Origin of the sequence: Caballeronia sp. SBC1 (assembly GCF_011493005.1) — a bacterium.
GTDB lineage: Bacteria > Pseudomonadota > Gammaproteobacteria > Burkholderiales > Burkholderiaceae > Caballeronia.
The window spans coordinates 344,999-400,563 of record NZ_CP049158.1 but is presented as its reverse complement, the minus strand read 5'-3'; the positions used below and the strand labels follow the sequence as shown (position 1 = coordinate 400,563).

Genomic DNA, 55,565 nt, shown 5'->3' with positions numbered 1-55,565 from the left:
GATCGGCATGCACTCGGGAACACGCGGAGAATCGATGACTTCTACGTCGAAACCGTCGCGTTCACCGCGCTTCAGCGCATATCGCAAATGGGCGCGATGCGATCCCTTCAGATCAAAATCCTCCAGCACCACATGCGCTTCCTCGCCGAGTTTCATCAGCGTGAGACCGGCATCGAGGTAAAGCGGCAGCGCGTCGGCACGAACCTGGTAGAACGCGGCGCGGCCGCTGTGCGCGTGCGCCATTTCCACGAACCGGCGGATCAGTTCCGCCCATTCGCGGCGCGGCCCGACCGGGTCGTGCAGCGCTGCCCAGGTGCGCCCGTGTTTCGCGTACATCAGGAATGCTTCGCGCGAGGTCGAGAACAGGAAACTCTTGTCGCCCATCATTGCGAGGCCGGCGTCGCTGCGCTCCTGCGCGCGGAAAATACGCGCGGCATCGAGCAGATCCTGCGGCGCGGGTTTCTCGAACCGGCCGGCCGCCGGACGCAGCAACTGCCACACAGCGAACAACGCGGCGGACAAGCCCGCCGCGAGCGTCGCGCGCAACGCGCGCGGCGCGCGTTCGTCGAAAGCGAATTGCCACCAGAGATCGCGGCTGTAATTGATATCGCGAAAAGCGAACAACATGATCCAGACCGCCAGCCCGATCACGATCGCCACCGACACCAGCCAGCTCCCCGTGAACCGCTCAGCCAGCAGCGACGAGCGCCGGTTAAAGCGGTCGCGAGTCGCGAGCAACAACACGATCAGCACCGCGAGCACGCCTGTTTCGACAAACGCCAGCCCCTTCGCCATCGAGAGCGCCAGGTTGGCCACCGCGAGCGTGATGGCGAGCCACCAGGCGGCGTCGAGACGGCGCAGCAAACCTCGCGCAACGAACAGCAGAACCACGCCCAGCACGCTTCCCAGCAGTTGCGAGCTTTCCAGGACCCACAGCGGCAACACGGCTTGCAGCACCGCGATGCGTTTGCCAAACGCGGGCGTTGCACCGGAAATCACGAGCATGCCGCCAACCACGAAGGTCACCACGCTCAGGAACACCGGCGCGAGTTGCGACACATTCGATGGATTCAAAAACGCAAAGCGTCCTTTCAGCGCCCGGCCTTCGAACGCTGCCAGAACGAATGTGGCAGCGATCAGCGGCAGGCCGAAATAGATCGCGCGATACGCCAGCAGCGCAGCCAGCATCTCGGGCGTCTTCACGGCGTTGCCGAGCGCAAATACCATCGCAGCCTCGAACACGCCGACACCGCCGGGCGTGTGGCCGATCATGCCGAGCAGCATGGCAGCGGAAAACACCGTGAGGAACTCGCCGAAGCCCACTTGGACGTGCGGCAGCACGGACCACAGCGCGAGCGCGGCGGCGAACACGTCTAGCGCGGCGAGCAGGAGTTGCGCTACCAGGTCGCGACGTGCCGGAATGGTGACGGTGAGCCAGCTCCACCGCGTTTGCAGGGTTCGGGGCGCGGCGCGGCACAGCACGATCATCGCCGCGAATCCGACCAGGATCGCGCCGCCGCAAACTCGCAGGATGTCCGGCGACGCGTGCAGCATGACCGCCAGGGTATCCGCGGCGCACACCATGCCGATCGCCGTCATCAACGCCAGCGCGAGCGCCAGCGTTACGCTCGTGAACACCGTCAGGCGGCCAACCTGCACGGGCGTAACGCCCGCGACGCCATACACGCGGCAGCGCACGGCGCCGCCGGTCAGCGCGCCAAAACCCGTCGCGTTGCCGAGCGCGGAGGCGACCGTCGCCCCGACCCACAGCACGGAACGGGGCACTTTGGTGTCGAGATAACGGAGGCCGATGGCGTCGCGGCCCACCAGCGCGGCGTAGCTCAGGACGGTGGCGGCAAGCGCCCCGGCCCACGCCTCCAAGCGAAGCGCGCGTAATTGGTGAACGACCGTTTTATAGTCGACGGCGTGCGACAGATGCTGGAACACCACCAGCAGCAACGCGCACACAATCAGCGCGAGAACTGGCGCGGTGAAACGCTGTAACCGCCACGCTTTCGGCAAACGAAGCAGCGATTCCAGCAAAGGGACTGAACTGACACTATTTCTGCGAGACATGCGAAATTACCGGACTTGCTTCAACGCCTTCTGGCCTTGCGGCTTGTGGGCGTTTTGTTGGTTCTTGGTTCTGGCGGCCAAAAGCCGGACCGTTGCGCGTCTATCCGGCGTTCATTCAGATTTCAAAAGCCTGAATAGAACGTTACGGTTAGCAACGGTTGTATAACGGCGTAGGTTGACGGGACTTAAGAAAAGTGTGGGAGTCTATGCCGTTCGGACGAGTCCAGCAGCGGTTTTGTGGCCGCTCCGGTCGTTTTCTTCACACCTGATGGGGTGAGCGGTTAGCATCGTGGCTCCAATGCACGCCTTCGGGCGCCGCATTTATCATCGATAAAAGGTTCTACCGTATGAAAACGCAACGCCTCGCCGCCGCCGTCGTGACCGTCTCCCTCTCCGTCGCCGTCTTCGCCTTGAGCGCCTGCGCGACCCAATACGATGCTCTGATCAAGACGGTGCCGGTCGGCTCGGGAACGTCGCACCTCGCCACGCTGCCGTTCGTTGCATGTGTAAAGGCGAGATGGGCCACGCGGCCGCTGAAGATCGGCGAATACTCGCCGAACGCGGACGGCGCCGTGATCACCGTCCACGGAGCGAACGGGCAGACCATGCTGCTGGTCGACGCGGAACCGTCGGCGAACGGCACGGGATATACGATTTACGGCGATATCGTGAGCGCATCAGCCTACGTGGCCGATGCCCACAAATGCGACTAAACGACGCAGGGCAGAATCAGCTCGCGCTGCCCTTGAGATCCGTGTAAGCCTGGTGCGTACCCACAATGCGCCCGATCAGATAACCGTCCGACGCGCACGCATTCACCCGCTGGTCGCCGTTCCACACGATTTTGTACTGCTCGTCCTGCAAACGGATGGCTGACGGATCGAACTGGGGTTGCGGCGCACTGGCAGTCTTGCCGCCTTCGCGCGCCTGTTCCATCACGATGCGATTCCACGTGTAGGCGTAACCGTACTGGACCCCGTCGGCGAAGGCGTCGAGATCGCATACCTGCTTGGGCGGCGTAATGGAAACTTCAGTCCGGTAGCCGCTCGGACCCCCGACTTCTATGCGTTGTGCTGCCGGAGCGCCGGAAGAATCGACCTGCGCGGAACGTCTTGGGGCAGGTTGTGGTTTGGCTGCGGCGACCTGCGCGGTGGTCGACGCGGGCAGCGCGGTGCCGGCACTGCCACCGGGCGGCAGGGGCGCACAAGCGCCAAGAACAAGAATCGATGCGGCGAGGGAGACGCCTAGAACCTTCAGATGGGTGGTGAAAATCACGCTTTTGCTGTCCGTCTCAAAATAAACCGAGCACTACCTTAACATTTTGAGACGGACGCGGAGATTGTGTCGCTTTGGGGAAAGATGATCGAACGACGCCGCGGCCTGGAAAAACCAGGGCCGGGCCAGCGCTGAGATACGGCGCGGAGATACTGAGCGTTCCGGTTTCGCTCAACGAAAAGGCCGCTTGGCGTGAGCAAAGCGGCCCTTGGAATCAGCGCCTGTCGTCAGCCGCTTCAGTTGCTTCAAGGGCTTCAGCTAGCCAACGCTCAAGCCCCCTCCTCCAGCACCAGCAAATTCTCATGCGAGAACCCGAGCGCCACGGGTTGTCCGCGTTCCGGCAAGCGCCGATTGGGGTCGTTGAATATATCGAGTGAAATCACGGACTGATCCACGCGCGTCCTGATCCGCACCACTGCACCGAGGAAATTGACCTCCTCCACGGTTGCCGCAAGCGTATTGCGGCCGTTTGCCGGCGCTTCCAGCACGATTGCTTCCGGACGCACAGCGAGCATTCGCTGCTTGCCGGTATCGGCGGAATTGAGCGCGTGCGAGGTCCGCAATTCCTGGCCGCCGACCACGATCTTTCCGCTCGCCGGGTCCACCACCTGCCCCGACAACAGGTTCAACGTTCCGACAAACGACGCCACAAACCGCGTGCGCGGAAAGTTATAAATCTCCGAAGGCGTGCCGATCTGCTCCACGCGCCCTTCGTTCATCACCACGATCCGATCGGAAATCGACAGCGCCTCTTCCTGATCGTGCGTCACGAAAATCGAGGTAATGCCGAGTTCGCGCTGCAAGCTGCGAATGTCCTCACGCAAGGAGACGCGAATCTTGGCATCAAGAGCGGACAAGGGTTCGTCGAGCAGCAGTACTTGCGGTTTGTTGGCCAATGCGCGCGCAAGCGCCACCCGTTGCTGCTGACCACCGGACATCTGCCACGGATACCGGTCGGCAAGCTGGGGCAGCTTGATCAGCTCGAGCATTTCCTTCACCCGCGTCTTGATCTCGGCCTGTGGCCGCCCCAACACCTTCAGCCCGAAGCCGATGTTGTCCGCCACCGTCATGTTCGGAAACAGCGCGTACGACTGAAACACCATGCCAACCTTGCGTTGCCGCGTGCGCACGTGGGTGACGTCGCGGCCGCCGAGCTTGATCGTGCCGCGCGTAGGCGTTTCGAAGCCAGCAATCATTCGCAGCACCGTCGTCTTGCCGCAACCCGAGGGCCCAAGGAAGGTGATGAATTCGCCGCGCTCGATCTGCATATCGAACTGATGCAGCACGGTGTTCGTGCCGAACGTCTTGGAAAGGTTTTCGATCTCGAGAAGTGCCATGACAAGCCTGCCCTTTAAATTTTTTGTCCGGCGAGAGCGCGCGCCGAGCCGAAGACCTGAATAAGCCCCATCGAGGCCCACGTAATAGCAAACGCGATGATCGCGAGCGCCGAAGGTTCATACGCCCGGTTCGCGCCAATCAACTGCAGATACGGTCCGAACGCCGGACGATTAAGCAGGCTCGCCAGCGTGAATTCGCCGATCACCACGGCGAACGTCAGGAACGCGCCCGACAGGATCCCAGAACGCACGTTCGGGAAGATGATCTTGAAGAGGATGGTCGGCCAGTTCGCGCCCAGGCATTCGGCAGCTTCAGTGAGCGATCGAACATCGACGGCGCGCAAGCCTGCATCCACCGAGCGATACATGTAGGGCAAACACAACGTGACGTACCCGCAGATCAGCAGGAAGTCGGTCGCGCGCTCGTTGCCGGTGAGCGGCAAGAACGAACTGCTGTTGTAGATATGCAGATAGCCAAACACGATCACGATGGCCGGGATCACGAGCGGCAGCAACGTGATGAACTCGATTAGCGGACGCAGCTTCGGCAAGCGCAACTGCACCCAGTAGGCGGTCGGGACGACCAGCAGAACGCCAAGCACGATGGCGAACACGCCCATCATGATGGAGTAGCCGAACGACGCCTGGAAATGCGGATCGGTGAGGACGACGCGGTAGGCATCGAAGCTGTACTGATCGCGACGCATCTTCAGGCTGAACTCCACGGTTGCCGCCAAAGGCAGCAGGAAGTACAGCGCGCCGATGATCATCGCGACCCATGCGCCCGCCCGCGTCTGGGCCCGGACCTTGTTGTCCGGCATCGGAGTGACTGTGGTGACGGTGCTCATCGACGACCCCTCTCAGCGCGTGAGCGCAACCAGATATAACCGCCGTTGGACAAGCCGGTCACCAGAACCATACCGAGCGCGAGCGCATAGCCGAGATTTTCGTTGTGAAGCACATCGCCACGAATCTGCGCATACAGCACGATCGGCACGATGTTGAGCGAACTACCGGTGAGCGCATAAGCCGTTGCCACCGCGCCGAACGCATTGGCGAACAGCAGCAGCGTGGCGCCGAGCACGCTTGGCCAGAGAACAGGCAACGCGACGAACATCCAGTAGTGGTAAGCACTTCCTCCGAGACAATCGCAGGCTTCGCGCCACTCCCGCTTCAGGCCGTCGAGCGCGGGCGTGATGATGAGAACCATCAGCGGAATCTGGAAATACAGGTAGGTCAGCGTCAGCCCCGTGAAGCTCAGGATGCTGAAGCCGGTGGAATACAGGTTGATGCCGACATACTTCTTCAGCAACACCGTGACGAGGCCAACGCGCCCGAGCGTGCAGATGAACGCAAACGCGAGCGGCACGCCCGCAAAGTTCGACGCCACGCCGGAGAACGTCATCAGGGTCGGGCGAATCCACACAGGCAGCTTGCCCTGCACGGCGGCCCAGGCCAGGAGGAGCCCGAGCACGCCGCCACCCAGTGCCGATGCCGCGCTGACCTTGAAGCTGATCCAGTACGCGTCGAGCACGCTGGGCTGAAGCAATTGGCGAAAATTCTCAAGCGTGAAATGGCCCTGCGCGTCCTGGAACGCGCCGACCATCAGCCACGCGGTGGGCAGCAGCAGGAACAGAACCGCAAACGCAAAAAACGGTAAGACGCCGAGATAATTCCATGCGGGCGACACGCGTCGCGCCGCCTTCATGCCCGGGCCGAGCGACGGATTCGACTGTCCCTCGCGCTCCTCATGTCCGGACATGGGCGTGGCGATCTTCGATGAAGTGCTCATGATGTCGCTCTTGACTGACAGGCCGCGCCGGAGACCAGGCACAAAGCGCGAGCCGGAAGGGTAGCCGGACCTTGGGGTCCGGCTACCCGTGCACTACGTTACTTCGCATGACTACTGCATGTGACTGCTTATGTGACCACTTCAGTAGTTACTTCACGTTCGCGCCGACCACCTGATCCCACTGCTTCGTAATGAGCGCCTTCGAAGCGTTTTGCTCGTCGAGCGTCGGGAACACCACGTTCTTGTAGGCCGACGGCGGCGGCAGCTTGGCGAGCAGCGCTGCCGGGATCTTCTTGTTTGCTTCGAGGTCCTTGAAGCGGATCGGATGGCAGTAGCCGTTGAGCCAGCCAATCTGGCCTTCGTCCGAATACAGGTATTCCATCCACAGCTTCGCGGCGTTCGGGTGCGGAGCGTAAGCGCTGATGCCCTGCACGTAGACGCCCGCCACGACGCCGGTCTTCGGCACGACCACCGCCACCTTCGGATTGCCCTTCAGCGTATCGCGATCGGCCAGTGCGTTGTAGTCCCAGCGCACGATGATCGGCGTGGTGCCCTGCGCCAGCGACGCCGCCTTGCCGATCACCGGCACGAAGTTGCCGTTCTTGTTCAGCGTGCTGAAGTAGCTCAGGCCCGCAGCGCCTGCCTTCGATGCATCGCCCTTGCTTTGCGACAACCCGGCCGCGTAGACCGCCTGAATTGCCTGGTTAGCCGAGCGTGGGTCGCCCGCGAGTGCAACGGCATTCTTGTAGTCGGGCTTGAGCAGATCAGGCCAGTCGGCCGGGACCTTGTCGATCATGTCTGTGTTCACTTCAAACGACAGCACGCCGTAGTAATCGCCGTACCAATAGCCGTCCTTCTCCTTGGCCGAATCCGGAATCGACGCCCAGGTCGACACCTTGTAAGGCTGCAGCAAGCCGGCGGCCTGTGCCGTCGGTCCAAACGACAAACCGACGTCGATCACGTCCGGCGCCTGCGGTCCCGTGTTGCCCTTGTTCGCCTTGATGGCTTCGACTTCGTCGCCCGAACCAGCGTCTGGATTCAGCTCGTTCACCGTGATGCCGTACTTCGCCTTGAAACCTTCGATCAACGCGCCGTAACCGCACCAGTCGTGCGGCAATGCGATCGTGGTCAACTGGCCTTCCTTCTTCGCAGCAGCGATAAGGGACGCCGGGGGCGCCGCCACAGCTTGCCCCGCCACCGCGGTCAGCGCGGCGATCGCTGCTGTAATGGACGCCTTGCCGCCCAAGCGGCGAAATGTCGAGGTCACTCGCAACCCGTCTTGATTCATGGTGATTCCATCCTCTGCCTGCGTGCTTACGTTTTTGGAAAGTTGCGTGCTGCGTGCATCGTGCATGCTGCATAGTCCGAAACTTGTTTTTAATGCGCACTCACATCTGGCGCGCACGCGACTCTGGCGGCCAAATGTTTAAGAACAATGACGACGGCGAAAAAGACAGCAATTCAGGACTGGTTTCAGCACTGCGGAGGACCGAAGGGAACTATCCGCGAGTGTGACGGAGAGACTAAGTTCAAATACCCAAATTCGCAAGTATCCAAAAAAATGCAACATGCAGAGCGCCGGTTCTTGTTAATCTTTCAGCTGGATTCTTCAGTGACTTGAAGTAACGCCCGGCGCCCGGCAGCCAATTAATATTGGCGACACACGGGCGACACATAGTCCGTTCACAAGACTTGAAGCGCTGCTGAAATGGATCGGTAGCCAGGCTTGCGCTCGCAGCTTCTACCCGTTTTCACCAATACCCGTTCGACCTCAACGCTCAGGAATACAGCATGTGGCAGGAAGATCGTCATCAGAGAATTCGCGCGCTGCTCGCCACGCTTGAACGCGTGTCGACCGAACGCATCATGGCTGAACTCGGCGTGTCGCGCGAGACGGTCCGGCGCGATCTGGTGGATCTGGAAGCACTGGGTGAATTGCGGCGGGTGCATGGCGGCGTGACACGCCCCGCTGACGAAGCGCCGATCGCCGAGCGCAGCCATACACGCGTCAAATCGAAGAACGCCATTGCACGTGCGGCCACCGCGCTGGTCAGCAGTGGACAAACCTTGTTCATCGACGCCGGCACGACCACTGCCATCCTGGCGGAAGAACTCGCCAAGCTGGCCAACCTGACCATCATCACGAACTCAATAGACGTTGCCCAGAAGATGCGGGCGACCGGCGAGAAGACGGACGCAAGTAACGAGATCATCCTGCTCGGCGGCTCGATCAGCGACCGTGCATTCGCCACGGTGGGCGGCACGACCGTCGCGGAGATCCTCCGGTACCGCGCCGACGTGGCCTTGCTCTCGCCCGTCGCGATCGACCACCGGCATGGCGCGACCAACTTCGATCACGCTGAAACCGAAGTGGCCCGCGCCATGGTCGCGCATGCTGACCGGGTAGTGATCCTGGCCGACTACAGCAAGATCGGACAGTGCAGCAGGATCGCGTTCTGCCCGATCAATCGCGTGGATACGCTGATCACCAACAAGAAAGGCGCCGAAGGTCCGGCGCTGCTGTCATTGCGCAAGAAGCTGCCGCAAGTCATTCTCGCCTAGCGTTTTAAACGCTGTCGTTACCGTAGGTGGCGTCGAGAACACGGCGGCGAAGCCGCGTGTCGCGCAATGCGCCGGCTGCGTCGAGCACCGGGTACGCGGTCGAGCAGAACAGCGAGTTGAGGCGCTTGAGGTCGCTGATGATGTCGAGATGCAACGCACTGGTCTCAATGCTGCGCGCGCTCTGCCCGGCCAGCCGGTCCAGGTGCGCATACGAATAGCTGCGCTCGAGATCACGGAAGCGCTCCTTCTCTGCGAGCAAGCGCTCGGCGCTGCGCAAGTCGCTGTTGAGAAACACGCTCAAGCCCAGTTGCAAGGTCAGGATCACGCGTGAATGCAGATCCTCCAACTCGGCCAGACCCTCCGGCGAAAACGCCAGCCGATGCGTAATCTTCTTCTCCAGAATGTTGGTCACCACGCGCTCGACGATGTCCCCCGCATGCTCCAGGTTGATCGTCAACGTAATGATGTCGGTCCAGCGGCGGCTATCCGCCTCGTCAAGCTGCTCGCGTGAGATGCGCGCCAGATAGGTCTTTACGGCCGCATAGAGCTGATCGACGTCGTCGTCCATGCGGATGGTCGAGCGCGCCTTGACCGGGTCGTTGGCTCGCATCAGGTCGAGCAGGTTGTCGAGCATGGTGCGGATAATGTCACCGATCCGCAGCGTTTCGCGCGCGGCATTCGCCAACGCGAGCGTGGGCGTGGAGAGCGCGACGGGATCAAGATACAGCGGTCGCAGTTCCGGGTTTGCTTCGGGCCGGTCCGGCAGCAGGCGGTAGCACAGTCGCGAGACCGGATCGATCAGCGGCATGCACGCGACGCAGCGCACCATGTTGTAGACGAGATGGAACGTGATCACCGCTTCGCGGGGATACGGGATCAACGCGCCAATTCCTTGCGCGATCCACGGGGCGAACGGCAGCACGATCAACGCGCCGGCCAGCTTGAACAGCACGTTGCCGAGCGCGAGGCGCCGGCCAGCGGGGTTTTGGCCCAGCGAGCCGATCACGGCCAGGAGGCCGCTGCCCAGGTTCGCACCAATCACGAGGCACACCGCCACCTTCAGCGAAATCACGCCCGACGACGCCAGCGTTGCAGTCAGCAGGACCGCTGCGAGACTGGAGTACGAGATCATGGCGAAGGCCGCGCCGACCAGCGTGTCGAGCATGGAGTCGCCCGTCAGCGCGCCAAACATGATCTTCACGCCCTCGCCCTGCATCACGGGCTGCGCGGCTTCCACAATCATGTGCAGCGCCAGCAGGATCAGCCCGAGCCCGATGACCGTGCGCCCTACCTGGCCCGTGCGGGTCTGTTTGAACGACAGGAATGCGATCACGCCGCCCAGCAGCAAGATGGGCGACAGCCACGAGAGATCGAGCGTCAGCACGCGCGACATCAGCGCCGTGCCAACATCTGCGCCAAGCATGATCGCCAGTCCCGGCGCGAGCGGCAACAGGCCTTGCGCCGCGAACGACGAAGCCAGAACGGCGGTCGCGTTGCTGCTCTGGACCAGGCTTGTCACGCACAAGCCCGCACCGAACGCCCGGAAGCGGCTGTTCGCACTGCGTCCCAGCACGCGCCGCAGCTCAGCCCCGAAGACCCGCAGGATGCCGGTCCGGACAATGTGCGTGCCCCATACCAGCACCGCCACGCCCGACAAAATATTCAAGAGAATCAACATGAGGCTACGTCCGTTGTTCGTTCCGACAGGTCCGCCATGCGTGTCATGATGCCACGCAATGAGTTGTAGAATTTTGCTTTGTTGTAGATTTGGGTATTTAACGATACGATCGAATCGTGTTGGGCAAGCTTCGCCAGACGGTGTTGTCTGGCGCGTTTTTTACTTGCGATCAAGGGCTTAATCAAGGGCTATGGCATGAGTCGCACACTGGCGCTGTTCGATCTGGATCACACGTTGCTGCCGCTGGATAGCGATCAGTCGTGGGCGCGCTTCTACGCCACGCTGGGTTTCGAGGGCAGCGCAGATCACGCGCGGGGAATCGACGCGTACTATCAGCAATACGTCGCTGGCACGCTCGACATGGACGAGTATCTGGACCTGACACTCGCGCCACTCGCCCGTCATCCGCGCGCGCAGCTCGATGCGTGGCATGCGAGCTTCATGAAGACGGTAATCGAACCGGCCATCCGCCCTGAAGCGCTTGCACTGCTGCGCCGTCATCTCGACGCAGGGCACTTGTGCTGCATCGTTACCGCGACCAATGCATTTATTACGACGCCCATTGCGAAGGCACTTGGGGTTGAGCATTTGCTGGCCATTGAACTGGGCACTGAAGGCAATGATCCGCTCGGACGTTACACCGGGCGCTCGGTGGGCGTGGTGACGTTCCGCGAAGGCAAGATTGTCCGCACCGAGCAATGGCTTGCATCGCAGGGATTGAAGCTGGACGACTTCGAAGCAAGCTATTTTTATAGCGATTCCGTCAACGACGTCCCGTTGATGGAGCGTGTCACCCATCCGGTCGCAACCAATCCCGATGCGAAATTGCGGGTGATTGCTGCCGAGCGCAACTGGCCGGTCATCGAGTTATTCACGTAGGGCTTGCGGTCGCAGACGGGCATCGGGTGAGCGCGGGTTTGCGTCTTATCGCGTTCTATTCTCTAAATATTCTCTAAACCCCGCGCATGGCGTAGCATCCGCCCATTCCTCTGACAAACGCACACAACGAGACATGGCCCTGATCGCACGCAATCTGCTCGGCATCGCCGTACTTCTGTTCATCGCTTTCATCTTCTCTACCAATCGCCGCGGCATTCGCCTGCGCACCATCTTGCCTGCTCTCTTGGCGCAGGTCGGCATTGGCGCCTTCATCCTGTTCGTGCCCTTCGGCAAGAGCGTGCTCTCCGCTGCGGCAGCAGGCGTCAATCATGTACTCGGCTACGCCAACGCAGGCATCGAATTCCTGTTCGGTGGTCTCGTTCAATCGAAGATGTTCGAACTCTTCGGCAACGGCGGTTTCGTCTTCGCCGTACGCGTGCTGCCCGCCATCATCTTCGTGACCGCGTTGATCTCGGTGCTCTATTACCTCGGCATCATGCGCTGGATCGTGATCGTGCTCGGCACGATCTTCCAGAAGCTGCTCGGGGTGTCGAAGATCGAATCGTTCTCGGCCGTCACTACCATCTTTCTCGGTCAAAGCGAAATGCCGGCGGTCGTGAAGCCTTTCGCGCGCGACATGACCAGCGCGGAACTGTTCGCCGTGATGTCGAGCGGCATGGCGGCAGTCGCCGGTTCGGTGCTCGCGGGTTATGCGGGCCTTGGCGTGAAGGTCGAATACCTGCTCGCTGCGTCGTTCATGGCGGTGCCGGGCGGACTGCTGTTCGCCAAGATCATCCACCCCACGAGCGAAGCCAGCCGCGTCACGCTAGACAACCTCAACTTCGACGAAAAACGCCCGGCGAACGTGATAGAAGCGGCCAGTTCGGGTGCCACCGTCGGCCTGAAGATTGCGGTCATGGTCGGCGCCATGCTGATTGCATTCGTTGGCCTGATCGCGATGCTGAACGGGATTGTAGGCGGCATTGGAGGTTGGTTCGGTGACCCCAATGTATCGATGCAATCCGTGCTCGGCGCCGTGTTCGCGCCGCTCGCGTATCTGATCGGCGTGCCCTGGGATCAGGCTGCGCTCGCGGGCAGCTTCCTCGGTCAGAAACTCATCCTTAACGAGTTCGTGGCCTACGCGTCACTGTCTCCGTATTTGAAGGACTCCGCCAGCGTCGCCGCGGCTGGATTGCAGGTGCTCGATCCGCGTACCATAGCGATCTTGTCTTTCGCGCTGTGCGGCTTTGCGAACTTCTCGTCGATCGCCGTGCTGACCGGCGGCTTCAGCGCGGTTGCGCCGGAGCGGCGCGCGGAAGTGGCACGCTACGGCCTGCGCGTCGTGCTCGCCGCCACGCTCTCGAACCTGATGAGCGCGACGATCGCAGGCATGTTCCTGACGCTGAACTAAGGAGAAAATCATGACAATGGACGAGTTGCTCGAACGCGCGAAGAACGCGCGCGAGCGCGCTTACGCACCCTATTCCAGATTCAAGGTCGGTGCAGCCTTGCTCACAAAAGATGGCAGCGTATTCGATGGCTGCAACGTCGAGAATGCATCGTATGGATTGTGCAATTGCGCGGAACGCACGGCGTTTTTCAGCGCGATTGCCGCCGGTTACACCCGTGATCAATTTGCAGCGCTCGCCGTGATCGGCGACACCGACGGACCTATTGCGCCCTGCGGCGCGTGCCGTCAGGTGATCATTGAACTCGGCGGCCCCGAGTTGACCATTCGCCTCGGCAACCTCAATGGCGTGATCCGCGACACCACTGCCCGCGAACAACTCCCCGATGCGTTCTACCTATGACGACCCATAAAGTCATCTACGACACGGACCCAGGTGTCGACGATGCCATGGCGCTGGTGTTCCAGGCGCTGCATCCCGAGATCGAACTGCTTGGCATCACGAGCGTGTTCGGCAACGCGACCATAGAAACGACCACGGCTAACGCGCTCTACTTGCGCTCGCGTTTTGCACCCGGCGTGCCGGTGGCACGCGGTGCGGCGGCGCCGTTGCATCGCGCGCCGCCCGCGCCGCTCGGCTGGATTCACGGCGACAACGGTCTGGGCAATATCGAGCTGAGCCAGCCCGCCGATACAACGCTCGACGCGCGCCCCGCACATCAGTTCATGATCGATACCGTTCGCGCGCATCCCGGCGAAGTAACGCTGATCGCGGTCGGTCCATTGACGAACCTGGCGCTCGCGCTGAAAACCGACCCCGGTATTGCCGGGCTGGTGAAGCAGGTTGTCATCATGGGTGGCGCGTTCGGTACGGCCGGCGTGCTCGGCAACGTATCGCCTGCGGCTGAAGCCAACATTCTGTGCGACCCCGATGCAGCCGATCTCGTGCTCGGCGCCACGTGGCCGGTCACGCTCGTCGGCCTCGACGTCACGCAAAACACGATCATGCCGAATGAATGGCTTGCATCAATCCGCGATGGCGCAGGCGAAGCCGGTCGTTTTGTGTGGGACGTGTCGCGGCATTACGCGCAGTTCCACCAGGACAGCGCCGGACTTGAGGGCATCTATGTCCACGATTCGTCGGCGGTGGCGTACGTGCTGGCTCCGCATCTTTATACGGTGCGCAAGGGCTCCGTGCGTGTGCTGACCAGCGGCATTGCAATCGGTCAGACGATACAGAAACCCTCGACCATGCAGGTTCCCGCGCCCGACTGGGACGACCGTCCGGCGCAGTCGGTGTGCATCGGCGTGGATGCAGCCGGCATGCTCGAGTTGTATAAAAACACCTTGTTCAAGGCGCTTTAATCGCGAAGTCTTGCCGCCAGCCACACGCGCAAGGCTTCAACTTCTTCGCCACAGACCGAGTGCTGCATCGGGTAGGTATGCCATTCCAGCTTGCAACCGTGCGCGAGCGCGAAATCGCGGCCCTGAAGGGCCAGCTCGATCGGCAGCACGGGGTCTTGCGTGCCATGCGCGGCGAAGATAGGCGTGTCGCGATTCGCCTCGCTGAACGCCGCATCGATCAAACCAGGTGACGGCACGTAACCCGACAGCACGATCAGTCCCGCCAGTTTCTCGGGATGCGTGAGACCCGCCGTGTAGGTCATTGCTCCGCCTTGCGAAAAACCCGCGAGGAAGATCTTCGAAGTCGGAATGCCGCGCTCGTTCTCCCGCGCGATCAGTTCGCGAATCCGTTCGCACGACGCCTTCAGGCCGGCTTCATCGACCTGACGGTTCACGCCTTCGAACGACAAAATGTCGTACCACGCCCGCATCACATAACCGTTGTTGCCGGTAACCGGCATCTCGGTGGCATTCGGAAAGACGAAGCGCACGGCGGGCAAATCGCCCAGGCGCAGCTCGGGCACCAGCGGGACAAAGTCGTTGGCGTCGGCGCCCAAGCCGTGCATCAGGATCACGGCGAACTCGGGATTCGGCGCAGTTTCCACGTCGATGGTGGTGAGCAAAGCGGTCATTGACTGGACTCCGGTTTCAGATGGTTTCAGATAATAGGGACGAGAACAAGGATGATGCCGAATAACGAAACGAGCCATACAAGCGAGCGCAGGAACGGAATCCCTGCCGCATACAAAGGCAGGTAGACCACGCGCGCGACGATGTACAACCACGCGCCGTAAAGCGTCAGCGTGCCTTCGCGGCCGGCCATATGCGCGATCAGGATAGCAATGGCGAACACGGGCAAGGTTTCGAACAGGTTGTTCTGGGCGCGCATCAGTCGCCCAGTCAGCTTGCCGACTGGCGGCCCCGGCTGATCGCGCGGTCCGCCGTTATATCCCAGGCCGGTTTCGCGGCTGCGCACCACCGACGGCAACAGCACCTGAACAAGGGCTAGTACAAGCGCATAGGCGAGGATATGAAGTTCTGTTGTCATGGGAAAAAATGTCAGTTTGATCGAGGGGCGATGCGCGAAACCGGAATCATCATGCCATCATTGATGCATCGCGTAGCCTTGGAACTTCACTCATGCAAACACTTCCCGTGCGCCTTGTTCCCGGCGACGACCTGCGTGCCGCGCTCGAGGCAATCGCGCGAGACCAGGCCATTGGCGCCGCGTTCGTGATGCAGGGCATCGGCAGCCTGAGCGTGGCGAGCCTGCGTTACGCGGGCCTCGACCAGCCGACCCGGCTTGACGGTAACCTCGAAATCCTGACGCTCGCCGGCTCACTTTCCGCCGACGGCGCGCATCTTCACATGGCCGTTTCAAATGCCGAAGGCCGCGTGGTCGGCGGCCATGTATCGCCGGGATGCATTGTGCGGACGACGGCGGAAATCCTGATCGTTTGTCTTGATGGCGTGCGCTTCTCGCGCGATCTGGATCCGCGCACCGGCTTTCCCGAACTGTCGATACACCGTCAGGACTGACGCCGCGACGGCGTCGGCCAATACCTGCGCGTCAATTCGATGCTCAGGATACACGCCACCAGCCAGAGCGTTCCCAGCGCGAAACCTGCCAGCACGTCGCTCGCGAAATGCACGCGCAGGAATACGCGGCTGCCTGCCGTTGTGACAGCGATAAGCGTAGCCGCGACGATAACGGCCAAGCGCCAGCCGTCCGGCAAGACCCGCACGAGCACATACGCGATGATGCCGTAGGTGACGAGAGACCCCGATGAATGGCCACTCGGGAAACTCCATCCGGTGGCGGTGGCGATCGATTGATCATGCACGGGCCGCACACGTTCGAAGATGTGCTTGATGACGCTGTTGAGCAGGCCGTTGCCGACTATCGCGAGCGTGAAGCCAATGGCAAGCGCAACCCTTCGCCGTACCATGAGGATGGCCGCGCCAAGTACGCACCAAACGGCGAGCACCCATGCGTCGCCCAGATGCGTGACCAGCGCGAACGTGCGGATCACGCCGATTGGAACTGCGCTCGCGATGCCGTCCGCGAAAGCCTGGTCTGCACGCCCGAGTGTCTCGCCCGCGCCGATTTCATCGGCTATTGCGGCGAACAAGGCTGCCGCGCCGGCAATGATGGCGAAGCTCACCGCCAGATTCACGACCAGCAGGACCTTGGCCGACGGGCCGCCGTTTTCCCGCGGCAAACCGTAGCGCTGCACAAGCTGCCATGCACCCAATACCACGACCATTGCAAGCACGAGAGACACCGTAAACAACGTCAATGCATGCTCACCGGCTACGTGTGCCACCTCAAACAAGCCGGCGTACTGCCCTTCAATCGGTTTCATAAAAGCGTCGCTAATGGAGTCTTCAGTGACCCGCTATCCAGGTCGAGTTCGTGCTGCATGTTGGGAGTAAACGATGCGATCGCCCGATTGAAATCCCAGCGCGTAACAACTAAACGGCGAAGTGCGCGACGCGTGCCCGCGTTGGACGTGTCGTAGTCAATCACGTTGACCGAATTAGGCACGCTCCCACGCACGCGCGAAGACAACGAAGTTCCCGCCTGCACGGCCCACATCTGACGCGGCAAGTCCTTATACGCAACGTGCAGCGGCGCCACATACGGAAGATGGATATGACCGCCGAGGATCAGGTCCACGCCCGCTTGCGACCATCGTTCAATCGCATGTTCGCGCCCATGCAGCAAGTTCCTGATGTCATTGGCACGAGCAGCCGCAACTGGCTGATGCGTAACGACAACCCGCAGTTGCCGCGCCGTCGCGTGTTCGAGCCGGCGGACCACACGCTCCACTTGCTGCGCCGATACTTCGCCGTCCTTATGACGGTATGCACGCGTAGTATTCACGCCGATTACCAGCAGCTCGGCCGATTCGAACACGGGTTCGAGATCGTCTCCAAACACGCGCCGGTAATTCGCATAGGGGTGTGCAACCCGCGCGAAGAGGTTGTAGAGCGGAATGTCATGATTGCCCGGCACGACAACAAAAGGCGTGGCGCCGAATGTCCCGACAAATGCCCGCGCCGCGCTGAATTGCGCACGCCTGGCGCGCTGCGTGATGTCGCCGGAAATGACAACCAGATCGGGCTGCAGCGTATTAGCGAGGCGCAGCAACGCTGCCAGGACCAGCGGTTGTTCGGTGCCAAAGTGCGGATCTGAAATCTGGAGCAACAGGGTCATGAGCGATTGGCATTGGCTACGTTGGCCTCGGGCTTGAGCAGGAACAGCAGCGCCGGGGCAACGCGAAATTCGAGCGATATAGTGATTTAGTTTATCTCGTGATCGGTCGCAAGCTTCACAGGCCGTTGACGTTTGGGAAGGATCGGGTGCGTGATGCGCTTGAACGCGAAACTGATCACGTTGTCCGCGTGGCTCATTCGGCCAGCCGTGCAGCGTGAGGCCGAGTTGCGCCCTATGTGCAGCATCTGATTATTATAACAATTTGCTTACAGACAGAATGGGCGAACGGCCGTGACGGAAGGAGCATGGAGTACGCGAGATAAGACGAACTGCATTGAGCACAAGGCACATGCAGCGGCAACAATAAAACACAGCGCGGCGTCTTCACGCCGCGCTGCATACTTCCCGGGCAAACTACATGTGCTCGCCTCGAATGTATCCCTCGAGCTGATGAATCGTGAGCTGCTGCTCGGAGATAATATTTGCCACCAGATCGCCGATCGAAATCATGCCCACCAGCTTTTCGCCATCGATCACCGGCAAGTGCCGCATGCGACGCTCGGTCATCAGTGCCATGCAGTCGTCCGTGGTCTGGTCGGGACGCACGAAGCGCACTTGCGAGGTCATGATTTCGCGCACCGGAGTCTGCCGCGAGACACGGTCCATCAGCACGACTTTGCGCGCATAGTCGCGCTCGGTCATGATGCCGACAATCGCTTCGCCGTGGGTCACGATCAAGGCGCCAATGTGCTTCTCCGCCATCATCGCGATCGCGTCGTAGACCGATGCCGTATCGGCGATCGTAAAGATGGTGTGATCGGGTTTCGAATTAAGAACTTGTGCGACTGTTGCCATCGAACGCCTCCGTTGAACTGCGCGACGCCCGCCGAATGGCGGACGTTTCACATGGCTGGATAGCTGGCATCTGGATCGCACGACGCGCTTCACCACCACGGGTTCGCCGAATCCCGCCGCGTTGAAACCATTCGCCTTACATCCACGCCTTACATCAACATTACCCAGCCCATTCGAAAAGTATAGGCCAGACACCTCCCGCGTGAACGCTGGAAAACACTGCTTTTTAAGCCTCCAAGGGTCTATCCCGATACTGCCGCACGCGCAGCTGGACCGGCATGAAACAGTCCCGTCACATAGCGCCGAAAAGTGCTTCAGTTTCCCCGCGCCGCGCCGCTAATCAGGAACCGGCTATTTACAAGCACGGCATAAATCGATCAGGAGAACCACCTTGAGCAGTTCACAACACGACATCGAACAGCGGGTTCGCCTCGCCGGCAACAACATGTTCGAACTGCTCCTGTTTCGCCTCGGTGAAGCGCCGGACTCCGAACAACGCGAGCTATACGGCATCAACGTGTTCAAGGTGCGCGAGATCCTCGCGATGCCGCCGATCACCGTGGTCGCCGGCGCAAACCCGGAGATTCTCGGCGTAGCCGACATCCGCGGCCAGATCATCCCCGTGATCGATCTGGCGAAGGTCACGGGCTGCCAGCCGAAGAACGGTCTGAAGATTTTGCTTGTCACCGAATTCGCGCGTACGACGCAGGGTTTTGCTGTCGAGGAAGTCGATGACATCGTGCGCCTGGAATGGAATCAGGTTTTGTCTGCCGAATCACATTCAAGCGGGCGGACGGTGACCAGCTTCGCGCGCCTCGACGGCAACGTGGACGGCTCGCGACTCGCGCAGGTGCTCGACGTCGAACAGATCCTGCGTGACGTGCTACCGTCGACGCAGGTCGAGATCAATGAATCGAGCACCGGTCGGCTGGTCCTGAAACCGGGTACCAAGGTGCTCGCCGCCGACGACTCCGGCGTCGCGCGCAGCCTGATCGCACAAAGCCTGACCGCGATGGGCGTGTCGTTCATCATGACCAAGAGCGGCCAGGAAGCGTGGAACGTGCTGGAAGACTTGCAGAGCAAAGCGGAAAAACATGGCCGCTGTGCCGCGGACGAAATTGCACTTGTCCTGACCGACCTCGAAATGCCGGAAATGGACGGATTCACGCTGACACGCCGTATCAAGGCGAACGCCGGCATGCAGGCAATTCCGGTCGTAATTCACTCGTCGCTGTCCGGGTCGGCGAACGAGGAGCACGTGCGAAAAGTGGGCGCCAACGCTTATGTGGCCAAGTTTGCCGCAGGAGAACTGGCTGCGGTAATGCGCGATGCGCTCAAGATGACAGGCACCTGAAGCGGTTATTCTTTACGCACAAACACAAACGCCCGCTGAACTTTCGTTCAGCGGGCGTTTGCGTTTGCGTACTACCCGATCATCAAGCTTTACGCGATCACGACGGCCCGCGTAATGCCGGCCGTGCGCGTAGCAGCCTGGAAATTATTGACCGAAGAAAACAGCTTGCGCGTTGGTCGTACGGTCGCGGCTCGAACCCGATTGCGACACCGACGTGCGTGCACCACCATAGCCGTTCGCATCAGCGTTGTTTTGAGCAGCAATGGTTTGCGTGTTCAGGCCTTGTTGCGAAGCCGGAGCGCCAACCGACGGGCGATACGCAGGCGCCGGGCCGTAGCCGCTGGCAAATGCCGGAACAGCGATAGAAGCAGTAGCGGCGATGAGTAACGATGCGAGAAGATTCTTTTTCATGGTGAGCTCCGATATACGTGGACTTTCGACTGGTTCAGAAGGCGTCGCAGCGTTCAAGCTTTGTTCCGGTGGCTGCTTCGTCAATGAAATGCAGTGTATACCCGTACTATCGGTTTTTTATCCCCATAAACTTCAATACACTTTTCGGGATACGCCAATAATGGGAGGCCGTCCGGATTGGGAAAAATCGGCGCGAGCGAGCCCGGAAAAGGCTCACCGGAAGTTGAGGTAAGAGATATTTTTGGGGTCGAACCCTGACGAGACCGAGAAAGTTTCTGTCGGATGCCCATTCATCCCTACTGAAACCCTCAGCGATCGTTCAGTGAACCTGGACCATCCGGCTGATCAGGTCGACCAGGACACCGGGCGCGTTGCCCTTCTGGCAATAGCCGTCGAACCCAGCGTGGAGGCCTTTCGAGCGCACGTAATCCTCCCCGAGCGCCGTAAACGCAATGATTCCAGCGTTTCGGGTGGGAGAAATCCTGCGCAGAACCCGCGCAGTCGCAAAACCATCGTGCTCCGGCATGCTGATGTCGAGTATCACGACGTGCGGCACCCAGCTATCAATAGCGTGCAGCGCGTCGACGCCGCTCAGCACATAACGTGCGTCACAACCGTCCGCACTCAGTGCCGCGGCAAGGCCTTCGGCGCTGGCGGCGTTGTCGTCGACAACCAGAATGCGCCAACGCTCGGCGTCCGCGTCGACGTTACGATCGGTCCATAACACGCAACTTGGGGTAGAAGAGACTGAAACCATAACCGCTCAGATTTATGCATGTGCAGCAAACGCAGCATTTTCCGCGCCATCCTGCCCATTTACTCCAGGCGGCTTGTGTCGATGTAATGAAAAAACCGCCAAATCTCTTGTCCGATAAAGCCAGACAGGCTTAAAACCGGTGTCGCACGAGCTTCGTGAGACACGGGCCAGCCCGGTTTCAGGATTTCGTTTTGGCTTTTTTGCCGGAAGATTCGTCCGTCGAGCGTAGTTTTGCGTTCGCCGATACCAGCAGATTTGCATCGACCTGACGCACGGCGTGTTCGAGCCCATTCAACGCGTCGCGCAAAGCGTGCTTCTGAGCCTTGTTCAGCTGTTGCGGCCCCGATTCCTCCACCAGCTTCGCTTCTTTTTCGAGCCGTTTGAGCAATTTGGCTCCCAGACGACTGTCGATAGCTTGCTCGCCCAGCAATTCGACGATGCTCGTCGCGAGCCGCGTCAATCCATCTGCCGTGGTCTGCGTAGGTTCGTCCTGCTCGACGCGATCTTCCATTTGTGTTTCCCCGATGAAGCGAAAAGGGTCGGGCTGCGCCCGACGGCCCTCTTGCACCGCGCGAGTTTACCCACAGGGCGTGACAGCCATAAGTACTTTCTGTGTCACGCGGCATTTGCCCAACAATAACGCAAATCCGGGTGAACGTTGCTTGATTGGAGTGGTACGGCAGGGACAATCGAAGTCCAAATCACCTTTCAATTGCCCGTGCAGTTGCCTATGGCGATGCCGATCACGACGACTGAATCTCGATGACTGAATTACGAACCACCGCCCTGCCCTACGCCTCCGATTTCTCCGGCATCGTGTGCGGCTTTCGTTTCGCGCCGGACGCGGCCGGCGTGCCCATTGACTCCGCCGGTGCGCTGGAATGGCTGGCGCAATCCCGCGCCGAACGCGCGTTGCATGACCCTTCAAGCGACTTCGTCTGGCTGCATTTCGACCTTGCCAACAGCGCAAGCGAACGCTGGATGCGTACGCAGCTCGACCTGCCGGACGCCTTCTTCGAAAACCTTCGAGACGGCTCGCATTCCACGCGGATAGAACATCAGGAGGGCGCGCTGCTCGCCGTCATCAACGACGTGATGTTCAACTTCGACGTAACACCATCGGAAATAGCCACCTTATGGGTCTACACGCGCGAAAAGCTGCTCATTACCGCCCGGCTGAAACCGCTGCGTTCCATTGATACGCTGCGGGAATCGGTACGCAACGGCGAAGCCTTCCGGTCAACGGCCGAACTGCTCATTCATCTGTTACGCGACCAGGCCGATCTGCTGGTACAGATCGTCCGGCGCACGAGCATTGATATCGACAGGATAGAAGACCGTTTTCTTTCGATGCGCTCACCCGCCACCCGCTCGGAACTCGGCGCGTCGCGACGCGTGCTCGTCAGGTTGCAGCGTTTGCTCGCGCCTGAACCGGGGTCAATTTTCCGGCTGCTGGCACGGCCGCCGCGCTGGCTGCAAGCGCTCGACCTCCAGGATCTGCGCGATGCCACCGAGGAATTTTCGCTGGTGCTGGGCGATCTGGCGGGGCTGGTCGAACGCATCAAGCTGCTGCAGGAAGAGATTGCCGCGCGCACGGACGAGCAAAGCAACCGCACGCTTTTCACGCTGACGCTGGTCACCGTGCTGGCGCTCCCGATCAATATAGTCGCGGGGATCTTTGGCATGAATGTTGGCGGGGTGCCGCTTGCCGACAACAAACACGGGTTCTGGCTAATGGTGGCAATCGTGGCTACCTTCACCGTGCTGGCGGGATGGTGGGCCTTTTACCGGCGGCGCGGCCGCTAGCATGCCGGCAGTCACACGACACAATCGTGCTTCGTGAAGCGATGATCGAAGAGACTGCCGGCCACGCTTCAATCAGAAGCCCAGGTCGCTCAAGCCAGGATGATCGTCGGGACGGCGGCCCAGCGGCCAGTGATATTTGCGCTCCGATTCCTTGATCGGCAAGTCGTTGATGCACGCGTGCCGATGCGTCATCAAGCCAGCTTCGTTGAACTCCCAGTTCTCGTTGCCGTAGCTGCGGAACCAGTTTTTGGAATCATCGTGCCATTCGTAAGCGAAGCGCACTGCAATCCGCGATCCCGTGAACGCCCACAATTCCTTGATCAACCGGTAGTCCAGTTCGCGCGCCCATTTGCGCGCCAGGAACGCCTCCACCTCAGCACGTCCCGAGACGAACTCGGCGCGGTTACGCCAGCGTGTGTCTTCGCTATAGGCGAGCGCGACCCGCTTTGGGTCGCGGGAATTCCAGCCGTCTTCAGCAAGGCGGACCTTTTGCCGGGCGGTGTCGGCATCGAATGGCGGGAACGGCGGTTTGCTTTCCATGGCGTTTCCTTTTGATCGCGGAGAGTTAATTGCCGACTGATGCAACGTTGATTGTGTAGTCGGTCGACCGGATAATCAGCAAGTAGACAGGTCTGTCTGCTTGCTCACTGTAGCGGAGGGAGACAGACCTGTCTACAATAACCCTTATGAACAATCAATCATCAAATGCAGCGCTTTTTGCGGACCTCTCGCCCGCCGAGCGTATTCTTGTCACGGCTCATACGCTGTTCTACAGGGACGGCATTCGTGCGACCGGAATCGATCGTGTGATTGCGGAATCGGGCGTCGCGAAGAAGACGTTTTATCGCTACTATCCGGCGAAAAACGATCTGATCGTTGCGTTCCTGGAGTATAGGCACCGCAACTGGATAACCTGGTTCGAAGACGCCGTGAAGCGTCATGGCGCAGATGCGGATGCGCTGGTGTCGGCGCTGGCAGAATGGTTCGAGAGCGATGTGTATCGCGGCTGCGCGTTCATCAACGCGGTGGTGGAAGTGGGCGGGACCCTGCCCGAAGCAGTCGATATTTCACGGCGTCACAAGCTGGACATGGCTGCGATTATCAGGACGCTGCTGCCGGCATCGTCGAGAACCGCGAAGGCCGATGCGCGGGCGTTGGCCATGGCGGTGGATGGCGCCATCGTGGGCGCGCAGTTTGAAGACTCGCCCGAAATAGCATTGAAGTCGCTGGCGCGCGTTGTGAAAGCGATTACCGATACCGCAAAGGGGTAGCGCAGCGGTGGTGTGGGACAGGTCACCGCTGCGCACATAAAACAAGGCCGGTCCAAGCTCGCGCCTGGACCGGCCTTGTTGACTCGACTCGCGGTTATGTTCGCTACGTCAGGATTGCGCGAGTAAGAGTTTAGTGCTCGCGTTTAATGTCCATGCGCTTAATGTCCATTACTCAGCACGATCTGCGCAATCACGCCAGTCGCGACTGCGGCAAGCACGTAATCGCCGTTCACGCCCACCCAGCGATATCCGCGCGGAGGCTGACGCAATCCATACCCGCGATAATCGTCGACCACGTATTGACGATCGCGATAGTCGTTCGGCAAGCGGTCTCCGCGGTGCCAGTCACGCGGGCCTTCAGTACGCGGACCACCGGGACCGCTGCGTCCCGGACCATTGTCCGCATGCATTGGCATTGGCATGGGCGGACGACCGTTGTTGTGGTTCTGGGCAGCGGGGCCACCTTGCGGGCCATGGTTTTGATTCTGATCCTGATAACCGCCGCCGTTGTGGCCTTGCATGGCGGGGGCGCCCGGACGCTGTTGCTGTCCACCTTGATTACCCGGGCCGCCGGGGCCGTTTTGGGCAAACGCCGTGGCCGTCAGGCCCAGGCTTGCGAACAGTACTGCAGCAGCAATATGATTTTTCTTCACGAACACCTCGTTCAACGTTGTAAGTATGTAGCTAGTATGGCCTACGCAAGTTGCATTCCACCGCTTGTGGCGAAACTTGACACCTTACGTAATCCATACAGAGAGTCTGGGCCTGCGCGCCAGGATCTCGTGAAAAGACCTCCCTATCGAGCTCATTAAAACGTTCAATGAAGCGCACACAGCGTTTCTACTGGCTCGCAATATCGGGCAAAGCCTTATTGCATAAAGCGTTGTCGTGATTATTCGCGCTAACAAGACAGTGTATTCACCTTAACGGTATTTATCCGGGCAGGACGATTGCGTAAGTTCGACCATGAACCATGCCAGGAACGAACCATGACAGCGTTAGCGAGAAGCGCGGACCCGTGGCTGCAAACGGTCCGCTCATTGACAGCGACCCACACCCGCGCGGCAGAACCTGCCCCGCAGCGGAAGGCCGTGCACCCGTTTTTAGAGCGGCTCACGCGAGCGTGGGAGCGTGATCATCCGCGCGTCGCGTCGCCATCGCCGCAATCGCCGCGGCCGTTCCCCGAGGCCGTGGTGCGCGTGATCGAGCGGCCGAGCAGCGCGACGGCGATCGTATACTGGTCCGACGCGGCAACCTGCCACTATGGCTACCAGGGATGGCGTGTGACCACGGCCACGTCTGATGGCGCCTGCGCGCTAACCGGCGCACCCATTCATCGAGGCGACTCGGTGTACCGGCCGTCACAGCGCGACCCGAAACCGCAAAATGCATCGGCGATGATTCTTGCGGCTTCCATGCCACAGGACGAGACCAGCGACGCCGATTTGCAGGACCAGCACGCCTGAACGCGTCGCCGAATCCGGCTAAATGGCCTGAAAGCACGACTGCATCATGTGGTCGTGCTTTCCGCCATGCGGAAAACGTGCGCCGAATACGCCGTTTTTGAGAAAAAGCCTTAACTGTTTCCGCCAGAGGTAATGTGCACGGGGATCAGTGCGGTATCCGAGCTGATTTACACCGTTGCCTGACACATGTGCTGAGCTGTCCGGCGCATTCCCGCCTTCCTCGCAAACGCTTGCGGCAAATGCAAGTTTCAAGCCCAAAGTCGCGCTGCATGCTGATAGTGCCGACATCATTTCATAAGCGAAAAGTACGAATCCCAGTTCGCAACGCAATTAAACTGTAGAGCCGCGCTTTAATTGCAGGGTGCGCAACACGGCCAGAGGCGAGGGGTTCGCCACCGTTACAGTCGTGCACCAGGAAGCATCAAGCGTCGTAAATATGTCATGGCAGTTCTGTAGCATCGCAGTCTCCCGCCGCTCCATCACTGCAAGGAGTTCATCGTGAAGAGTTATCAAGCGCAGCGCGTCGAAGCCAGAGACACTATCCGTTCAGGTGACACACCTTACGAATCGCCGGTACGCCGCGAATCGCAAGAAGCGCGTGCACAAGCGGATCAGGACGTCTATGGTGATTCACTCGACATACCGCTGAATCACGGCGGCATGATGGATGCCGTCCGCGACGCAGTCAGGGCCAATCTATAATAGAAGCATGAAAAAGCGGCGCCTCAGAAATGAGAGCGCCGCTTTTTTTCGTTCTGCTTTTTCGTTCTGTTTTTACGTAGCTCACATTGGGCGGCTTGCGTGCCACGCATGACACGCGCTCAGCGCTTCGCTCCCACCGCCGGACCCAACCTCCCGATCACGGCCTCGTGCTGCGGATACGCTTTCGTCAAAGCGGCCACATCGGCAAGTTCGAACTCGCTGAACTCGAAACCCGGCGCCACCGTGCAGCCCACCAGCGCGAACGCCGCCGGGTCGCATGCCGCCCCATATAACTCCGCTGCAAACCACTGCCCCGCCGGAACGACCGCCTGGAATACGGCGTCTTCATGCGCGAGCGCGTTACCCAGGCGATGCGTGATCAACTGCCCGGTGGCGTCGATGACATGAACATCGATTGGCTCTCCTGCATAGAAGTGCCACACCTCGTCCGAGCGGATTCGATGCCACGCCGAATGTGCGCCATCGCAGAGCATGTAGTAGATCGCCGTCGATGCCGAGCGCGTTTCGCCGGGCGAAGCGTCACGCGTGATTTCGCGCACTACCCTGTCCGCGCCGCGAAACGTCTCGCGAAAATAGCCGCCTTCAGGGTGCGGCTGGAGCCCGAACCGTTCGATCAGCAAGTCACACATCAGCCACGCTCCCTATGATTTCAGCCTGTAACCCGTTTTGAAGATCCACGCGACCACGCCAATAAACACCGCGAGGAACACCAGCGTCATGATGAGGCTGATCTCGACGCTGACATCGGCGGTGCCGTAGAAACTCCAGCGAAAACCGCTGATCAGATAAACCACCGGGTTGAACAGCGCGACGGCTTTCCAGAACGGCGGCAGGATATCGATGGAATAAAAACTCCCGCCGAGAAAGGTCAGTGGCGTGATGATCAGAAGCGGGATTACCTGCAGTTTCTCGAACCCGTCCGCCCAGATGCCAATGATGAATCCCAGCAGGCTGAACGTCACTGCCGTCAGCAACAGGAACACGATCATCCAGAACGGGTGATCAACATGCAGTGGCACGAACAACCGCGCGGTCGCAAGAATGATGAGGCCGAGGATGATCGACTTGGTGGCGGCGGCGCCAACGTAGCTCAGCACGATCTCCATATACGAAACCGGCGCCGACAGCAGTTCGTAGATAGTCCCGGTAAACCTGGGAAAGTAGATGCCGAACGACGCGTTGGACACGCTCTGCGTGAGCAGCGACAACATCACGAGCCCCGGCACGATAAACGCGCCGTAACTCACGCCGTTCACCTCGGGAATGCGTGAACCGATCGCGGCGCCGAACACGACGAAATACAGTGAGGTGGAAATCACCGGCGAGATAATGCTGCCCATGATGGTGCGCCAGGTGCGCGCCATTTCGAATACATAGATTGCGCGGACTGCGTGAATATTCATTTTCTCTCTCCGACCAGGCTCACGAAAATGTCTTCCAGCGAGCTTTGGGTCGTTTGCAGGTCTTTGAACTTGACGCCGTTATCGGCGAGGTCTTTCAGCAGCGTAATGATGCGGCCCGGTTCATCCTGCGCGTCGTAGGTGTAGGTCAGTTCGCTACCATCGGCGGACAGATGCAGCCGGTAGGCACTCAGGCCGGCGGGAATATGCTCGATCTCGTCTTCCAGTTGCAGCGCGAGTTTCTTCTGGCCGAGCTTGCGCATCAGTTCGGCTTTTTCCTCGACCAGAATGATCTCGCCGCCATTGATCACGCCAATCCGGTCGGCCATTTCCTCGGCTTCATCAATGTAATGGGTCGTCAGGATGATCGTCACGCCGCTCGCTTGCAGGCCGCGCACGAGATTCCACATGTCGCGGCGCAGTTCGACGTCGACGCCTGCCGTCGGCTCGTCGAGAAACAGGATTTCCGGTTCGTGCGAGAGCGCCTTGGCAATCAGCACGCGGCGTTTCATGCCGCCGGACAGCGTGACCAGCTTGTTGTCCTTCTTGTCCCAGAGCGACAGAGACTTCAGCACCTTTTCAATGTGCGCCGGATTGGGCGGCTTGCCGAACAGGCCACGGCTGAATGAAACGGTCGCCCAGACCGACTCGAATGCGTCGGTGGTCAGCTCCTGCGGCACGAGGCCGATCATCGCGCGCGAGGCGCGGTAGTCGGAGATAATGCCGTGACCGTTGACGCGCACCGTGCCTTCGGAGGCATTCACGATGCCGCACACAATGCTGATCAGGGTGGTTTTGCCGGCGCCGTTCGGCCCGAGCAGTGCGAAGATTTCGCCACGGCGGATATTCAGCGTGACGTTTTTCAGCGCCTTGAAGCCGGACGCATAGCTCTTCGACAGATTCGAAATTTCGATGATATTTTGCATGGCCGTGAAGATATCAGAAAGCGGAATATCGTTCGCAAATGGCCGGGATTGGATCTGAGGCCACGCGGCTACGAAAAGCGCCGGGAACGTGGTTTGCGGCGGCCTGGTTTGTGGTTCCGCTGTGGCTTGTGGTTCATTTCGCGGCAATATTCCAGGAAGACCCCGGAGGCTCGCATGACCGATCCCGATCCGTTTGACTTGCAGCGTTTTATCGATGCGCAGGATTCGGTGTTCCAGACCGTGACGGCCGAACTCGAGGCTGGCAAGAAACGCACGCACTGGATGTGGTTCGTATTTCCGCAAATCCAGGGGCTGGGCCACAGCGAGATGGCGCGCCGCTACGCAATTTCATCGGTGGACGAGGCGCGTGCTTATCTCGCTCACCCGGTGCTCGGTGAGCGCCTGCTGATCCTCACGCAAATCGTGAACGCACTCGACGGGCGCTCGGTGGAGCAAATTTTCGGTTACCCCGACGACCTCAAATTCCATTCTTCGATGACCCTCTTCGCCCACGCCGCCAGCGACAAAGCGCCGTTCGAACTGGCGCTCAACACCTATTTCGGCGGCGAGCCGGACGCGGGAACGGTCGCGCGCCTGAGGTAAGCGGGAGATCCCCTCGGACGGTCTCGTCCGACGAAACGTTACAATTCGCGTCGACGCATATTCGCCGCCTGCCGGTCCCACAAGGACCCGCGACGGGTTGCGTCACTGGCCGCATTTATCGATGGCACGGTCAGCGAAACCTGGAACACCCTTCTGTTCGCTTCGCTTTGTCGTCGCTTCGTTGCTTCGTTGCTTCGTTACTGATTGCCCGCGCCCGGTGCACCCTGCATCCCGGCGCTCCGGGCAACGCCCTTATAAATCAGCCAGGACCGTCTTCCCATGCTTTCGCGCGTCACCCGCTTGTTCCCTCTTTGGGCCGTTCTCATTTCGGTCATCGCGTACTTCTCGCCGACTTCGTTTACAGGCATTGCGCCGCACGTCACCCTGTTACTCACCATCATCATGTTCGCGATGGGCGTGACGCTTTCGTTCGGCGACTTCCGGCGCGTTTTCACCCGGCCGGCACCGGTTATCGCGGGTATCGGCTTGCATTACCTGGTGATGCCGCTCGCAGCCTGGGTGATCGCCAAATTGTTGCGCATGCCGCCCGACCTGACCGCGGGCATGGTGCTGGTCGGCAGCGTTGCCAGCGGCACGGCGTCTAACGTGATGATCTATCTCGCGCGCGGCGACGTGGCGCTGTCCGTCACCATCAGTGCCCTGTCCACGCTGGTCGGCGTATTCGCTACGCCGCTGCTGACGCGCCTTTACGTGGATGCGTCGATTGCCGTCGATGTCCACGGCATGCTCCTGAGCATTCTCCAGATCGTCGCACTGCCTATTGTCGCCGGGCTGATCATCAATCAGTTGTTCAACAAGACCGTGCGCGCAATCGAGCCCGCGTTGCCAATCATTTCCATGATCGCGATCCTGCTGATCATCTCGGCCGTGGTGGCGGGGACGCAGAAAAGCATTGCGTCGGTCGGCTTGCTGGTGATGCTGGGTGTGATCTTGCACAACGGTATCGGCTTGCTTGGCGGATATTGGGGCGGCCGCCTGCTTGGTTTCGATGAAGCCGTGTGCCGCACGCTGGCGATCGAGGTCGGCATGCAGAATTCAGGACTCGCTGCCACGCTGGGCAAACTGTATTTCACGCCGATCGCGGCCCTCCCGGGTGCGCTGTTTTCGGTGTGGCACAACTTGTCGGGATCGCTGCTGGCAGGGTACTGGGCTGGACGTCCCGCCAAGGGCTCGACGCATGATCTTGAAGCGATGGAGCTGGCAGAAGGTTCGCGGCTGGAGAGCTGAGTTTGATTGGGGGCAATGCGAGTGCATGGCCCCCAACTATCATTCAACCGGGTCGACGTTGCGCTGACGCTTGTATGCGTTGGTGAAGAACTCGCAAGCAGGCTCCTGCTCCGCTTGCGTCACCGCGTGCATTTGCAGGAAGTAGTGCGGCTCGAACCGAGGGTCATCCCATTCCGCAAACTGCACCGCGCTCCCCTTGTGAATCCCTGCCCAGACAAACACCGCGTTCGTGGATACGCCGAACGCTTTTGTCTTGAGTTCCGGGCCGCGATAACGATCGCTCGTTACCGTGACGGTCCCATCGCCTGCTATGGCAGCCAGGCTACTCATGTCTTTAGCGGTGTCAGGCAAAGTCCGCGGCGTATATTTCAACTCGATGAAACACACCGCCTCACGCGCGTTGCAGATGACGATATCCGGGCGAATCAATGTGCCGGCCGTCTCACTTGTCAGCTTCACCGCGGGTTCAATAAAGATGCGACGCTCGGGTTCACCCGGGGCATGGAAGCGTTCGTCCAACAGCGCAACAAGTGCGGCCTGAAGACTGCCTTCCGAGTTCAACCGGCCTTGGCAGTAACTGTCGCGAACCACGTCACACCAGACATCGGACAGAATTCTGGCAAGGGGTGAGCGTCTGATCGTTTTCATCGAAATTCCTCGTGTCTCGGCGCTTGTTTTTCTTGTTGCCAGTGCGCTCCACCGGCAACATGGGACGGAAAGTATATCGACCGCCATCGTCATAATTGCCGCCGGACACAGAACTCTACAATTGAACGCTTTTACCCTTGCTGCAGCCCCTTCACTACCTCATCGGTCGACCGCACGCGCTCGGAGCACCACGTTCGCCGCACAACGCTATGCCAAGCATCCTCTCCCTGCGTCCAGTCATTTCAACCTATATTAAGTGGGTGACGAAAGACCAGCTAGAAGGGGAACGATCATGGAACGCGACGATTTCATCGAAATGCTCGCGCGCGAGGGTTTTCAGACCACCGTACTCGTGGAGCGAGAAGCCGGCGCGTCTCTTGATGACCACGCGCATGCGTTTGAAGCGAAGGCGCTGATTCTCGAAGGTGAGCTGACGCTGCGCGTCGACAACAAAAACACGCGCTATCAGCCAGGCGACGTGTTCCATTTGAGGGCAAACGAAACACATAGCGAGCGTTGCGGTCCCGAAGGCGTCTGCTACCTGGTGGGCAGGAAATAGAAAAAGTGACCAGATGAACACCGGCCTTTCCCTCACTAGAAACGAGCGAAGCCGACGAACACATCAGCTCCGCCGCAGAGCATGGTCACTCCTTCAAGATCGAACCAAACGGCATGTCGGCGACCGCTGATGCATGCTTCTGCTTGTGCGCCTGGCGCATCGGTTTGAGCACAAAGAGCGCCAGCAGCGCCGAAGCCGCGGCCATTCCCGAAGCCAGCATGAACACCGCGTGCCAACTGCCGGTCGCAGCGGTAATCACGCTGCTGAACGGCACTAGCAAGGCAGCCGTCCCCTTCGCCGTGTAGAGGAGGCCCGCGTTGGTGGCGGCGAACTTCGGGCCGAATGTATCGCCGCAAGTCGCGGGAAAGAGGCTGTAGATCTCGCCCCACGCGAAGAAAACAATACCCGTCAGCACGACAAAAGCCACCGGACTCTGTCCATATCTGGACAGCAACAAGATGCCGACTGCTTCAATCGCAAACGCCATGAACATGGTGTTCTCGCGGCCAATTCGATCCGAGATCCAGCCGAAGAAAGGCCGCGTCAAGCCGTTGAGAACCCGGTCAATCGTCAATGCGAATGTCAGCGCGGGCAACGTCAGGCCAAGCAACGAGACGGGCGAGTCATGCAGCCCGAAGTCCTTCGCGATAGGCCCCAGCTGCGCGGTCGCCATCAAGCCGCCGGCGGCCATCATCACGAACATCAGGTACATCACCCAAAAGATCGGTGAGCTTACGACCTGCCTTGGCGTCGCGTTATAAACAGCACTCTTCAACGCGCTCTTGACCGACGCAAGCAGGCTTGCAGGCGGCGCATACAGCACCATCCCGAGCAGGAACACCACCAGCCCCTGGCCGAGGCCGAACCACAGGAAGGTGGCTTCGTACCCGCTGCTCTTGATCATGTACGCGATCGGCACGACGGTTGCGGCCGATCCCGCGCCGAAGCCGGCGGCGGTGATTCCGGCTGCCAGACCGCGGCGAGTGGGGAACCACTTCAGCGCATTGCCCACGCACGTGCCATACACGGCTCCCGCGCCCACGCCGCCCACAGCCGCCGCGAAATACAGCAGCGGCAACGACGAAGCCACCGAGTTGAGCGCCCAGGCAATCGCACAGAGCAGCCCACCGGCGACGACAACCGGGCGCGGGCCGTACTTGTCGACGAGATAACCTTCGATAGGAACCAGCCAGGTTTCCGTCACCACGAAGATCGTGAACGCTACTTGAATCGCCGCTCGACCCCAGTGATGTTTCTCATCGATTGGATTCACAAACAAGGTCCAGCCGTACTGCATATTCGCGATCATGGCCATGCAGATCACGCCAAACACGAGCTGCATCCAGGGCGACGCTAGCCGCGACGCACCTTCCTGGCGGTTCCTTTCCATCACTGTCTCCTTGGCATTTTCTGCCTTGTATTCGGGACGCCGAATGGACGTCTCCGTCATCGCCCGCTGTCAATTTTGATGGCGATGGAATACACAATATGTAATATATCAAGTAAGTACAATGAAAGAATTGACAGGGTTTTTACCAGATCGGGTTAATACCGAAAGAAATATGAAAGCAATTTCCCGATTGTTTCGCGTGATAAAAAAGGCCCGCAGACAAGCTGGCGGGCCGAGACGAGGTGCGTGACATGACAGTGCGCAACACGTGTGATAGTTACAGTGGAAAGTTAAACGTCATGTAAACCCATTTTGTCGCGGATTGAAAATGTCTGTCGGCGGAGGATGAAGTCACACGGCTTGGGTGTTACCTACGCATTGAACAACTCGCTACGCGCCGTGCTCATGATCGACGATATGGCGGGATGGCTGATCCGGCGTTCAATGGAGATCGCGAAGAACTCCTCAACAATTGTCTCGATGTGTCCGACCGCAATCAAACCGTGCTCTCGTTTGAGTTGTGCCGCCAGGACCGTCGGAGCAAACAGCACACCCCTGCCTTCGCGGCCGAACGCGAGAGTCAGCGCGCTGTCGTCGAACTCTCCTACAATGCGCGGCGAGATCATGCGCGACTTCAGCCAGTGATCGAGTTTCCTTCGGACTGCTGACTCAATGCCGGGCAACAGTACCGGCATGTCGCTCAGCGATACGGGGAAAGCTTTTGCGGCGCGTGCCGCCAAGGCTTTGGATGCGAAGCAACTGAGCGTCGAGCGGCCAAGCGAATGGTTGAACGCCTTGACGTTCACATCGGGCGGGATGGGGGCGTCGGCAATGATCAGGTCTAGCCTATGGACGGCCAATTGCGAAAGGAGCGCATGCAGCTTGCCTTCATGGCAGATCAGCCGCAGCGAGTCCGACAGATTCAATGCCGGCTCGAGCAATCGATAGGCCACCGTCTTCGGAACCGAATCCGCCACGCCCACACGCAGTTGCGCCCGCGCGGCTTCCTTCTCCTGTCTGACCGCGCTTTCCAGCTCAGCCCCGAGCGAGAAGATTTCATCGGCGTAATCAAGTGCAAGGCGGCCCGCATCCGTCAGTTCAAGGTTGCGGCCGCTCTTTTTGAAGAGCTTTTTATTGAGCGAGTCCTCAAGCAGCTTGATCTGACCACTCAGCGTTTGAGGCGTGATGTGCAACTGCGTGCCCGCACGCGCAATGCCGCCCGCATGCGCCGCGGCCCAGAAATAATACAAATGCTTGAAGTTCATACATGCCTCCATGGCGATACCTGGATAGATCCGAATACATCGATTTTCTCGAAGTATCGACGCCAAAAATACGAATTTTATATTACGCCTACATCCGCTACATTGAGGCTTCGCTAAGGTGTTTGACGACGGAGGCAAGGTAATGAAATGTCCAGTGTGCAAGACACCGGATCTGCTGATGGCGGACCGCCAGGGAATCGAGGTCGACTATTGCCCGACATGTCGTGGCGTGTGGCTGGATCGCGGTGAGCTCGACAAACTGATCGAGCGCGCCGCTGACGAATCTGTCAGCCAAGCGCAGGCGCCAGCGGTAAGCACCCCGGTCGCGCGCCGGCATGACGAAGGCCGTCATTACAACGATCACGATCGACGCCACGGTTACGGCGATGACGAATATCGCGACCGGCGTTATCCGTACAAAAAGAAGAAGTCTCTTCTCGGCGATCTGTTCGACTTCGGTTGATGATGTCTGCTCAAGAGCGCGGATACCCTCGTAACACGAGCCGCAGCTCAACCCTATTTCTTAATTGAGGCACTTGATGGCAACAGTCGCACAATTGCTGAGCTCGAAAACAGATCAGTCATTTCATACGATCGAGGCGTCGGCGAGTGTCTTCGACGCTATCAAGGTGATGGCGCATAAACAAATCGGCGCGCTCGTGGTCACATCCGGAGAGCACATCACCGGCATTGTGACCGAGCGCGACTATGCCCGGAAAATCGTGCTGCACGACCGGTTGTCAAAAGAGACACCAGTGGGCGATGTCATGTCGAAAACCATCCGGTACGTTCGCCTTAATCAAACGACAGACGAATGCATGACGATCATGACCGAAAACCGCGTACGTCATCTTCCGGTGATCGACGCTGGTCTGCTGATCGGCATGGTATCAATCGGCGATCTCGTCAGGAACCTGATCGTCGAGCAACAGTTCACGATCCACCAGTTGGAACACTACATTCGCGGCAGTAGCCATGCAGCAGAGTTGGAAGCGGAAACGCGCTAGGCGTGGGCTGCGGCTCTTAGTAGGGAAACCCTGTCGGACTGAAGCCGAATCGAATGAATCTCGCGGCGAGGTCACGTCGCATAAAGCGCGCACACGCCCCCAACGACCCTCGCCTGAATTTTTCAAGTTCAGCGTCAAGTCGCCTACCTTCATGCATCAGCACGGACGGAGTTTCGCGCGCTGTTCTGTCATTTCCGCCCCGTGCGTGGCCACACGGGGAGACGCTATGCATATGACATCGTTGGACACCGCGGTAACGGCGTGTTCAAGCAACTGAATCTCTGCTTCGTGCTGGATCATCCTGTCCAGGACGCTATCGGCTCCATCGAGCGCCACAAGCTTGACCGATCTTCGATCGCGACCACGAGGGTAACGCTGTGGTCGTGGTCGTGACGGACTATCACATCGCAAGTACCCCCAACTGCACAAAGATCAAGGTCCAACTCCCGAATTCCTGCTTTGGTATGGCGCGCCCAGGCGGCTGCTGTGATGTAGTCGGCTTGCTGCAAGACCTATGCGCATGGGTTTCGCTTCGGTGAGAGTAGTTGAGAAAGGCGTCATGCGGTCGAAGGCAACGCGCGCGAGCACTTGTTCAAGCGGTACTGTCATGACAGGCAGCGTACCCGATCAGCGTGCCCCCCGTTCTCTGCCATAATGGCGCCTTACCGTTTGCCACTTTTTGCCATCAAATGCCCTACTTTGCCATGTATGCAGCCCCCTTCCCGCGGTCCTGATGCAGCCTTTCATCGTCTTGCTCGTCCTGTTCTCGGCGTTGCTGCACGCCACCTGGAACGCCTTCCTGCACACCAGCGGCGACCGTGTCTGGCAGTTCGGCATGATGTCTTTCCCCTACCTTGTGTGTTCGGCAATCGTGTTGCTGTTCGTGCCCGCGCCGGCGCGCGAAAGCTGGCCGTACATTGCGGCATCGGCGGCTTTGCAGCTCGGTTATTGCGTGGCCTTGGCGAAGGCCTACAAGGCTGGTGATTTCGGGCAGATTTATCCGATTGCGCGCGGCCTCTCGCCGCTGCTCGTATTCGCCGGCGCATTCGTGTTCGCGGGCGAACACCTTCGGCCGCTCGCGCTGGCGGGCGTCACGCTGGTGTCGGCCGGCATCATTTCCCTGGCATTCCGTAAGCGCCGTTTCGCCACCGCAAGCGTACCGGCCGCGCTCGTGACGGGCGCGTTTATCTCTGCTTACACAATCGTGGACGGCATTGGCGTGCGCGTAGCCGGCAGCGGCTTCGGCTATATCGCATGGGCGTACCTCCTCTTCAACGTGCCCCTCGCCGCGATGGCTTTTTATCGATACGGCGGCCCGCGCCGCCTGTTCCTTGACGACCCGCGACGCTCGCTGCAAGGCTTGGGCGGCGGAGCGATCGCGATGATCGCGTACACCATTGTGATCATTGCGTTTCGTTATCTGCCCATTGCGATGGTCTCCGCGTTGCGCGAGCTTAGTTCGATCTTCGCCATTGTGATCGGCTGGCTGTTCATGCGCGAAAAGCTGACCGCGCGGCGCGTGCTGGCGTGTGCTCTCGTCACGGCCGGCGCGGTTTTGATCCGCATTTAAGCGTCCGTTTGCTGATTCTTAATCAAGTCCGCGCATTATTTCGCCGTGGGCGACACTTGCACTGCCGTGGCTGAAATCAATACCGCGTGAACGGTGTCGCCGGGCTTCAATTTATAGGCGGCTATTTCAGAGCTTAAATCGAACGTCTCCGTACGCCATGGACCACGCAGGGTGATTGTTTTATTCTTGCTATTGATACTCTGCACCGTTGCGACAATCTCTGTCTCGTGGACTGCGCCGAAACCCTGAGAACCGGACGCGGGCGCATAAACCTCGGTATCAACGCGTTTTCGCAATTCATCGCCCTTCGCCGACGCTCTCGTTGCCCTGACCAGCATCGCGTCCCTGACCTGCACATCTACACGATCGCCGATCTTCAAGGCATCGAAGTTCGTGACCTCCTTGCCGACCGCCACCGGTATCACCCGGCCCTTCGCGCCTTTTAGCGTCAGGGTCCTGGCGCCCGTGTCGATACCGACAATCTGCGCATGAAGCTGCTTCGGCGGTGCGTTCAGCGCGGATTGAATAGCGTCACTGGAAAGTTGCTGATCGGTTTGCGCGCGAACCTGCGCTGTCACTGTTAATAAGGCAAGCGATAAAGCCACAGTCCATTTTGCGTTCATGCCGTTTCTCCGGGCGAAGTGAAATTAAATCGCGCGGCGAATAGAATAATTAATTCTATTCGCCGCGCCAGCGCATTAATTTGCGAACGCCATTTATACAGTGCATCCCTGAGTTTTGTCCACGAAATCGCGTTAATTACCGATTACCAAGCAATCGAGTAAAGTATTCAATAAATCGGATTTGTTCTGTTTTTATAATATTCGATTCGATTCAACAGGAATTCGATGCGAAAACCGGTATCCTTTTCAGGACACCGGCCAAAGGGCAAATCTTTGAATCTGGCAGATAATCAGGACTTAGGCGGGACGCGCGCCACTCACGTTCACCAGACGCAAACGCGTAATTTCGGACGGGGCGCCGATCCGTATCGGCGGTCCCCAGTAGCCCGTGCCGCGGCTGGTATACACCCACAAATCGTTGAGCTTTTCGAGTCCGGCAACAAAAGGCTGCTGTAACCGGACGAAGAAATTCCACGGCAGAAACTGCCCGCCATGCGTGTGGCCGGACAATTGCAACGTAAAGCCCGCTTTCGATGCCGCCGGTGCGCTGCGAGGCTGATGGGCGAGCAGCAGACGAAACGCAATATCGGTTGGTGCGCCGAGCATGGCTTTGGCCGGATCGCTCCTGTGGGCAGGGTCGAAACTGCCCGCGCCGTAGTCGGTCACGCCGGCCACGACTGCAAGCGCGCCGTCGTGATCAACAATCACGTGTTCGTTAAGCAGCACCTTCAGTCCAAGCCGGCGGAATTCAGCAATCCACTTGTCCACGCCGGCGTAATACTCGTGATTGCCGGTGACCAGGAATGCGCCATGCCGCGCCTTCAGGTCGGAAAGCGGCCGCGTATGGGCGGCGAGATGCGGCACCGAACCATCAACCACGTCGCCTGTCACCGCGATCAGATCTGGCGACAGCGCATTGACCGCAGCCACGATTTTTTCAACGTAATGACGTTTGATGGTCGGGCCTACGTGGATATCGCTAATCTGCACGATGGTGAAACCATTCAACGCGGGAGCCAGGTTTTCGATAGGCACGTCGACGTTCTTCACGCCGGCACGCCGCCGCGCGCTGTAGATGCCGAGCAGCGTAACCAACACGGCGAGCAGCGGCACGCCAAGCGCACTCCACGCGATGAAACCAGGCCAGCCGCCGGTATCCTTTTGCACGCTGCTGATCAGGTGCAGCACAAGCAGCACGATATCGCGGAGAAAAGTCAGCGCCAGCAGCGAGGAGAAGAACCCCATGGTGAGCAGACCGATCCACGCCAGGCGATCGGACAGCGGTTGCTGACTGATATTGCGCGCGGCCATGCCGAGCGGAATCAGCAAGCAAGAAGCCACAAGTGCGAGGACTGCGAGCCATCGCAGCGGCACGCCAACGGGTGCAGCCGGAATCAGGCGCACGCCAATATATACGTGAAACAGAATCCCGATACCGATGACGCGGATGAAAAACGCGGAACGTCGCATAGACCGCCTGGTAGAAGATAAAGCCGGTAGGTTGAACCGGAATAGAGACTGGCGAGCTCCTGCGTCGATACGTCTGACCGTCTGGCTGCTTGTAAGCCCGGCCTGAAACGGCATCCGATTCTACCGGTTCAACAAAAAATCTGCCGGTGCACGGCCCTTGCCCCAAAAGGTTCATAACGGGCTCGCAACCCGCATGCCATAAACGATTCGTCAAGCCTCGCACTTCGTGACAACAGCGGCAAGCGTGACAAAGCCACTGCGTGGAACCGCAAAAAAATCTGTATTTGCCCAAGAATTCTGCGCGGACGAAGCGAATCGCCGCCGGTAGACGTAAATCGACGCAAATTGACGCGGCGAAAAAATAACCCGCTTGGCGCGGGTTATTTTCGTGCGATCACACTGCGTCCAACATCGGCGTTCAGGGCGCGGAAGCTGCCTTGGCTTTCTCAGCCGCCGACTTCTTCTCCGCATTTTGAATATTTTGCGGGTAGTTGGTCTGGTCACCGCCTGGCTGGTAGCCGTTCTTTTCCAGATCCTTCAGTTCGGCGTTTTTCTTGGCGCGGGCAGCCTTGCGGGCGGCCTTGCGTTGCGCCTTCTGCGCCTGCTTCGGTGTGGAAGCACCCATGTCGGAGCTGGCGGTTTGCGCCATCGCGACCGGGGCAGTCAGCCCGGCAATCGATACTGATACAACAAGAGCCATTGCAGCCATGCGGATTCGGTACATAACGAGATTCTCCACAAAAAGCGATATTTTTTGGTGCGGTAGCGCCATTAGCGTCCACCGCGTTTGTCTTGCTGGACCTGCATGCTTCGCTACGTGCCAGACAATCCCGCGCTTGCGACCTGGTTCGCGAGCCATCAGACACGCGTGGATATCTTAACCAACTCTTTGTAAAAACGTGTAGCACATCCGTAAGAACTAAATCACAAAACAACGTTTTTCGATGCTGGCCCTGCCGTCATCTCAGTCACCTTCGTCACCTTAGTCACCTCAACCAGCGCACGAAGTCGTCGACCTCTTCACGTCTGCTGACGAGCGTATTCTCAGGTTGCGACGGATCCGCGTAACCCAAGCTCATGCCACACATCACGATCTCATTTTCAGGCAGCGCCAGATGTTCCGCGATGATCCGGTGATAGCGATTGAACGCGGCCTGCGCACAGGTATCCAGCCCGAACGCGCGCGCCATCAGCATGACGCTCTGCAGGAACATGCCGTAGTCGAGCCAGGAACCCTGCTCCATGCTGCGATCCGTGACGAAAATCACGCCGACCGGTGCGCCGAAGAATTCGAAATTGCGGCCGAGCTGGGCCTTCATGCGAGTTTTATCCTCGCGTGTTATGCCGAGCAGCGAGTACAAGGACCAGCCGAGTTCACGCCTTCTGTCGATAAACGGTGAGGTCCACTTACGCGGGTAGTAAGCGAATTCTTCCTCGTGCAGCTTGTCCGCCTCGGGATCGTTGTACACGGCAAGGATTTTCCGTGAGAGCGCATCGCGCGCTTCGCCAGTCAGCACGTAAGCCTTCCACGGCTGCGTGTTGCTGCCCGATGGCGCGCGCCGGGCGTGATCGAAGATCTGGTGCAGGGTGGTTTCGTCGACCGCGTCGGGCAGGAACGCGCGAATGGAACGGCGCGACATCAGCGCCTGCATCACGGTCACGGTTGCATCGTTGGTCATTGCCGATTCTCGTCTCGAGTTACATGCGTTGAGCGCACTGTGTTGGCGCCCGGGCGTTCGCCGGATACTTTATCGCGTACCTGCCGACCGCGCCCGGCGCGCTCATCTGAAGTGCGTGTTCGGCGTATTCGCCAGATCGAAGACTTCATCAGCGCGACCGTTGAACACCGCCCGCAGCATGTAGCGACTGAAACCCTTCGCCAGCGCCCACTGGATCTTCGGCGGCAACGCGGTCTCATGCTTCGCAGTCACCACGTCGATCAACGCTGGCCGCGGCCGCGCGAATGCGCGCCCCTTTGCATTGGGCAAATCCTCTGACTGTTCCACTCGAATGCTGAAGATGCTGGCTGCTGCCGCAATCTCCGCGAAGTTCGTCGCGCTCAGGTCCGTGCCGGTGTCGAGTCCCTTGCGCGCCCGAGCCGCGGTAACCACCCGTTAGCGGCATCATCCAGCAGTCCACGAACTTTGCTGAACGCCTCGGATTTTTCGGCTATAAATATCGATTCCTAAATATCTGGAATCGATAAATGCACACCCTTGGCCGCCACGCTGCGAAGCCGGTCGGGACGGAGTGCGGGGTGAACAATCAACAACGGATTGACCCAATAGAACGATTGAGCATGACGCGCTGACCACCTTTAAATGTTACTCGACGCCTTCATTCTCGTGGCCATACCAGTTGCAGACAATGCGGCTTTACCGGTGCCAGCGTTCGGAAAAATAGAAGCTTAAGAGGCTCAGGCCAGGCCATCACGTCTTTCCGCGCGATGGTTTCACACCGCTTGCAATCAGGTGATCCAGCAACTGCCGCATAGCTAGGCAATGCTTCGCGTTCGTTCACGCACATGCGCATCTCACGCGACGCCCAGCTATCGCTCAGGCGCAGCACGCGGATGCTTATGGTCCGCTTGCATCGCCGCGCTGCCGACTCAGGCACCATCGATACGCCCATGCCGTTTTTCACCAGCCGGAAAATTGGGGCAACCCGTTTTAAACGAGGGACGGGCTACGCGCAATGCTTAAAAAAAAACCATCCGGCTTGCGCCGAATGGATTTTTTTAGCGATAACGCGTAGTCGCGGAGGTACCTTGATTGCCGCGTTGCCGCGCTTCCGTAGAAGCTCAAAACCAACCGGCTTTACCCGGGCGATTCGCCGTTGGTCATCCAGCGGGGATCTGGATCACCAACGATGTACACATGATGAAGTTTCGGCGAATCGCCGGCTATCGGAGGAATCCGACTGGTTTACTTGAGCACTTTTCCTGAACCCAGCGGAGCCGGTTCCACGAGATCGACCAGTACACGCGTACCCGGCATAACCGTGGCCGCGGCCTTCGGCGAATTTGCCTGCACCGTCAGTACGGCGCCTTGCGTGTCCTTGAGCGTCATCACGCCACCATCAACGCGTGCCACGCTGGCCACGACCTGATTGCCGTCCGGCGAAGGCACGGCCGCCAGCGACGATGCCTCAAGTACCGTCAACCTGACCGCGCGCTGGGCCGTGCCGACCACATTCGTGCCAGCTTTCAGTTTATCGAGGTTCGGCACGTCATTGCCGACCTGAAACGCTTCCGTGCCGCCCTGTGCGTTAATGACCGTCACCTGGTGCGTACTCACGTCCACTGACTGCACCCGGCCACCAATACGCACCGCCGTGGTACCGTCGATAGTCGCGGCAAACGTGCCGGTCATGACCATGGACGATGCGGCCGCGATGAGTGCGGACTTGAATGACCAAAGGGCCTTCTTTGATTTCGATTTCATGCTATTGCTCCTGCCGGACAAATAAGGTTCCGCTCGTGCGCTGTCCGATCTAATCGCACAAACTGTTCAAATAACGTGAACCCAGTTTGTTTTTCGAGATGAGACCTGTCAATCGACCCGGCATATTTTTAGGCATCCTCCTATTTCAAGACGTCGGTTTACGATGTGCATCAAAACAGTCAATTTCGCAGCTTGTTAGAAGTCGTAAAGCTTAAAGGTCGTACACTGTTGCAATCGTGCTCCGCGTACTTATTTAGGATGACGCAGTCCATTACAATAGGCATCTGCAATCTTTTGCCCGGCATCGGGCGCTGGGGAAATACCATGTCTCTTCTCGACGTGGACACTATCGATTACGTCGGCGTGAACATTTTGTTCAAGCGCGTGTACGTCGGCATTTTCGACGACCTCGACTGGGACAACGAAGCAACGCATTTTGCGCTGCTGACCAAAAAAATCGATCGTTACACGCAGTACATCCGTTCGGGTCAATTACTGGCGGCTTACCCGCGGGTGCGCGGCTATCCGGTGATTATTGAATACGTTGCAATGCGACCCATGACCCGCTCGGCCGAGGCGTTCTGGAAGACGCGCGAGGCGCTTATCCGCGCGAGTGGCTTTGACGTCCGGTGCCGTACCGTTGACGTGCGCCATGCGGTGGCCGCGGATGCCGAGACAAAAGTGGACGACGCTGAAGTTGCCGCTGACACGCGGCTGGAATCGGTTGTCAACGCGCTCGATCTTGCAACGCGGCCGCCTCCGGAAGAGATGCACCGTGAAGACATCGTCCATGGCGGACGGCGTGCGGTACTGGTGATGCGCAAGAAAACGTCCTCAGGACGATGAAAACGTGCGAGCGGCCAAGATAAACGCAGTCGGGCGGTGCGCCCAATTGTGACGAAACAGTGACAATCAACCGAAAAAGGCGAAGCCCAATTGGACTTCGCCTTTTTTTCGTGTTCTGCCGGGAATTCTGCCGGGAGCAGCAGCACTCGCTATGCTCCGGTGCTTCCGACCCAAATTCCCAAAGCTTCACCAATTCGTCGGTCCAGCAAACCCGAACTGGCTTTTCGCAGAACAACCGTGGTTCACACGCCGGTACCGCCCTGGCGCATGAACCGGGCACTTCATTCGCCGCCCATATTCATCGGCAAACGCCGCTTATGGGAAATTGCAACGGGACGCTTTGAGTCCGCGTCCCGCGGTGCGCCCGTGCCGGTGCGTGCCGCCCCGGCGGTGAATGGTTTGCCCGTGTCTTCCTGGATGGTCGAAATCGAGTGCTTGTAAACCGCCTGAATGCCGGCGGCGGAACTCAGCATGACCAGATACTGGTCGAACGATTCGATGTGGCCAACCAACCGTACCCCGTTGACGAGGAAAATTGCGACACGCTTACGCTCTTTGCGGGCGGCGTTAAGCACGTCGCTCTGACTTTGCTGCTGGGGTTCTGTAGCCATTCTCATTCGACCTGACGTTAGTATTTCAGACTGTTCCGGCAGACATCCACCGGAATCTTGAGGCATTACACAGTGCGCGGCCGGTGGACTCGCTCTCGAATCCCGCTTAAACAGCTTACGCTGACCGAATGCTACCGTGTCTTGCCGCTCGGTAACACTATGATGCCAGATGGTGGCGCCGCCCACCGCTTGCCCCATTTCGAGCAACGCCGCTCCCGGGAGTTCAAATTTCGCACGAAAAATCAGTTTCCGAATATTCGCAAGCCCGATAAAAACGCGCACCTGCGTGTCCAATACTAACTCGCTGGAATATCGCGTGGGCGTGACTGTTGAATACGAACAAGATCAAAACCGGACAACCGCTCGCCGGCCAGCGCCGCGCAGTGAGTCGGTCAAGAGCGGACAACAACACATTACTTCCACGCGGTTGCTGAAAAGTCTTGCAGGCTGCAGCGCCATCGGGCGTGTGGTCGACTGGAAGGCCCAAATTCCCGGGCGATCCGTCATTCAAACGGCTGAAAACGTCAAAAAAGGCCGTCACGCCCGGCTTCCCGAATCGCGACAGCCTTTCACATTCGCCACCGGCTTACCCGCGTGGCGCCTGGCTTTCATCGTCCAGCGTTATTGAGCGGGGGTTACCGCCTTCTTGTGCTTGTGCTTGAAGAGATGGGGCTTGCCTCTCGAACTTCCCGGTGTGGAGCTATTGTCGCCGCCCATGGTCGGACCGGCCGTTGCTGCACCATGTGCGTTGCCGCCGCCCGAACCACCGTTGCCATTGCCTTGGGCCGCGGCCAAGCCGGACGCACCAAGGAGGATGGCGGATACGCAAATCAGATTAAGCACTTTCATCGTCAATCTCCAATGAGCACGAATTCAGCATCCGGTTGCCGACCACCTGGACTCATGCCGGGTCACCGGCCGGTAGACAACGAATCGAATGTAATGTATTGCACGCAACGCTTCAAGAATTGTTTTCATTAAGCCGGTACGCGCTCGCCCGCGTTGCTTCTCGTGTCGGTGCGAGTTCTCAAACGGGCGGCCCTGGCAACAAGGGCATCAGTTGCCCAGCGACGCCGTCCAGAATTTCCTTCGACAAAGCCGGGTCCGAGACCGCTCTCGCCAAACCGATCGCGCCGAGACAGGCGCTCAGTTGCAGCATGGCGCGGGCACGGCGCTCAGCCGGGTCGGCGATATCGAGCAAACCTTCGGAGAACGCGAGGTTGTGCTTGACCCGTTCAGTGAATACTTCGCGTGTGGCGTCGTTGCTGCGCCCAACATCACCCAGCAACGCGCCCAGCGCGCAGCCTTGCCCGGGTGCATCGCGATGCGCTTCACTCAGGTAATCGCGCACCGCCTGTGCGAGATTTTCTGCACGTGCTTCCCATACGTCGAGACTCTTGAATGCAACCTCGAGCGCCTCAGTCACGAGTTCGTCACGCGATTCAAAATGCTTGTAGAAACCGCCGACCGTCATACCGGCTTCCTTCATGACATCGGCAACGCCAATGCCGTCCAGTCCAAGTTCCCGAAAGCGTCGCGCCGCCACATCGACGATCCGCTGATGCGTTGCCGCCTTCTCTGCCTGTGAATGTCCCATGACCTTCGCTTGTCCTGTGATGGGGTGACGACTGGAGTAACTATAGGCACCCCGGGGACGTCAATCTTAATGCAGAACAGCATTGACGCCGGCGCGGGCTGGCTCGATGCAGTATTGATCGCCGCTTGCCTGTTCTCGCCATATTCCGCAACACAGTGAAATATTATTCAGATATGCGAAACAATTAATGGAAGGAAACCTTTGTTTCCCGATAACGCCTCAGTCAGACAGCGTCATCCGCTCTTCATGCCTTGAAAAAACGGTTTCCGGGTCTCGGCAATCCAAGGTTCTCTCGCAGGGTGACGCCTTCGTATTCACGTCGAAAGATATCTCTTGCCTGCAGTTCGGGCACGACCTTGTCGACGAAATCGTCGAGGCCGCCCGGCAAATACGGGAACATCACGTTGAAGCCATCAGATCCGTTCTCCACGAGCCATTGCTCCATCTGGTCTGCAATCATCGTGGGCGTGCCGATCATTTCAAGCCCCGAATAACCGCCGACCCGCTGCGCAAGCTGGCGGATCGTGAGATTGTCGCGGCTCGCCCATTCGATCACACGCTCGCGACTGCTTTTGCTTGCGTTGGTTTCAGGTATCTCGGGCAATGGCCCGTCGGGATCAAAGCCCGAGACATCGTGACCAAGCATGATCGAGAGCGAGGCAATGCCGCTGTCGTAATGAACAAGGCTATCGAGACGCGCTCGCTTTTCCCGTGCATCGTCCAACGAGTCACCGACCACGACGAACACCGCCGGCAGAATCTTGAGATGCTCGGGATTTCGTCCGAGTTTCGCCATGCGACCTTTAATATCGGCGTAAAACCGCTGACCATCCGCTAGCGTGGTCTGCGCGGTGAACACGGCTTCCGCCGTCTCGGCTGCGATCTGCCGGCCCGCTTCCGACGACCCCGCCTGCACGATGACCGGCCAACCCTGCACGGGTCGCGCAATATTGAGCGGCCCACGCACCGACAGGCTCTCGCCCTTGTGGTTCAGCACATGCATCTTCTCTGGTTCGAAGAACGTGCCGCTTTCAACATCGCGAACGAAGGCGTCGTCAGCCCAGCTATCCCAGAGGCCGGTCACGACATCGAAGAACTCCCGGCCCCGCCGGTAGCGCTCGCCGTGCTCCACATGTTCTTCCAGACCGAAGTTGAGCGCCGCGTCCGGGTTGGCCGTGGTGACCAGATTCCAGCCAGCGCGCCCGCCGCTCAGGTGGTCGAGCGAGGCAAAGCGGCGCGCGACGTGATAAGGCTCATCGAACGTGGTGGACGCGGTCGCGATCAGACCGATCCGCTCGGTCACTGCCGCGAGTGCCGACAATAACGTCAGCGGTTCGAACGACGTAGCCGTGTGGCTTCGCTTCAACGCCTGGGTAGACATGTTGAGTACGGCAAGATGGTCGGCCATGAAGAATGCGTCGAACCGGCCGCGCTCCAGCGTCTGCGCAAAGCGCTTCAGATGCGCGAAATTAAAGTTGGCGTCCGGGAATGCACCGGGGTAACGCCAGGCTCCGGTATGAATGGTGGCCGGGCGCATGAAAGCGCCGAGCCGCAAGCGACGTTGCGTGGTCATGGGATTTCCGTTCCAGCGTTGATAGGAATGCCTTAACGACAAGGCAACCGCTGCGCTCGCAGCGTCATCGATAAAATACGTCGAATGACGAAAGCGTGCACAAACGGCTATCGATGCAAGAACGGCTTGGTGAGTCGTTCGTCTTTGGGAAACGCGTGGCGTCGCCGATGTATACGACTTTGCTGGCGACGCCACATACCGCTGTCAGCCTGCCGGCTTCACGTCGAACTTGTCTACGCGATCCGTATAGAAAGCCAGATGATCCTTGATCTGTGCGACCGCCGGATAGGTGTCTTCATAGGTCCATACCGCATTCACGGAACGTTCACCGCCCAGCGGGATGCTGTAGTACGAGCAGTCCCCTTTGTACGGGCAATAGGTCGCGTGGTCGGTGCGCTGCAACAGCGACATGTCGACGTCCTTGCGCGGAATGTACTGAACCGCCGGGTACGACGCTTCACGCAAGGTCAGCGCCTCGCGCGTGTCTGCAATGACCTGGCCGCCCATGGAGATAGTGATGCGCGCGGGGTTGGGCTCGATCGTGATGGGATGATCAGGCCCGGGAATCCTGGCTGTTTTGGTCTGCATGGCTTCGTGCTCCTTGAAGCAAGGGTGAACGGACTCAGCGTAGTGAGATAGTCGTTACCTACGAATACTGCAGGGTATCGGAAAGTGCGTTTTCTTGCCGTGTACGCCACCGGTTTGCGCGCGCGTAGCGCCCCCTCGGAAGATCGGTCGCCGGGGCGTAATGGTTGCTAAGCGAGGAGAGATGAGCTTCGGCGCAGGGAACACGCGCAGAAAGCCGGCTCATAAAAGCGATATCGAAAGAACTGCGTTGCTTGCCGAGCGTCACGTCGCTTACTGGGTCGAACAATGACGCGCCACATGAAAGCAATGCGGCACGGTCTACAGATAACCGTTGCCGTCTACATATGCCTTACGCCAGCGTGTAATCGTCACGCGCTCGAATAAACCGGCAAGCGCGAACGGGTCCTCCGCAATGAAACGTTCGGCTTCCTCGCGCGTGTCGAGGTCGACCACATACAAGCCGCCACCCGCGTTGCTGCCGTCGTCCTGGAGTTTCGCGCCGCACGCAAGCAACAGTGCCTTGTTTGCTTCGAGATAAGCCAAATGAACGTCGCGCTCCTGAATACGCAGTGGGGCGTAACCTGGCTTGTCCCACGTTTCGATAATGAACGCCATGACACTCCTATAACCAGAACTCAGTTCTGCGCGATAGCAGACGGATGCTGCGCAAGCGGCGTGACCTGAATCGCCATGTAAGGAAAGAGCGGCAGCGAGCTGAGCAACGTATGCAGCTCGTCGTTGGACTCGACATCGAGGACGCTGTAGTTCGCGTACTGCCCCGCCACGCGCCACAAGTGACGCCACTTCCCTTCCTGCTGCAGTTTTTGCGAGAGCGCTTTCTCGTCAGCCTTCAGGCTATTGATGAGCTCGCTGTCGGCGTCGAAAGGAATCTGCACCACCATATGAACCAGGAACAACATGATCGAACCTCCGGAAGATAATTGAACCGCCTAGCCCCATGCAAGAATTGCGACGGTATAAACAATTCCGATCCAGAACATCATGATGACGGTATAGCCCATAATGTCCTTCAGCTTGAGCTTCGACAACGCGAGCGCCGGCAAGATCCAGAACGGCTGGATCAAGTCGTTCCAGGCGTTTCCGAGCATCACGGCGGTGGCTGTATGACCGACGGACGCACCAATCGCCTTCGCCGCCTCGATCATGAACGGTCCTTGGATGACCCAGTGACCGCCGCCTGAGGGCGCGAAGAAATTGATGAAGAACGAACTGATGAGACCCCAGAACGGCAACGTATGCGGCGTCGCGATCTTGACGAAGAACTCGGAAAACGTATTGACCAGTCCCGACGACGCCATGATTGCCATAATGCCGGCGTAAAACGGATATTGCAGGATGATGCCGCTGATTGTACGAATGCCTTCGTTGAGTTTCTCCACGTAACGGATCGGCGTACCCAGCAAGATAATCCCAAGAAACAGGATGATGAAGTTGATCAGATTCAGGTCCATCGTGCCGCCGCCGTGGAAATACAGCACCACGTAGACCACGCCGGTCAATCCAATCAAGCCGCTCAACAGCCGGCTGTTGTTCAGGCGGCTGGCGAACGTGTGTTCGTCGCCGACGTCGGCGGGAACAGCCGCTTGAGCTGCTCGCGTGCGCTCCTCAAGCGTACGGTCGATCTCGGTCACCGGCTGGCCCGGCTTCGGATGCAGCCACGCGTTGAGCAAGGGCAACGTGATCAGTACGACCAGGCTGGTCACGAGCATGGTCGGCGAGAAGATGGTTTCCGAGAGCGGAATCACGCCCATCTGCGCTTCCATGGGATGGCCCTTGGTTGAGATAAGCACAGGAATGCTCGCCGACAAACCGAGACCGTAAAGCGTGAAACCGCTATAGGCCGACGCAATGATCAACGGGTAATGCACACCCTTCACACTGAGCGCCAGCTTGCGCGCGACAATGCCGCCGATCACGAGCCCGAAGCCCCAGTTGAGATAACTGCCGATGCCGCCCACCAGCGTTGCAACAATGATCGCCATGCGCGGATCGTGCACTCGCATGACAATGCGATCGAGGAATCGCTCGGTCAGCGGCGCGGTCGCAAGCACGTAACCCATCGCGAGGATCACGGCCATTTGCGTGGTGAATGCGAGCAGCGTCCAGAAGCCCTTTCCCCAGCTTGTTGTCAGCGCCACTATGCCCTGGCCCTGCACCAATACGGCAAGGATCATGGTGAGAAGGGTCAGCCCAATGGCAAATACGAACGGATCGGGCAAATACTTGCGCATCAGTTCGGTGAAGAATCCTGTTATTTTCTGCATTGCAATGTCTCTTGAGTATTATTTAGTTAAGCGAAATGTTTTATCATTTATGCTGCGGAAACCGATCGACCGGTCTTCCCTCAGGAATCTGTTCCTGAAGCCGCCAACCGCCGGTGGCGTGCCAGCGCCATCAATGCGCGGTCGCGCCATGCCACACGTTCGTCCCATTGTTCAAGCGGCACCGCCGCGCGCCTTGCCGCGGCCACCCTCTCGACCAGCTCCGGTGTCCAGGGATCGTGCTGGCCGCGTTGCGCACCCATCCGTTCGTATGCAGGGCCCATCTTCTGCGCGTGCGAGCTGATGCCACCGCGCGTATTCAGATCCACCGTTTCGAACGGCCCGATCACGGACCACCGCAAACCGAGGCCGTCACGCATGACTGTGTCTATGTCCTCGACGGTCGCAACGCCGTCGCGCACCAGGCAATACGCTTCGCGCAGCACCGCGCCCTGCAATCGGTTGAAGACGAACCCCTCCACTTCTTTCGATACCAGTACGGGTTGCAGGCCAGCATCGCGGAAAAGCTGCAGCGTGCGTTTCGTGACGTCAGGCGCGGTAAAAGGCGCGGGCACAATCTCGATCACGGGAATCAAGTACGGTGGATTGCCCGGATGCGCAATCAGGCAACGATGCCTTCCAGCCAAGTCGCCAGCAAAGCTTGATGCCGTCAAAGCCGATGAAGCGCTGGTGAAAATCGCCTTTGCAGGCGCGGCGGCATCAAGTTGCGCGAACAGCGCACGCTTGACGTCCACCCGCTCGGGTGCGCACTCCTGTACGAGATCCGCGTCGGCAACCGCTGCTTCTATGGACGCCGCCATCTGGACCCGCGCCGCCACGGTGTCAGGGGCTTCGTCGAGCAAGCCGAAGCGCGCCAGTTCATGCAAGCGCTGCCTGATCTCTCCCGGTGCAGCGTCACGGCGCGACATATCGGGATCAAACAGGCGCACGGGCCATCCCGCGCGTGCGAACACCACGGCGAACGCGACGCCAATACTCCCCGCCCCCACGATAGCCACACGCTGGATTTCGGCCGTACTCATGTCAGACTCCCGCCACGCCGACTGTCATCCCGCCACAGACATAGAGCACCTGGCCGGTGACGAAACCGCTGCGGGCATCGAGAAAATAGGACACTGCATGTGCGATATCGTCCGGCGTGCCCACGCGTTTTACTGGCACACTCTCCACAATCGCGCGCGTACGCGGACTGTCCGGCGGGTTCGCGCGATCGAAGAGTTCAGTGCGGATCGGGCCGGGGCCAATCGCGTTCGCCGTGATGCCAAGCCGGCCAAGTTCAAGCGCCCATACACGTGTCATGCCGATCAACGCGGCCTTGGTCGCCGAGTACGCAGTACGTAGTTCCTTGCCCAGCGCCGCGCGCGAAGACATGTTCACAATACGGCCGAAGCCCGCGGCCTGCATGCCCGGCAACAGCGCCTGCATGCACTGCATCGCGCAACGCACGTTCAGCGACCATGCGAGCTCAAGTTCTTCGAGACTTTGCTCGCCTGCGCCGGCCGGCACGACCACACCGACGTTGTTGATCAACCGCGTAATCGGGCCACCTGTGAGCGCTTTTTCGAGCGCTCTTGCCGTTGCTTCGGTATCCGAAAGATCGGCGATAAAACCGCTACCCACCCGGTCAATCACCACGGCTTCGAAGCCGTCCGCTTCACAACGCTCGGCACAGGCCGCACCGATTCCGGCCGCACCGCCGGTAATCAAAACTCGTTCTCGTGTCATGTCGTGTACTTTGTGAAATCAGACGGTTGCGATCGGCGTCACGGGCGAACCCATTGCGCCCGGCAGACGAAGCGGCGGCGCCGTGAGCATGAAGTGCGAGCGAGCGTTGGCGCGCAACCATGCCGCGAGATCGCGTAGATACCAGAGCTCGCCGAGCGGTAAGCCGAGCTTGAACAAACAATGATGATGGAGCGGCATCAGCGGGTAGTGACCTTCGCCCGGACGCGCCGGATAACGTTCGACCGCGTAGTTGTCCGCCACCAGCGCGGCAATGCCCGAATCGGTCAGCCACTGCAACAGCCGCTGGTCGCGGCCGTCAAGTGCGCAGCACTGGCTGTTGAGCACGGCTTCATCGGGATGACGATTCATCTCCAGAACCAGTTCAGCGAACCCGGTGCGCAGCAGCAGCATGTCGCCGCGATCGATCTGTACCTTGTCCGCGTCAATCGCGAACATCAGGTCGTCATAACCTACGGTTCGATGCTCGCGCCCGTAGTGCGCCACGAGATCGACAAGAACGCCGCGTCCCTGCATGCCCTTCACCGCGAGATTTTCAATACCGAGCGCTTCTGCGTGGCTATGTTCGTTTCCGCATGCATGCGGCGCAAACGCGTCGGCGCGACGGTAGTCCATTGGCCCGACTACGTCCGTGTTCGCCTTGTAACCGTTGTAGTAAACGCTTTCCGCCACGCCGTCGCCGTCGGCGTCGAAGAGCGCGCCCACGTGTGCAAGCGAGTCCCATTGGGTGGAATATTGCAGGCTCATCAGGACTTGATCGTCGCTAACCACGTCGGTCGCCTGCTCCTCCATGCGCGCGAATGGAAAGTTCACGTAGGGCAGACCATCCTTCGTAGTGGGCCGCAAAACCGGTGGATGGCGACGCACATTCAGCTTGCTGTCGCCCGGATAATCCAGCGGCAGGGACAGGCAGAAACTCAGGCCAGCCCGAATCTCGCGCGCGCCTTTCAGCACTTGTTCCGTGGTGATCAGGTTCGGTCGTCCGAGTTGATCGTCGGGACCGAAATCACCCCAGGTCGAACCGTCGGGCCGGTTCTTCCAGCGCCTCTGATCCTGCATGCTCGTCTCCTTGCGCGACGTATTGAGCCGTCGACGTGACCAAAATCACCACTGCCGCTAGCCGATCAGCGTCTGCGGTATCCGGTCGAAAATATCGAGGAGCGCCGCGACGGCGTGCTCCTGGTTCTTCAGCAAGCGCGCCTTCGGGCCGCCTATAACGAGCGCGAACGCTTCGCCGTGAATCGAGAACCCCTTCGCAAGGCCTGCAACGTCCTCGACGTTCTCTCCGGTCGAACGATGCCAGCCAAGCGTCACGCCCTGCTCCACTTCCACCTCGAGCGCCGCGCGATCGATCACCGACCCGTCCGTCGATGCACTCAGCGGCTCGCAACTGTCGAGCAGGCGCCGTCGTGCATCCACCGGCAACGCACCTAGCAGCGCCTTGCCTGCTGCGCTGGCATGGACGTACATGAAACCGCCGGGTTCATCGCTGTAGCGAATCTTCTGGCGCGATTCCATGACGTCCAGATAGACCACCCGATTGCCTGCGAGCGTCGCGAGCGCGGCCGTTTCGCCCGTCGCGTCGCGCAACGCGGTCAGCAACGGCTGGAACAGCAGCGTTAGCGGGTCCTCGCTGCAAATGTCGCGTGCGACATGCAACAAGCGCTGCGTCGGGTAATAACCCGCTTTTACGCCCGGCGCATAGAGATAACCCTTGGCCACCATCGTCTGCAAAAGCGCATGACAACTCGACAAAGGGATTTCGGTTCGACGCGCAATCTCGCTGTAGATCATCGGTTGCCGGACTTCGGCAAACAGGTTGATCACGTCAAAGACGCGCATTGCAGTTTTCACATCCATGACAACATTATCGGTATCTCGATAACATTGACGCAAGAGGTCTGGGGTATACACCTAGAAATGTGCTCTGACCGCTTCTTCCAACCCCAATTCGACATTGGACGCGCGCAATGCGATAGCGATCAACCGCTCGAACGCAGTTCTCCCGAGGTGGCTGGTCTGAAGAAACCAGCAGGGGAAACTCTCAAATAAATAGTTATCCCTATTAAATTTTGACTTAACGATTGATCATCAAATTTACGAGATTGCGATGCCGACGACCGGTGAGAACCTGCGGGATGCCAGCGGTGCGGCAATTCGGGAGCGTGAGCTCGGATCAAGGTGAGCCTTCGCGGGAGCTTAAAGTGAGCGTATCCGGGAGCCAAAAAAAAAGCGGCGATGCCTTTATGCAAGGCTTCGCCGCTTCTAGACCACTTGAACCGAAGACGTTGATCAGCGTTGTTTCAGCATGACGTCACCCGCCCCCCGTGCGCCCTACAGCTGCCGTGCGATCACCATGCGCTGCACTTCGCTCGTGCCTTCGTAGATCTGCGTGATGCGAGCATCACGATAATGACGCTCGACCGGATAGTCTTCCAGATAACCATAACCGCCGTGAATCTGAATGGCCTGCGAGCAGACCCGCTCCGCCATCTCCGACGCAAACAGCTTCGCCTGCGACGCTTCGCTCAGGCACGGCAAGCCTTCGGTGCGCATGCGCGCGGCATGCAACACGAGCAGACGCGCGGCGTTCAGGCTGGTCTGCATATCGGCGAGAAGGTTGGCTACCGACTGATGATCCTTGATCGGTTTGCCGAACTGCACACGCTCATGCGAATAGGCGCGCGCCGCGTCGAATGCCGCGCGTGCAATGCCCACCGCCTGCGCCGCGATACCAATCCGCCCCCCCTCCAGATTAGCCAGCGCGATCTTCAATCCTTCGCCGCGCGCGCCCAGCAGATTGCCGGCCGGAATCGCGCAGTCGTCGAGTGAAATTGGGCAGGTATCGGAAGCGCGGATGCCCATCTTGTGCTCGGGGCGCCCAACGTTGAAGCCCGGCGTATTCGTCGGTACGATGAACGCCGACAAGCCCTTCTTCCCAAGCTCCGGATCAGTAACGGCGAACACAATCGCCATGCCCGCACGCGCGCCGTTGGTCGTGAACTGCTTCGCGCCGGAAAGCACCCACTGGCCGTCGCGTTCAATAGCGCGCGTCTTCAGATTATTAGCCTCCGATCCAGCTTGCGGCTCAGTCAGGGCAAACGCGCCGATCATCTCGCCCGTGGCCAGTTTCGGCAAATATTCAGCCTTTTGCGCTTCAGTGCCGAACGCGAGAATGGGTCCGCATCCGACGGAATTGTGCACAGCCATGAGCGTGGAACACGAGGCACAGCCCGCCGCGATTTCTTCGATAGCCAACGCATACGCCACATAGTCACTGAACGTACCGCCCCATTCCGCGGGCACGATCATGCCAAGCAAGCCGAGTTCGCCGAGTTGCCGCACGACTTCGTCCGGCAAGGCGGCATCGCGGTCCCATTGACCCGCGTGCGGCGCCAGCACTTCGGTGGCGAAATCGCGCGCGGCGTCACGGATCATGCGTTGGTCATCGGTCAGGAAGCTGTCGATCATGATGGTCTGGCTCGTGTGAAATACGGGGAAACGCGCTGGGCTTACACTGCTGCGCTTAAGCGGCGAAGCGGATGGCAAATAGTGTAAATAGCCTCACGCCAGATTCTAGGCGCGAGGCATCCGTCTGCCGATGCCTGAAACGATCAAGCTTCCTGAGCGAATGCGCCACCTAGTGACTACCCCAACACCGAAAAGCCCGCGTGATCAGCGGCCCCGGCCGGCCGTGACTGTGGCTCCGCCCGGTCTCAGGACACCACGCGGCCGAGGCAACGAACGCGGGACCATCGCGGGGGATTTCGTCGAAGAAGCGCTGCGGTGCGCCGAGCGTCGAGGCGTGGCACGCGCTGCGTTACTCGAGCGAGCGGGCATCAACCCCGCCACGCTCGCGGCACCGCTCGCCCGTGTAT

General features: G+C 59.5%; 61 protein-coding genes and 1 pseudogene (2 of these 62 running past the window's edge). 20 read left to right on the top strand and 42 right to left on the bottom strand.

The annotated features are described in order from the left end of the window. Positions 1–2,076 carry the 5' portion of a bifunctional lysylphosphatidylglycerol flippase/synthetase MprF gene (mprF, locus tag SBC1_RS28745; protein ID WP_165102817.1) on the bottom strand. Its footprint begins 519 nt before the window's first position, so only the first 2,076 of its 2,595 coding nucleotides appear in the window; it begins with the start codon at positions 2,074–2,076; the stop codon falls past the left edge of the window. A 347-nt stretch (positions 2,077–2,423) separates the two neighbouring features. Here mprF and SBC1_RS28740 point away from each other — a divergent pair, with 347 nt between their 5' ends. Beyond that, positions 2,424–2,789, top strand: a complete 366-nt coding sequence (locus tag SBC1_RS28740) for a hypothetical protein (protein ID WP_241202354.1) — start codon at positions 2,424–2,426, stop codon at positions 2,787–2,789. A gap of 16 nt (positions 2,790–2,805) precedes the next feature. Here the strand turns inward: SBC1_RS28740 and SBC1_RS28735 are convergent, their stop codons facing one another. The 5 genes from SBC1_RS28735 to SBC1_RS28715 form a co-directional block, all read right to left on the bottom strand. Further along, complete coding sequence (locus tag SBC1_RS28735; RefSeq protein ID WP_165102814.1) at positions 2,806–3,351, bottom strand: hypothetical protein; 546 nt, start codon at positions 3,349–3,351, stop codon at positions 2,806–2,808. Between the two features lie 269 nt (positions 3,352–3,620). Further along, positions 3,621–4,688, bottom strand: a complete 1,068-nt coding sequence (locus tag SBC1_RS28730) for an ABC transporter ATP-binding protein (RefSeq protein WP_165102811.1) — start codon at positions 4,686–4,688, stop codon at positions 3,621–3,623. Between the two features lie 14 nt (positions 4,689–4,702). Beyond that, a complete protein-coding gene (locus SBC1_RS28725) occupies positions 4,703–5,509 on the bottom strand; it encodes an ABC transporter permease (RefSeq protein WP_165104865.1) in 807 nt (268 codons plus the stop codon). A 23-nt stretch (positions 5,510–5,532) separates the two neighbouring features. Beyond that, positions 5,533–6,396, bottom strand: coding sequence for an ABC transporter permease subunit (locus tag SBC1_RS28720; RefSeq protein WP_241202399.1), 864 nt, complete (start codon positions 6,394–6,396; stop codon positions 5,533–5,535). A gap of 232 nt (positions 6,397–6,628) precedes the next feature. After that, positions 6,629–7,768 (bottom strand): ABC transporter substrate-binding protein, encoded by a 1,140-nt coding sequence (locus SBC1_RS28715; RefSeq protein ID WP_165102808.1) that lies wholly within the window; start codon positions 7,766–7,768, stop codon positions 6,629–6,631. A 503-nt stretch (positions 7,769–8,271) separates the two neighbouring features. On the opposite strand from SBC1_RS28715, the gene SBC1_RS28710 reads away from it, so the two are divergent. Then, positions 8,272–9,042, top strand: coding sequence for a DeoR/GlpR family DNA-binding transcription regulator (locus tag SBC1_RS28710; protein ID WP_165102805.1), 771 nt, complete (start codon positions 8,272–8,274; stop codon positions 9,040–9,042). A gap of 4 nt (positions 9,043–9,046) precedes the next feature. On the opposite strand, the gene SBC1_RS28705 is transcribed toward SBC1_RS28710, so the two are convergent. Beyond that, the gene (locus tag SBC1_RS28705; protein WP_165102802.1) at positions 9,047–10,720 is read right to left on the bottom strand and encodes a Na/Pi cotransporter family protein; all 1,674 of its coding nucleotides are present in this window, start codon (positions 10,718–10,720) and stop codon (positions 9,047–9,049) included. Between the two features lie 195 nt (positions 10,721–10,915). On the opposite strand from SBC1_RS28705, the gene SBC1_RS28700 reads away from it, so the two are divergent. The 4 genes from SBC1_RS28700 (at position 10,916) to SBC1_RS28685 (ending at position 14,372) form a co-directional block, all read left to right on the top strand. Beyond that, positions 10,916–11,599 carry an HAD family phosphatase gene (locus SBC1_RS28700; RefSeq protein WP_165102799.1) on the top strand — a complete coding sequence of 228 codons (684 nt, stop codon included), beginning with the start codon at positions 10,916–10,918 and terminating at the stop codon, positions 11,597–11,599. Between the two features lie 133 nt (positions 11,600–11,732). After that, entirely contained in the window at positions 11,733–13,010 is a 1,278-nt protein-coding gene (locus SBC1_RS28695) for a NupC/NupG family nucleoside CNT transporter (RefSeq protein WP_165102796.1), read from the top strand. Between the two features lie 10 nt (positions 13,011–13,020). Continuing rightward, the gene (locus SBC1_RS28690; protein ID WP_165102793.1) at positions 13,021–13,410 is read left to right on the top strand and encodes a cytidine deaminase; all 390 of its coding nucleotides are present in this window, start codon (positions 13,021–13,023) and stop codon (positions 13,408–13,410) included. After that, positions 13,407–14,372 carry a nucleoside hydrolase gene (locus tag SBC1_RS28685; RefSeq protein WP_165102790.1) on the top strand — a complete coding sequence of 322 codons (966 nt, stop codon included), beginning with the start codon at positions 13,407–13,409 and terminating at the stop codon, positions 14,370–14,372. The genes SBC1_RS28690 and SBC1_RS28685 overlap by 4 nt, the downstream gene beginning before the upstream one ends. On the opposite strand, the gene SBC1_RS28680 is transcribed toward SBC1_RS28685, so the two are convergent. Beyond that, positions 14,369–15,043, bottom strand: a complete 675-nt coding sequence (locus SBC1_RS28680; RefSeq protein WP_165102787.1) for an alpha/beta hydrolase — start codon at positions 15,041–15,043, stop codon at positions 14,369–14,371. The genes SBC1_RS28685 and SBC1_RS28680 overlap by 4 nt on opposite strands. 26 nt (positions 15,044–15,069) lie before the next feature. Next, positions 15,070–15,459 (bottom strand): MAPEG family protein, encoded by a 390-nt coding sequence (locus tag SBC1_RS28675; protein ID WP_165102784.1) that lies wholly within the window; start codon positions 15,457–15,459, stop codon positions 15,070–15,072. Positions 15,460–15,551: 92 nt separating this feature from the next. Between SBC1_RS28675 and SBC1_RS28670 the strand changes: the two genes are divergently transcribed. After that, the gene (locus SBC1_RS28670; RefSeq protein WP_165102781.1) at positions 15,552–15,950 is read left to right on the top strand and encodes a PPC domain-containing DNA-binding protein; all 399 of its coding nucleotides are present in this window, start codon (positions 15,552–15,554) and stop codon (positions 15,948–15,950) included. Here SBC1_RS28670 and SBC1_RS28665 read toward each other — a convergent pair. The 3 genes from SBC1_RS28665 to SBC1_RS28655 all read right to left on the bottom strand — a co-directional run bounded on the left by SBC1_RS28665 (position 15,941) and on the right by SBC1_RS28655 (position 18,486). After that, on the bottom strand, positions 15,941–16,777 hold the full coding sequence (locus SBC1_RS28665) for a phosphatase PAP2 family protein (RefSeq protein ID WP_165102778.1): 837 nt from the start codon (positions 16,775–16,777) through the stop codon (positions 15,941–15,943). The genes SBC1_RS28670 and SBC1_RS28665 overlap by 10 nt on opposite strands. Continuing rightward, a complete protein-coding gene (locus tag SBC1_RS28660; protein WP_165102775.1) occupies positions 16,774–17,631 on the bottom strand; it encodes a metallophosphoesterase in 858 nt (285 codons plus the stop codon). Before SBC1_RS28660 ends, SBC1_RS28665 begins: the two co-directional genes overlap by 4 nt. A 414-nt stretch (positions 17,632–18,045) precedes the next feature. Continuing rightward, positions 18,046–18,486: a CBS domain-containing protein gene (locus SBC1_RS28655; RefSeq protein WP_165102772.1), complete on the bottom strand. Its 441-nt coding sequence runs from the start codon at positions 18,484–18,486 to the stop codon at positions 18,046–18,048. Positions 18,487–18,877: 391 nt separating this feature from the next. On the opposite strand from SBC1_RS28655, the gene SBC1_RS28650 reads away from it, so the two are divergent. Continuing rightward, the gene (locus SBC1_RS28650) at positions 18,878–19,840 is read left to right on the top strand and encodes a chemotaxis protein (protein ID WP_165102769.1); all 963 of its coding nucleotides are present in this window, start codon (positions 18,878–18,880) and stop codon (positions 19,838–19,840) included. Positions 19,841–19,984: 144 nt separating this feature from the next. On the opposite strand, the gene SBC1_RS28645 is transcribed toward SBC1_RS28650, so the two are convergent. The 3 genes from SBC1_RS28645 to SBC1_RS28635 form a co-directional block, all read right to left on the bottom strand. After that, positions 19,985–20,251, bottom strand: coding sequence for a hypothetical protein (locus tag SBC1_RS28645; protein ID WP_165102766.1), 267 nt, complete (start codon positions 20,249–20,251; stop codon positions 19,985–19,987). A gap of 319 nt (positions 20,252–20,570) precedes the next feature. Continuing rightward, complete coding sequence (locus tag SBC1_RS28640; RefSeq protein WP_165102763.1) at positions 20,571–21,008, bottom strand: response regulator; 438 nt, start codon at positions 21,006–21,008, stop codon at positions 20,571–20,573. 178 nt (positions 21,009–21,186) lie between these two features. Further along, the gene (locus SBC1_RS28635) at positions 21,187–21,519 is read right to left on the bottom strand and encodes a hypothetical protein (protein ID WP_165102760.1); all 333 of its coding nucleotides are present in this window, start codon (positions 21,517–21,519) and stop codon (positions 21,187–21,189) included. Between the two features lie 251 nt (positions 21,520–21,770). Between SBC1_RS28635 and SBC1_RS28630 the strand changes: the two genes are divergently transcribed. Further along, entirely contained in the window at positions 21,771–22,814 is a 1,044-nt protein-coding gene (locus SBC1_RS28630; RefSeq protein ID WP_165102757.1) for a transporter, read from the top strand. Between the two features lie 72 nt (positions 22,815–22,886). On the opposite strand, the gene SBC1_RS28625 is transcribed toward SBC1_RS28630, so the two are convergent. Beyond that, entirely contained in the window at positions 22,887–23,354 is a 468-nt protein-coding gene (locus SBC1_RS28625) for a nuclear transport factor 2 family protein (RefSeq protein WP_165102754.1), read from the bottom strand. Positions 23,355–23,500: 146 nt separating this feature from the next. Between SBC1_RS28625 and SBC1_RS28620 the strand changes: the two genes are divergently transcribed. Beyond that, on the top strand, positions 23,501–24,085 hold the full coding sequence (locus tag SBC1_RS28620) for a TetR/AcrR family transcriptional regulator (protein WP_165102750.1): 585 nt from the start codon (positions 23,501–23,503) through the stop codon (positions 24,083–24,085). Positions 24,086–24,243: 158 nt separating this feature from the next. On the opposite strand, the gene SBC1_RS28615 is transcribed toward SBC1_RS28620, so the two are convergent. Further along, positions 24,244–24,738, bottom strand: a complete 495-nt coding sequence (locus SBC1_RS28615) for an RcnB family protein (RefSeq protein WP_165102747.1) — start codon at positions 24,736–24,738, stop codon at positions 24,244–24,246. A gap of 336 nt (positions 24,739–25,074) precedes the next feature. Here SBC1_RS28615 and SBC1_RS28610 point away from each other — a divergent pair, with 336 nt between their 5' ends. Both SBC1_RS28610 and SBC1_RS28605 read left to right on the top strand, forming a co-directional pair. Next, positions 25,075–25,551 carry a DUF3331 domain-containing protein gene (locus tag SBC1_RS28610; RefSeq protein ID WP_165102744.1) on the top strand — a complete coding sequence of 159 codons (477 nt, stop codon included), beginning with the start codon at positions 25,075–25,077 and terminating at the stop codon, positions 25,549–25,551. Between the two features lie 498 nt (positions 25,552–26,049). Continuing rightward, a complete protein-coding gene (locus SBC1_RS28605) occupies positions 26,050–26,253 on the top strand; it encodes a hypothetical protein (RefSeq protein ID WP_165102740.1) in 204 nt (67 codons plus the stop codon). Positions 26,254–26,372: 119 nt separating this feature from the next. Here the strand turns inward: SBC1_RS28605 and SBC1_RS28600 are convergent, their stop codons facing one another. From SBC1_RS28600 to SBC1_RS28590, 3 genes are read right to left on the bottom strand one after another with little or no spacing between them, the layout of a single operon-like run. Continuing rightward, the gene (locus SBC1_RS28600; protein ID WP_165102737.1) at positions 26,373–26,903 is read right to left on the bottom strand and encodes a cupin domain-containing protein; all 531 of its coding nucleotides are present in this window, start codon (positions 26,901–26,903) and stop codon (positions 26,373–26,375) included. Positions 26,904–26,915: 12 nt separating this feature from the next. After that, positions 26,916–27,677 carry an ABC transporter permease gene (locus SBC1_RS28595; RefSeq protein WP_165102732.1) on the bottom strand — a complete coding sequence of 254 codons (762 nt, stop codon included), beginning with the start codon at positions 27,675–27,677 and terminating at the stop codon, positions 26,916–26,918. Next, positions 27,674–28,600 (bottom strand): ABC transporter ATP-binding protein, encoded by a 927-nt coding sequence (locus SBC1_RS28590; RefSeq protein WP_165102727.1) that lies wholly within the window; start codon positions 28,598–28,600, stop codon positions 27,674–27,676. Before SBC1_RS28590 ends, SBC1_RS28595 begins: the two co-directional genes overlap by 4 nt. 174 nt (positions 28,601–28,774) lie before the next feature. Between SBC1_RS28590 and SBC1_RS28585 the strand changes: the two genes are divergently transcribed. After that, a complete protein-coding gene (locus SBC1_RS28585; protein ID WP_165102723.1) occupies positions 28,775–29,203 on the top strand; it encodes a DUF1810 domain-containing protein in 429 nt (142 codons plus the stop codon). Positions 29,204–29,482: 279 nt separating this feature from the next. Beyond that, positions 29,483–30,451: a bile acid:sodium symporter family protein gene (locus tag SBC1_RS28580; protein ID WP_165102720.1), complete on the top strand. Its 969-nt coding sequence runs from the start codon at positions 29,483–29,485 to the stop codon at positions 30,449–30,451. 39 nt (positions 30,452–30,490) lie between these two features. Here SBC1_RS28580 and SBC1_RS28575 read toward each other — a convergent pair whose 3' ends face one another. Further along, positions 30,491–31,099: a hypothetical protein gene (locus SBC1_RS28575; protein ID WP_165102717.1), complete on the bottom strand. Its 609-nt coding sequence runs from the start codon at positions 31,097–31,099 to the stop codon at positions 30,491–30,493. 292 nt (positions 31,100–31,391) lie between these two features. Between SBC1_RS28575 and SBC1_RS28570 the strand changes: the two genes are divergently transcribed. Continuing rightward, the gene (locus tag SBC1_RS28570; RefSeq protein ID WP_165102714.1) at positions 31,392–31,658 is read left to right on the top strand and encodes a cupin domain-containing protein; all 267 of its coding nucleotides are present in this window, start codon (positions 31,392–31,394) and stop codon (positions 31,656–31,658) included. Positions 31,659–31,743: 85 nt separating this feature from the next. On the opposite strand, the gene oxlT is transcribed toward SBC1_RS28570, so the two are convergent. Both oxlT and nhaR read right to left on the bottom strand, forming a co-directional pair. Then, positions 31,744–33,048: an oxalate/formate MFS antiporter gene (gene oxlT, locus SBC1_RS28565; protein WP_165102710.1), complete on the bottom strand. Its 1,305-nt coding sequence runs from the start codon at positions 33,046–33,048 to the stop codon at positions 31,744–31,746. Between the two features lie 371 nt (positions 33,049–33,419). Further along, the gene (gene nhaR, locus SBC1_RS28560; protein WP_165102707.1) at positions 33,420–34,313 is read right to left on the bottom strand and encodes a transcriptional activator NhaR; all 894 of its coding nucleotides are present in this window, start codon (positions 34,311–34,313) and stop codon (positions 33,420–33,422) included. A 142-nt stretch (positions 34,314–34,455) separates the two neighbouring features. Between nhaR and SBC1_RS28555 the strand changes: the two genes are divergently transcribed. From SBC1_RS28555 to SBC1_RS28545, 3 genes are all read left to right on the top strand, one after another. Then, positions 34,456–34,776: a zf-TFIIB domain-containing protein gene (locus tag SBC1_RS28555; protein WP_165102703.1), complete on the top strand. Its 321-nt coding sequence runs from the start codon at positions 34,456–34,458 to the stop codon at positions 34,774–34,776. A gap of 76 nt (positions 34,777–34,852) precedes the next feature. After that, complete coding sequence (locus SBC1_RS28550; protein WP_165102699.1) at positions 34,853–35,320, top strand: CBS domain-containing protein; 468 nt, start codon at positions 34,853–34,855, stop codon at positions 35,318–35,320. Positions 35,321–36,053: 733 nt separating this feature from the next. Next, positions 36,054–36,890: a DMT family transporter gene (locus tag SBC1_RS28545; protein ID WP_165102696.1), complete on the top strand. Its 837-nt coding sequence runs from the start codon at positions 36,054–36,056 to the stop codon at positions 36,888–36,890. Between the two features lie 35 nt (positions 36,891–36,925). Here SBC1_RS28545 and SBC1_RS28540 read toward each other — a convergent pair whose 3' ends face one another. From SBC1_RS28540 to SBC1_RS28515, 6 genes and pseudogenes are all read right to left on the bottom strand, one after another. Next, a complete protein-coding gene (locus SBC1_RS28540) occupies positions 36,926–37,513 on the bottom strand; it encodes a DMP family protein (RefSeq protein WP_165102692.1) in 588 nt (195 codons plus the stop codon). A gap of 297 nt (positions 37,514–37,810) precedes the next feature. Next, the gene (locus SBC1_RS28535; protein WP_165102689.1) at positions 37,811–38,983 is read right to left on the bottom strand and encodes a metallophosphoesterase; all 1,173 of its coding nucleotides are present in this window, start codon (positions 38,981–38,983) and stop codon (positions 37,811–37,813) included. Between the two features lie 418 nt (positions 38,984–39,401). After that, on the bottom strand, positions 39,402–39,755 hold the full coding sequence (locus SBC1_RS28530) for a DUF4148 domain-containing protein (RefSeq protein WP_370469691.1): 354 nt from the start codon (positions 39,753–39,755) through the stop codon (positions 39,402–39,404). A gap of 214 nt (positions 39,756–39,969) precedes the next feature. Then, the gene (locus SBC1_RS28525) at positions 39,970–40,662 is read right to left on the bottom strand and encodes a nitroreductase (RefSeq protein WP_165102686.1); all 693 of its coding nucleotides are present in this window, start codon (positions 40,660–40,662) and stop codon (positions 39,970–39,972) included. Between the two features lie 102 nt (positions 40,663–40,764). Then, positions 40,765–41,064 (bottom strand): annotated as a pseudogene (locus SBC1_RS28520) (ubiquinone-dependent pyruvate dehydrogenase); the annotation flags it as partial. Positions 41,065–41,907: 843 nt separating this feature from the next. Beyond that, positions 41,908–42,426: a hypothetical protein gene (locus SBC1_RS28515; protein WP_165102680.1), complete on the bottom strand. Its 519-nt coding sequence runs from the start codon at positions 42,424–42,426 to the stop codon at positions 41,908–41,910. A 324-nt stretch (positions 42,427–42,750) separates the two neighbouring features. On the opposite strand from SBC1_RS28515, the gene SBC1_RS28510 reads away from it, so the two are divergent. After that, the gene (locus SBC1_RS28510) at positions 42,751–43,272 is read left to right on the top strand and encodes a DUF6572 domain-containing protein (protein ID WP_165102677.1); all 522 of its coding nucleotides are present in this window, start codon (positions 42,751–42,753) and stop codon (positions 43,270–43,272) included. Positions 43,273–43,553: 281 nt separating this feature from the next. Here SBC1_RS28510 and hfq read toward each other — a convergent pair whose 3' ends face one another. The 13 genes from hfq to SBC1_RS28445 form a co-directional block, all read right to left on the bottom strand. Next, a complete protein-coding gene (hfq, locus tag SBC1_RS40695) occupies positions 43,554–44,177 on the bottom strand; it encodes an RNA chaperone Hfq (protein WP_370469690.1) in 624 nt (207 codons plus the stop codon). A gap of 327 nt (positions 44,178–44,504) precedes the next feature. After that, on the bottom strand, positions 44,505–44,732 hold the full coding sequence (locus SBC1_RS28500; protein WP_165102667.1) for a hypothetical protein: 228 nt from the start codon (positions 44,730–44,732) through the stop codon (positions 44,505–44,507). 178 nt (positions 44,733–44,910) lie between these two features. Then, positions 44,911–45,480 (bottom strand): TetR/AcrR family transcriptional regulator, encoded by a 570-nt coding sequence (locus tag SBC1_RS28495; protein ID WP_165102664.1) that lies wholly within the window; start codon positions 45,478–45,480, stop codon positions 44,911–44,913. A gap of 244 nt (positions 45,481–45,724) precedes the next feature. Continuing rightward, the gene (locus tag SBC1_RS28490) at positions 45,725–47,053 is read right to left on the bottom strand and encodes an LLM class flavin-dependent oxidoreductase (RefSeq protein WP_165989101.1); all 1,329 of its coding nucleotides are present in this window, start codon (positions 47,051–47,053) and stop codon (positions 45,725–45,727) included. Positions 47,054–47,257: 204 nt separating this feature from the next. Beyond that, positions 47,258–47,641, bottom strand: coding sequence for a DUF427 domain-containing protein (locus SBC1_RS28485; protein ID WP_165102660.1), 384 nt, complete (start codon positions 47,639–47,641; stop codon positions 47,258–47,260). Between the two features lie 318 nt (positions 47,642–47,959). Continuing rightward, on the bottom strand, positions 47,960–48,256 hold the full coding sequence (locus SBC1_RS28480; RefSeq protein WP_165102657.1) for a YciI family protein: 297 nt from the start codon (positions 48,254–48,256) through the stop codon (positions 47,960–47,962). 20 nt (positions 48,257–48,276) lie between these two features. After that, positions 48,277–48,561, bottom strand: a complete 285-nt coding sequence (gene catC, locus SBC1_RS28475) for a muconolactone Delta-isomerase (protein ID WP_165102654.1) — start codon at positions 48,559–48,561, stop codon at positions 48,277–48,279. Between the two features lie 30 nt (positions 48,562–48,591). Further along, positions 48,592–49,926 (bottom strand): short-chain fatty acid transporter, encoded by a 1,335-nt coding sequence (locus tag SBC1_RS28470; RefSeq protein ID WP_165102651.1) that lies wholly within the window; start codon positions 49,924–49,926, stop codon positions 48,592–48,594. Positions 49,927–50,006: 80 nt separating this feature from the next. Next, a complete protein-coding gene (locus SBC1_RS28465) occupies positions 50,007–50,966 on the bottom strand; it encodes a 3-hydroxyacyl-CoA dehydrogenase (RefSeq protein WP_165102648.1) in 960 nt (319 codons plus the stop codon). A 1-nt stretch (position 50,967) separates the two neighbouring features. Continuing rightward, positions 50,968–51,669, bottom strand: a complete 702-nt coding sequence (locus SBC1_RS28460) for an SDR family oxidoreductase (RefSeq protein WP_165102645.1) — start codon at positions 51,667–51,669, stop codon at positions 50,968–50,970. Between the two features lie 18 nt (positions 51,670–51,687). Next, positions 51,688–52,746 (bottom strand): cyclase family protein, encoded by a 1,059-nt coding sequence (locus tag SBC1_RS28455; protein WP_165102642.1) that lies wholly within the window; start codon positions 52,744–52,746, stop codon positions 51,688–51,690. Positions 52,747–52,803: 57 nt separating this feature from the next. Beyond that, complete coding sequence (locus SBC1_RS28450) at positions 52,804–53,547, bottom strand: IclR family transcriptional regulator (protein ID WP_165102639.1); 744 nt, start codon at positions 53,545–53,547, stop codon at positions 52,804–52,806. 474 nt (positions 53,548–54,021) lie between these two features. Continuing rightward, positions 54,022–55,155, bottom strand: coding sequence for an acyl-CoA dehydrogenase family protein (locus SBC1_RS28445; RefSeq protein ID WP_165104863.1), 1,134 nt, complete (start codon positions 55,153–55,155; stop codon positions 54,022–54,024). Positions 55,156–55,381: 226 nt separating this feature from the next. On the opposite strand from SBC1_RS28445, the gene SBC1_RS28440 reads away from it, so the two are divergent. After that, a protein-coding gene (locus SBC1_RS28440) for an AraC family transcriptional regulator (RefSeq protein WP_241202353.1) crosses the window boundary here: on the top strand, positions 55,382–55,565 show its beginning. The gene runs 896 nt beyond the window's last position; only the first 184 of its 1,080 coding nucleotides appear in the window; its start codon is at positions 55,382–55,384; its stop codon lies beyond the right edge, outside the window.

Coding starts and splice junctions, on each gene's coding strand:
- SBC1_RS28740 (WP_241202354.1), top strand. CDS start 2,424: ATGAAAACGCAACGCCTCGCCGCCGCCGTCGTGACCGTCTCCCTCTCC.
- SBC1_RS28730 (WP_165102811.1), bottom strand. CDS start 4,688: ATGGCACTTCTCGAGATCGAAAACCTTTCCAAGACGTTCGGCACGAAC.
- SBC1_RS28725 (WP_165104865.1), bottom strand. CDS start 5,509: ATGCCGGACAACAAGGTCCGGGCCCAGACGCGGGCGGGCGCATGGGTC.
- SBC1_RS28720 (WP_241202399.1), bottom strand. CDS start 6,396: ATGAAGGCGGCGCGACGCGTGTCGCCCGCATGGAATTATCTCGGCGTC.
- SBC1_RS28715 (WP_165102808.1), bottom strand. CDS start 7,768: ATGAATCAAGACGGGTTGCGAGTGACCTCGACATTTCGCCGCTTGGGC.
- SBC1_RS28710 (WP_165102805.1), top strand. CDS start 8,272: ATGTGGCAGGAAGATCGTCATCAGAGAATTCGCGCGCTGCTCGCCACG.
- SBC1_RS28705 (WP_165102802.1), bottom strand. CDS start 10,720: ATGTTGATTCTCTTGAATATTTTGTCGGGCGTGGCGGTGCTGGTATGG.
- SBC1_RS28700 (WP_165102799.1), top strand. CDS start 10,916: ATGAGTCGCACACTGGCGCTGTTCGATCTGGATCACACGTTGCTGCCG.
- SBC1_RS28695 (WP_165102796.1), top strand. CDS start 11,733: ATGGCCCTGATCGCACGCAATCTGCTCGGCATCGCCGTACTTCTGTTC.
- SBC1_RS28690 (WP_165102793.1), top strand. CDS start 13,021: ATGACAATGGACGAGTTGCTCGAACGCGCGAAGAACGCGCGCGAGCGC.
- SBC1_RS28685 (WP_165102790.1), top strand. CDS start 13,407: ATGACGACCCATAAAGTCATCTACGACACGGACCCAGGTGTCGACGAT.
- SBC1_RS28680 (WP_165102787.1), bottom strand. CDS start 15,043: ATGACCGCTTTGCTCACCACCATCGACGTGGAAACTGCGCCGAATCCC.
- SBC1_RS28675 (WP_165102784.1), bottom strand. CDS start 15,459: ATGACAACAGAACTTCATATCCTCGCCTATGCGCTTGTACTAGCCCTT.
- SBC1_RS28670 (WP_165102781.1), top strand. CDS start 15,552: ATGCAAACACTTCCCGTGCGCCTTGTTCCCGGCGACGACCTGCGTGCC.
- SBC1_RS28665 (WP_165102778.1), bottom strand. CDS start 16,777: ATGAAACCGATTGAAGGGCAGTACGCCGGCTTGTTTGAGGTGGCACAC.
- SBC1_RS28660 (WP_165102775.1), bottom strand. CDS start 17,631: ATGACCCTGTTGCTCCAGATTTCAGATCCGCACTTTGGCACCGAACAA.
- SBC1_RS28655 (WP_165102772.1), bottom strand. CDS start 18,486: ATGGCAACAGTCGCACAAGTTCTTAATTCGAAACCCGATCACACCATC.
- SBC1_RS28645 (WP_165102766.1), bottom strand. CDS start 20,251: ATGAAAAAGAATCTTCTCGCATCGTTACTCATCGCCGCTACTGCTTCT.
- SBC1_RS28640 (WP_165102763.1), bottom strand. CDS start 21,008: ATGGTTTCAGTCTCTTCTACCCCAAGTTGCGTGTTATGGACCGATCGT.
- SBC1_RS28635 (WP_165102760.1), bottom strand. CDS start 21,519: ATGGAAGATCGCGTCGAGCAGGACGAACCTACGCAGACCACGGCAGAT.
- SBC1_RS28630 (WP_165102757.1), top strand. CDS start 21,771: ATGACTGAATTACGAACCACCGCCCTGCCCTACGCCTCCGATTTCTCC.
- SBC1_RS28625 (WP_165102754.1), bottom strand. CDS start 23,354: ATGGAAAGCAAACCGCCGTTCCCGCCATTCGATGCCGACACCGCCCGG.
- SBC1_RS28620 (WP_165102750.1), top strand. CDS start 23,501: ATGAACAATCAATCATCAAATGCAGCGCTTTTTGCGGACCTCTCGCCC.
- SBC1_RS28610 (WP_165102744.1), top strand. CDS start 25,075: ATGACAGCGTTAGCGAGAAGCGCGGACCCGTGGCTGCAAACGGTCCGC.
- SBC1_RS28600 (WP_165102737.1), bottom strand. CDS start 26,903: ATGTGTGACTTGCTGATCGAACGGTTCGGGCTCCAGCCGCACCCTGAA.
- SBC1_RS28595 (WP_165102732.1), bottom strand. CDS start 27,677: ATGAATATTCACGCAGTCCGCGCAATCTATGTATTCGAAATGGCGCGC.
- SBC1_RS28590 (WP_165102727.1), bottom strand. CDS start 28,600: ATGCAAAATATCATCGAAATTTCGAATCTGTCGAAGAGCTATGCGTCC.
- SBC1_RS28585 (WP_165102723.1), top strand. CDS start 28,775: ATGACCGATCCCGATCCGTTTGACTTGCAGCGTTTTATCGATGCGCAG.
- SBC1_RS28580 (WP_165102720.1), top strand. CDS start 29,483: ATGCTTTCGCGCGTCACCCGCTTGTTCCCTCTTTGGGCCGTTCTCATT.
- SBC1_RS28575 (WP_165102717.1), bottom strand. CDS start 31,099: ATGAAAACGATCAGACGCTCACCCCTTGCCAGAATTCTGTCCGATGTC.
- SBC1_RS28570 (WP_165102714.1), top strand. CDS start 31,392: ATGGAACGCGACGATTTCATCGAAATGCTCGCGCGCGAGGGTTTTCAG.
- oxlT (WP_165102710.1), bottom strand. CDS start 33,048: ATGGAAAGGAACCGCCAGGAAGGTGCGTCGCGGCTAGCGTCGCCCTGG.
- nhaR (WP_165102707.1), bottom strand. CDS start 34,313: ATGAACTTCAAGCATTTGTATTATTTCTGGGCCGCGGCGCATGCGGGC.
- SBC1_RS28555 (WP_165102703.1), top strand. CDS start 34,456: ATGAAATGTCCAGTGTGCAAGACACCGGATCTGCTGATGGCGGACCGC.
- SBC1_RS28550 (WP_165102699.1), top strand. CDS start 34,853: ATGGCAACAGTCGCACAATTGCTGAGCTCGAAAACAGATCAGTCATTT.
- SBC1_RS28545 (WP_165102696.1), top strand. CDS start 36,054: ATGCAGCCTTTCATCGTCTTGCTCGTCCTGTTCTCGGCGTTGCTGCAC.
- SBC1_RS28540 (WP_165102692.1), bottom strand. CDS start 37,513: ATGAACGCAAAATGGACTGTGGCTTTATCGCTTGCCTTATTAACAGTG.
- SBC1_RS28535 (WP_165102689.1), bottom strand. CDS start 38,983: ATGCGACGTTCCGCGTTTTTCATCCGCGTCATCGGTATCGGGATTCTG.
- SBC1_RS28530 (WP_370469691.1), bottom strand. CDS start 39,755: ATGGCGCTACCGCACCAAAAAATATCGCTTTTTGTGGAGAATCTCGTT.
- SBC1_RS28525 (WP_165102686.1), bottom strand. CDS start 40,662: ATGACCAACGATGCAACCGTGACCGTGATGCAGGCGCTGATGTCGCGC.
- SBC1_RS28515 (WP_165102680.1), bottom strand. CDS start 42,426: ATGAAATCGAAATCAAAGAAGGCCCTTTGGTCATTCAAGTCCGCACTC.
- SBC1_RS28510 (WP_165102677.1), top strand. CDS start 42,751: ATGTCTCTTCTCGACGTGGACACTATCGATTACGTCGGCGTGAACATT.
- SBC1_RS28500 (WP_165102667.1), bottom strand. CDS start 44,732: ATGAAAGTGCTTAATCTGATTTGCGTATCCGCCATCCTCCTTGGTGCG.
- SBC1_RS28495 (WP_165102664.1), bottom strand. CDS start 45,480: ATGGGACATTCACAGGCAGAGAAGGCGGCAACGCATCAGCGGATCGTC.
- SBC1_RS28490 (WP_165989101.1), bottom strand. CDS start 47,053: ATGACCACGCAACGTCGCTTGCGGCTCGGCGCTTTCATGCGCCCGGCC.
- SBC1_RS28485 (WP_165102660.1), bottom strand. CDS start 47,641: ATGCAGACCAAAACAGCCAGGATTCCCGGGCCTGATCATCCCATCACG.
- SBC1_RS28480 (WP_165102657.1), bottom strand. CDS start 48,256: ATGGCGTTCATTATCGAAACGTGGGACAAGCCAGGTTACGCCCCACTG.
- catC (WP_165102654.1), bottom strand. CDS start 48,561: ATGTTGTTCCTGGTTCATATGGTGGTGCAGATTCCTTTCGACGCCGAC.
- SBC1_RS28470 (WP_165102651.1), bottom strand. CDS start 49,926: ATGCAGAAAATAACAGGATTCTTCACCGAACTGATGCGCAAGTATTTG.
- SBC1_RS28465 (WP_165102648.1), bottom strand. CDS start 50,966: ATGAGTACGGCCGAAATCCAGCGTGTGGCTATCGTGGGGGCGGGGAGT.
- SBC1_RS28460 (WP_165102645.1), bottom strand. CDS start 51,669: ATGACACGAGAACGAGTTTTGATTACCGGCGGTGCGGCCGGAATCGGT.
- SBC1_RS28455 (WP_165102642.1), bottom strand. CDS start 52,746: ATGCAGGATCAGAGGCGCTGGAAGAACCGGCCCGACGGTTCGACCTGG.
- SBC1_RS28450 (WP_165102639.1), bottom strand. CDS start 53,547: ATGGATGTGAAAACTGCAATGCGCGTCTTTGACGTGATCAACCTGTTT.